Origin of the sequence: Faecalibacterium sp. Marseille-Q3530, from assembly GCF_017377625.1 — a bacterium.
Taxonomy (GTDB): domain Bacteria; phylum Bacillota; class Clostridia; order Oscillospirales; family Ruminococcaceae; genus Faecalibacterium; species Faecalibacterium prausnitzii_E.
Window position 1 is genome coordinate 1 of the sequence record NZ_JAFREH010000016.1, and the last position, 57,146, is coordinate 57,146.

Genomic DNA, 57,146 nt, shown 5'->3' on the forward strand with positions numbered 1-57,146 from the left:
AGCGTTCGTCCTGAGCCAGGATCAAACTCTTTATAAATGATATTTATCACTTAAAAAGTGTTAAATCTTTTTCGCTCAGTACGCAATCGCTTGCGTCCTGTGTGAATTACTTTGTTTGGAATTGTTTTACGTGTTTTTCCAACACGAAAATAGGTTCCGTTACAAGTTTTTCGATATTGTTCAATTTTCAAGGTCCTGTGCGCCTCAGCCGACCGGCTGACGACTTGATTATTTTATCACAGAAGTGATTTTTTGTCAAGCACTTTTTTCGAAGCGTTTCGAACGTTCTGAACTTGGATCGCTTCTAGTTTCTCGGAACAAACCGGAACTTCTCGGCGTCTATTGGTTCTTTTCTCTCGCTTCTCAGCTGGGACTTCGGAAGTCATTCTTTTGTCTCAGCGCTTGGCGCTCAAGTATAATACCATACACCCGCCCGTTTGGCAACCCCTTTTTTCAACTTTTTTGCCTTTTTTTCTCAGTTCGGCCTTTTTACCAGTTTTTTGCGCGGAACTTGCATCTCCTTTGACGCGATGGATACAACCGTTTATTTTTCTGCTTTCTCTCTATATAATGTAATAATATAAGGCCCGCGTATAGATACAGACGGATATTACGGCCCGGAATGCAGATACTTTTCTTGTGCGATTTGTCAAGCCCTCCGGCCTCAAATTTTGCTCTGAAAATCTTCCCGGATTTTTGGCGAAAGCGACGAAGCACAAAATGTAGTGGTTTTCCCATTGACATATCACTAAATAGTGATATCATAGAATTACATTCCAATGAACGCATTTCAGAAGATCTGCGGGCGGCTCCTGTTCCAGGAGACGCCCGTTTGAACTGCGGCAGAAAACCACAACGCGACAGAAAGATGGAGGAACGCCATGAAGATCATCAAGCGCAACGGGTCCGAGGTCCCGTTCGATATCACCAAGATCATCACCGCTGTTACCAAGGCCAGTGATTCCGTGGGCGGCAAGAGCCGCCTGACCCGCGAGCAGATCAACCAGATCGCCGACGACGTCACGGAGCAGTGCCAGGCGCTCAACCGCGCCGTCAGCGTGGAAGAGATCCAGGATATGGTCGAGAATAAGCTGATGGACATGAAGGCGCACGACATCGCCCGCCATTATATCACCTACCGCTATATCCAGAGCCTGAAGCGCCAGACCAACACCACCGATGAGCGCATCCTGAGCCTGATCGAGTGCCAGAACGAGGAAGTCAAGCAGGAGAACGCCAACAAGAACCCCACCGTCAACAGTGTGCAGCGCGACTACATGGCTGGTGAGATCTCCAAAGACCTGACCGCCCGCCTGCTGCTGGACCCGGAGATCGTCAAGGCGCATCAAGAGGGCCTGATCCACTTCCACGATTCCGACTACTTCGCACAGCACATGCACAACTGCGACCTGGTCAACCTGGAAGATATGCTCCAGAACGGCACCGTCATCTCCGGTACCTATATCGAGAAGCCCCACAGCTTCTCCACCGCCTGCAACATCGCGACCCAGATCATCGCGCAGGTCGCCTCCAACCAGTACGGCGGCCAGAGCATCAGCCTGACCCATCTGGCGCCCTTTGTGGACGTCTCCCGCCGGAAGATCGCCAACGAGGTCGAGGTCGAGATGGAGGGTCTGGATGTCTCCGCTGAGCGGAAGAAGGAGATCGTCGAGCGCCGCCTGCGCAATGAGATCAACCGCGGCGTCCAGACCATCCAGTATCAGGTCGTCACCCTGATGACCACCAACGGTCAGGCCCCCTTCATCACCGTCTTCATGTATCTGGGCGAAGCCCGCAACGCACAGGAGAAGGCCGACCTGGCCATCATCATCGAGGAGACCATCCGCCAGCGCTATCAGGGCGTCAAGAACGAAGCCGGCGTCTGGATCACCCCCGCCTTCCCCAAGCTCATCTATGTGCTGGAAGAGGACAACATCCGCCCCGGCACCCCCTATTACTACCTGACGGAGCTGGCCGCCAAGTGCACCGCCAAGCGGATGGTGCCCGACTATATCTCCGAGAAGAAGATGCTGGAGATGAAGGTGGACAAAAACGGCGAAGGCCACTGCTACACCTGCATGGGCTGCCGCAGCTTCCTGACCCCCTATGTGGACCCGGAGACCGGAAAACCCAAGTACTATGGCCGCTTCAATCAGGGCGTCGTCACCATCAACCTGGTGGACGTGGCCCTGTCCTCCGGCGGCAACTTTGACAAGTTCTGGAAGATCTTTGATGAGCGTCTCGACCTGTGCCACCGCGCCCTGCAGGCACGGCATAAGCGTCTGCTGGGCACCCCCAGCGACGCCGCCCCCATCCTGTGGCAGTACGGCGCACTGGCCCGTCTGAAGAAGGGCGAGAAGATCGACAAACTGCTCTTCGGTGGCTACTCGACCATCAGCCTGGGGTATGCCGGCCTGTATGAGTGCGTCAAGTATATGACCGGCCGCAGCCACACCGATGCCGGTGCAAAGCCCTTTGCCCTGAGTGTGATGCAGCACATGAACGACAAGTGCAATGAGTGGAAGAAGGCCGAGAACATGGACTACTCCCTCTACGGCACCCCGCTGGAATCCACCACCTACAAGTTCGCCAAGTGCCTGCAAAAGCGGTTCGGCATCGTGCCCGGCATCACGGACAAGAACTATATCACCAACAGCTACCACGTCCATGTCTCCGAGCCGATCGACGCCTTCACCAAGCTGAAGTTCGAGAGCGAGTTCCAGAAGCTTTCGCCGGGTGGTGCCATCAGCTATGTGGAAGTGCCCAACATGCAGGACAATCTGGAAGCCGTCATGAGTGTGCTCCAGTTCATCTACGACAACATCATGTATGCGGAGCTGAACACCAAGTCCGACTACTGCCAGTGCTGCGGCTACGACGGCGAGATCCGGATCGTAGAGGACGACGGCAAGCTGGTCTGGGAGTGCCCCAAGTGCGGCAACCGCGACCAGAACAAACTGAACGTCGCCCGCCGCACCTGCGGCTACATCGGCACCCAGTTCTGGAACCAGGGCCGTACCCAGGAGATCAAGGATCGGGTCCTGCATTTGTAACCCTCTCAGGCGCTTTGCGCCAGCTCCCCCCCCAAAAGGGGAGCCATTGGCAACCGACAACAAGCATCATCAAATGGAAAAGCAAAGCAGTGCGCTCTGCTTTCAGGTTTCATCCGTCATGAACTACGCTACCATCAAATATTACGATATCGCCAACGGCCCCGGTGTGCGCACCAGCGTCTTCGTTTCCGGGTGCCGCCATCACTGCCCCGGCTGCTTCAATGCGGTGGCCTGGGATTTCGGCTACGGCAAGCCCTTCGACAAGGCCGTCCGCAACGAAGTCTTCGCCTCCTGCCAGCCGGACTATATTGCCGGGCTGAGCCTGCTGGGCGGCGAGCCCATGGAGCCGGAGAATCAGCGGGAACTTCTGCCCTTTGTGCGGAACTTCAAGGCCCTCTACCCCCATAAAACGGTCTGGTGCTACTCCGGCTACACCTGGGAGCAGCTGACCGGCACAGAGCCCTGCGCCGCCCGCTGCGAAGTCACCGATGAACTGCTGGCCCTGCTGGACGTCCTCGTGGACGGCCGGTTCGTGGAGGCTCAGCATGACATCTCCCTGCGCTTCCGCGGCAGCTCCAACCAGCGGCTGCTGGATGTGCCCCGGTCTCTTGCCGCCGGGCAGCCCGTGTGGTGGGAGGACGAACAGGTCTTTGCGACCCACACGATGTGATCTTACAAAAAAGCAGACATGCCGCCGTTTCCGGTGCTGCATGTCTGCTTTTTCTATGCCTGTTTCAGGACCTTTTCAAACTCTGCTTCCAGTGCTTCGTTCACCGCGCGGACGGCGGCCGGGTCGGGCTTGACCGCCTGTCGGTCGTAGGTGAACAGGCCGTTCACCTCGTCCTCCACATCGCTGACCTGGGTGTACACCAGGGCCGACAGCCCGTTCCGGAGCTGCGGGAGCACCGTTTCCAATTGCAGTTTCCGGTAGCGCCCGGTCAGCTCGGCGCGGCTCCTTGCCGTGCCGTAGCCGTAGGTCCTGCGGGGCGGCTCGTGGCCGGGCATCGGCCAGGCGATGCCGCCATATTCGCTGAGCGCAACGGTGCGGCGGCCGGGCCGGAGATGGATCGGATAGAAATAGTTGTGGCGGGAGTCCACATCGCCGCCGCCCTGGTCATACCACCCGCTGGCCTCGTCCACCAGACGGTCGGGGTCGAGGGCGCGGAGCGTTTCGACTGCCTGCGCGGCATCGAACTGCCCCCACCCCTCGTTGAAGGGCACCCAGCAGCCGATGCAGGGATGCCCCCGCAGGGCCTCCACCGTTGCTTCCAGCTCCCGGCCATATTCTTCCCGGCTGGCCTCGCTGCGGCGGCTCAGCAGACCCCGGAGGGCCGCTGTGTCGGGCAGTTTCCGCAGCAGCGGCTGCAGCACGTTGGTCAGGTAGGTCACGAACCACAGCCGGTACGGCTCGCCGCCGTTCACCATGTCCTGCCAGACGATGAGGCCCAGTTTGTCGCAGTGGTAATACCACCGCTGCGGCTCGATCTTCGCGTGTTTGCGCAGCAGATTGAAACCCAGTTCCTTGATGGTCTGCAATTCATGCACCACCGCCGCGTCGGACGGCGGGGTATACAGGCCCTCCGGCCAATAGCCCTGGTCGAGCAGACCGTTCAGCAGGAGGGGCCGGTCGTTCAGGCAGAAGCGCAGCACACCCCTTGCATCGGGCGCACAGCTCCACTTCCGCAGGGCGAAATAGCTGTGCACCGTGTCGAAGCTCTCTTCCTCCCCCTGGGTCGTACCGACGGTCAGGTCGTAGAGGAAGGGGCTGTCCGGGCTCCACGGGAAGAAATGCTCCTCCGGGATGTTCAGCGTCACCGCGCCGTCCCGGTCAGCCTCGTCGCTGCCCCAGTCCTCTGCGATGGTCACGCCGCCGGCCCGCACCACCGCCCAAAGGTTCACCGCCCCGCCGGGCTTTGCCGTGCGGGCCCGGACGGTCACGGTCCGAGCGTCGTAGTCCGGGGTGACGGTCAGCGTCTCGATGTAGTTGTCCGGCACCCGCTCCAGCCAGACGGTCTGCCAGATGCCGCTCTGGGCCGGGTAGAACATCCCGCCGGGCCGGAGCGTCTGTTTGCCCCGCGCCTGCACCCCGGCCCCGGTGGGGTCCTGCACAGCCACCCACAGGCGGTTGTGGTCGGCGTTCAGGGCCTCGGTGATGTCGAACGTAAAGGGCCAGTAGCCGCCCCGGTGGCCGCCCACCAGATGCCCGTTGACCTGCACGGCGCAGGCGTAGTCCACGGCACCGAAGTGGAGCAGCACCCGGCCCCCGGAACCGGCAGGCGGGGCAAGGCTGCGGTGGTAGTGGAGCCACTCGCCGGGCTGAAGGGTCCGCCCCACGCCGGAAGCCCGCGTCTCCGGGGAATAGGGCACGAGGATGTCTCCCTCCCACTGCCGGGGCAGCTGCGCCGACTTCGTGATGGCGAACTGCCACAGACCGTTCAGGGATTCGAAACTGTCCCGCCGCAGGGCAGGGCGCGGGTATTCCGGCAGAGGATGCTGCGTCTTGGTCATCGTGGTCACCGCTTTCTGGCGTTTTGGCCTGTTCTGCCCCCATTCTAGCACAGAAAAACAGACTTGTATAGCGGCTTGCCGTATATCCCGCCGCCGCAGCGCATACAATGCTTCCAGAACCAAACAAGGGTGGGAGGCATGGGCATGTTTGTGGTAACGCTGAACAAGGCAAGTCTGAAGAAGGTCGGCATCGGGGCCATGTGCTGTGCGCTGGTGGCGTTCAGTGCGCTGCTGGGGCGGTACATCAGCACCCGCACGGTGGCGGTCTCGGCCAGCGGAAACAAGATCGAGAGCGCACAGGACATCCAGACCTGGTTCACCGGCTACGGCCTGGATGTGGACGGCGCATCCATCACGGCGGATAAGGTCAAGATCCCCCGCAAGTGGGACGACAGCTTCTCCGCCTTCAATGGGGTGGTGCAGCAGAGCGGGCTGGACCTGACCCGCTACAAAGGGAAGACTGTCGAAAAATGGACGGCGCTCATCCCCGCCGCCAGCAAGGGCGACCTGAGCCAGTATGGTGTGCTGCTGGTCTACCGGAAAAAGGCCATCGGAGCCTACCTGCTCGAAAAGCCCTCCGGCACCGTGACCGGCCTCAAGGACGCCCAGAGCGCCGCCCTGGCCGAGGAGCAGCAGGCCGAGCAGGTCTCCGGTGAGGATTACAGCGGCGACTGGGGCGAACGCCACGACGAAGAGCTGGGAGCTTCCGACCAGGCGCAGCAGACCTCCGGCGAGGACTTCAGCGGCGACTGGGGCGAACGCCACGACGAGGAGCTGGGGGCTTCCGGGCAGGCGCAGCAGACTTCCGGCGAGGACTACACCTACACCGACCTTCCGCTGGATGCCGAGGGGTATCCCGTCGAATAACCTGCGTTGAAAATTTTCCACCAAAAATTCTGTGGAACTATACCAAAAAAGTTGCATGAAAATCAGCGAAATGGGATAATGAAAAAACAGCGAATGAGGTTTATAATATAAGTAGTGTATCCCGCAGCAGGATTGGGCTGCCTCCGGCGCGGCCGATGGCCCCGGAGCATGATGAAGGGGATACCCAGTAAGGAGAAATGATCATGAAGGAATTTCAGTACACTGTCAAGGATGCCTGCGGCATCCACGCACGTCCCGCCGGCCTGCTGGTCAAGGTCGTCAAGGGCTTTTCCAGCACCGCTACCCTCGAAAAGAACGGCAAGACCTGCGACCTGCGCAAGCTGATGGCTCTGATGGGCATGGGCGTCAAGCAGGGCGAGACCGTCACCGTCAAGGTCGAGGGCGAGGACGAGGAGGCTGCAGCCGCAGCCATCCAGCAGTTCCTGACCGAGAACGTCTGAGGACAAGTGAGCCAAAGCCCTTGCGGGACCTTCCTGCGGGGGCTTTTTCGCACATCTGAAATGAGAAGGAGATATGAACGATGCAGGTAGGTACCGGTAAAAGCATCCTGAACGGGATCGCCATTGGCAAACTGAAGCTTTACAAGAAAAAGGACGCCGTCATCTCGGCCGCCGACGTCACCGACACCGCCGCTGAGGAAGCCCGCTTCGAAGACGCCCGCGCCAAGGCCATCGACCAGCAGACCGCCCTTTACGAAAAGGCGCTGGACGAGGCTGGTGAGGACATCGCCGAGGTGTTCAACATCCATGCCATGATGCTGGACGACGACGACTTCGTGGACGCCATCAAGGAGATCATCAACGGCCAGCACAAGTGTGCCGAGTACGCCGTCAAGACCGCCGGGGACAACCAGGCCGCCGTCTTCGCCGCCATGGATGACCCGTATCTGCAGGCCCGCAGCGCCGACGTCATCGACATCGCGCAGGCCATGCTGGATATCCTGCAGGGCGTGGACAACGCCACGCTGCAGGGCACAGAGCCCAGCATCCTCGTGGCCGAGGATCTGGCTCCCTCCGAGACGGTCCGGATGGACAAGAGCCTGCTGCTGGGCTTCATCACCCGCGAGGGCAGCTCCAACAGCCACACCGCCATTCTGGCCCGCAGCATGAACATCCCCGCCCTGATCCAGTGCAAGGAGATCCAGGACGACTGGGACGGCAAGATGGCCGTGGTAGACGGCTACAACGCCTGCGTGTATGTAGACCCCACCCCCGATCTGCTGGAGAGCCTGACCAAGCGTCAGCAGGAAGACCAGAAGAAGCTCGCCCTCCTCTCCGAGCTCAAGGGCAAGCCCAACACCACGCTGGACGGCAAGACCATCAACGTCTTCGCCAACATCGGCGGCATGAGCGATGTGGGTGCCGTGCAGCAGAACGACGCCGGCGGCGTGGGCCTGTTCCGCACCGAATTCGTCTACCTGAACTGCAAGGACTTCCCCACCGAGGACTACCAGTTCGAAGCCTACAAGCAGGTGATGGAGAGCCTGGCCCCCAAGAAGGTCGTCGTCCGCACCTGTGACATCGGTGCCGACAAGACCGTCGATTACATGAAGCTCGACCATGAGGACAACCCCGCCCTGGGCTACCGCGCCATCCGCATCTGCCTGACCCGCCGGGACTTCTTCAAGACCCAGCTGCGGGCTCTGCTCCGCGCTTCGGCCTACGGCAACATGAGCATCATGTTCCCCATGATCTCCAGCCTGCGGGAGCTGCAGGATGCCAAGGCCGTCCTCGAAGAGTGCAAGCAGGAGCTGACCGCTGAGGGCAAAAAGTTCAGCAGCAGCATCGAGGTTGGCACCATGATCGAGACTCCCGCCGCCGTCCTCATCGCCGACGATTTGGCCGCCGAGTGCGACTTCTTCTCCATCGGCACCAACGACCTGACCCAGTACACCTGCGCACTGGACCGCCAGAACGCCAAGCTGGAACCCTTCTTCGACCCGCACCACCCGGCTGTGCTCAAGGCCATCCAGATGACCATCGAGGCCGGCCACCGCCACGGCATCTGGGTCGGCATCTGCGGCGAGCTGGGCGCGGACACCGCCCTCACCGAGACCTTCCTCCGGATGGGTGTGGACGAGCTTTCCATGAACGCCAAGAGTATCCTGCCCGTGCGCAAGATCATCCGCAGCGTCAACCTGAGCAAGCCCTCCGCCAAGAACATCTGAGTCCCGCGTTCCCCTGCATCCACAGCCCCCTTTGCGGCCCCTTTCCGCCGCCCTGGGGGCTGTTTTCTATCCCATCGTTTCCGGGCAGACACGACTGAATTTCATGTTTTGCCGCCGCAACAAGCCGCGCTTTCATCCCGAAACGCTTCCCAACACGAAAGCAACATGCTATACTAGGTGCAAGTCATTCTGCCGCCAAATTTATCGTATCAGGAGAGATTGGCATGACCCAATTATTGATCCGTTTGTTTATCCGGGACCCGGACGACACCCGCAACCCCGCCGTCCGCACCGCCTACGGCAACCTGGCCAGCCTGGTCGGCATGGCCTGCAATCTGCTGCTCTGCATCGGCAAACTGGTTGCCGGCACCCTGTTCGGCTCCATCGCCATCATGGCAGATGCTCTGAACAACCTGTCGGACGCTTCGTCCAACATCGTCAGCCTCATCGGCTTCCGGCTGGCCGCCAAGGCCCCGGACGCCGAGCACCCCTACGGCCACGCCCGGTACGAATACCTTGCCGGGCTGGTGGTCAGCGTCACCATCCTGGCCATCGGGCTTTCGCTGGGCAAGGAATCGGTGGTGAAAGTCCTCCACCCCACACCCGTCATCTTCAGCTGGCTCAGCATCGGTGTGCTGGCCGCTTCCATCGCCGTCAAGCTCTGGATGAGCCGCTTCAACCGCACCGTAGGGCAGCGCATCGCCTCCGAGACGCTGCTCGCCACCGCTGCCGACAGCCGCAACGACGTGCTGACCACGAGCGCCGTCCTGCTCTCCACCATCCTGTGCAGTGCCACGGGCTGGAACATCCTCGACGGCCTCATGGGCGTGGCGGTGGCCGCGTTCATCCTCTGGTCCGGCTGGGGCCTCGTGATGGACACCCTCAGCCCGCTGCTGGGCGAAACGCCCTCGCCGGAGCTGGTGGCGCACATCGAGCGGACCGTCATGTCCTACCCTGGTGTGCTGGGCGTACACGACCTCATGGTCCACGATTACGGCCCCGGCCACCAGTTCGCTTCGCTCCACGTCGAGTTCCCGGCCGAAAGCGACCCGCTGACGGCCCATGACGTCATCGACAACATCGAGCGGGATTTCCTGAAAAAAGACAACCTGCAGGTCACCATCCACTACGACCCCATCGTGACCTCGGACGCCAAGGTCGGTGTGCTGCGCACCCGCCTGACGGAGCACCTCCGCCAGCTGGACCCGCAGCTCTCCATCCACGACCTGCGCATCGTCCCCGGCGACACCCACACCAACGTCCTGTTCGATCTGGCCTTCCCCGCCGGGTACACCGGCGATACGGACGCCGTCATGGCCGAGATGTGCCGCTTCGTCACCGGGCAGGACCCGAACTACAGCTGCATCATCAAGCTGGAGCAGAGCTATGCCGCTGTGCCCCAAAGCCAGAAATAACATCATCAGGGGGAAGTATTTATGTTGAACGAGACCTACCGCGGGATGCTGGCGCACAAGAGCGTCATCCGTGAGACCTTCATGTACGGCAAGCAGCGCGCCGCTGAGATCGGCTATGAGAACGTCTTCGATTACTCGCTGGGCAACCCCAGTGTGCCCTGCCCGCCGCAGTTCACCCAGGCGATGCAGAACCTGCTGGAGACCGAAGGGCCGGTAGACCTCCACGGTTACTGCCCCAGCCAGGGCGACCCCGGTTTCCGCACCGCCGTGGCAGACCACCTGGCCAAGACCTTCGGCCTGCCCTATGCGCAGAAGGACATCTTCCCCACGACCGGTGCCGCCGGTGCCATCGCCCATGCCATCCGCGCCGTGACCCAGCCCGGCGACGAGGTGCTGACCTTCGCCCCCTACTTCCCGGAATACGGCCCCTACGTCGCAGGCACCGGGGCCTGCCTCAAGGTCGTGCCGCCGCAGGCCCCGGCCTTTCAGCCGAATCTCGACGCCTTTGAGGAGCTGCTGACCGAGCAGGTCGCCTGCGTCCTCATCAACACCCCCAACAACCCCACCGGTGTGGTCTACTCCGCCGAAACGCTGACCCGCATGGCCGAGCTGCTGACCGAAAAGAGCCGGGCCTACGGCCACACCATCTACCTCGTCAGCGACGAACCTTACCGCGACATCGCCTTCGACGGCAGACCGGTGCCCTACCCCGCCGCCTTCTACCCCCACACCCTCACCTGCTTCTCGTTCTCCAAGAGCCTGAGCCTGCCGGGCGAGCGCCTGGGGTATGTAGCAGTCCGCCCCGGCTGCGAGGGCGAAGACCTTCTCGTGGACATGATGGCCCAGATCTCCCGCTTCACCGGCCACAACTGCCCACCCAGCATCATCCAGCGGGCCGTCAGCCGCTGCCTGAACGTCACCAGCGATCTGTCCGTCTACGAGACCAACATGAACCTGCTGTACGACAAGCTCAAGGCCCTTGGTTTCGAGGTCGAGCGCCCCGGCGGCACGTTCTATATCTTCCCGAAGGCGTTGGAAGAGGACGCCAACGCCTTCTGTCTGCGGGCCCGCGCCTACGACCTGCTGCTCGTCCCCAGTGACAGCTTCGGCGTCAAAGGCTATGTGCGCCTGGCCTACTGCATCGACACCGAAAAGGTCGAGCGCAGCCTGCCCGCACTGGAACAGCTGGCGGCATCCTACCGCAAATGAACCGACTTCCCCCGGCGTACAGCTGGCAATGCCGCCGGGGTCGAAGATATCCGTCTGTTATGATCGAGAGGAAAGGGAAAGAACTATGGAAAAGATCAAGATGACGACCCCGCTGGTGGAGATGGACGGCGACGAGATGACCCGTGTGCTCTGGCAGGTCATCAAGGACGAGCTCATCCTGCCGTTCGTGGACCTCAAGACCGAGTATTATGACCTCGGCCTGCCCAACCGTGACGCCACCCGCGACCAGGTGACCCTCGACGCCGCCGAGGCCAACAAGAAATACGGCGTGGCTGTCAAGTGCGCCACCATCACCCCCAACGCCCAGCGGATGGAGGAGTACCAGCTCCATGAGATGTGGAAGAGCCCCAACGGCACCATCCGCGCTGCGCTGGACGGCACGGTCTTCCGTGCGCCCATTATGATCGACAGCATCAAGCCCGCCGTCAAGTACTGGAAGAAGCCCATCACCATCGCCCGCCACGCCTACGGCGACGTCTACAAGGCCACCGAGTTCCGCATCCCCGGCCCCGGCAAAGCGGAGCTGCGCTTCACCGGCGCGGACGGCACCCAGCAGTCCGCCACCGTCTACGACTTCGAGTGCGGCGGCGTCCTGCAGGGCCAGTACAACAAGGACAGCTCCATCCGCAGCTTCGCCCGCAGCTGCTTCAACTACGCGCTGGACCAGAAGCAGGACCTCTGGTTCGGTGCCAAGGATACCATCTCCAAGAAATACGACCACACCTTCAAGGACATCTTCCAGGAGGTCTACGACACCGAATACAAGGCCCGGTTCGAGGCCGCCGGTCTGGAATACTTCTACAGCCTCATCGACGACATCGTGGCCCGCGTCATCCGCAGCGAGGGCGGCTTCGTCTGGGCCTGCAAGAACTACGACGGCGACGTCATGAGCGACATGGTCTCCACCGCCTTCGGCTCCCTGGCCATGATGACCAGCGTTCTTGTCAGCCCAGACGGCAAGTTCGAGTTCGAAGCCGCCCACGGCACCGTCACCCGCCACTACTACAAGTACCTCAAGGGCGAGGCCACTTCCACCAACCCCATGGCCACCATCTTCGCCTGGAGCGGTGCTCTGAAAAAGCGCGGCGAGCTCGACAGCCTGCCCGACCTCGTCCACTTCGGCGAGGCCCTGGAAGCCGCCAGCCTCCAGACCCTCAACGACGGCATCATGACCAAAGACCTGTGCGGCCTTGCCGAGGGCATCACCCCCACCCCTGTGGACAGCCTCGGCTTCATCCGCGCCATCCGTGAGCGGCTGGAGAAGAAGTTCTGAGCCGCAGGAAGACTTGCATAAACAGAGCTTACATGCTACAATTAGAATTAGCCATGTAAGCTCTGTTTTTTTGTGAATGGAGCCTGGTCTGCGAAAAAGAGACCTGCAAAAACAACTGATATCCGCTCAATCGAGCTGTTTATCATCTACATCATAAAAGGAGAAATCATAAAAATGAAATTAGGTATCGTTGGTCTGCCCAACGTCGGCAAGTCCACTCTGTTCAACGCCATCACCTCCACCAAGAATGCGGAGGCGGCGAACTATCCGTTCTGCACCATCGAGCCCAACAGCGGCATCGTGGCCGTGCCCGACAAGCGCCTGGACAAGCTGGCTGAGATCTGGCAGACCAACAAAAAGACCCCCGCCATCGTCGAGTTCGTGGACATCGCCGGTCTGGTCAAGGGTGCCAGCCAGGGTGCCGGTCTGGGCAATAAGTTCCTGGGCCACATCCGCGAGTGCGACGCCATCGTGCATGTCGTCCGCTGCTTTGACGACGACAACATCATCCATGTCGTCGAGGATGTGACCAAGGCCGAGGCCGTGGACCCCATCGCCGACATTGATGCCATCGACTACGAGCTGATCCTGTCCGACCTGGAAGTCGTCCAGAACCGTGCCGGCCGGATGGCCAAGGCCGCCAAGAGCGGCAACAACAAGGGCGCTGCCGCCGAGGCCGCATGGCTGCAGCAGCTGGCCGACCACCTGAGCGCCGGCAAGCCTGCCCGCAGCTTCGACTTTGACGAGGGCGATGCCGAGCAGCAGACTGTCCTGCACGAGATGGGCCTGCTGAGCGCAAAGCCTGTCCTGTACGCCTGCAACGTAGGCGAGGACGACCTGATGGAGGGCATCGAGAACAACCGGTATGTCCCGCTGGTGGCCGCCCGCGCCAAGGAAGAGGGTGCCCGCTACATCCCCATCTGCGCCAAGACCGAAGAGGACATCGCCGACTACTCGCCCGAAGAGAAGAAGGCCTTCCTGGCCGAGATGGGCATCGAGGCCAGCGGCCTGGACAACCTCATCACGGCCAGCTACGACCTGCTGGGCCTCATCTCCTTCCTGACCGACGGCAAGAAGGAGTGCCGCGCCTGGACCATCCGCAAGGGCACCAAGGCCCCGCAGGCAGCCGGTAAGATCCACAGCGACTTCGAGCGCGGCTTCATCCGCGCCAGCGTCATCGGCTACGGCGACCTCGAAGCCAACAACTTCGACTATGCCGCCGTCAAGGCCAAGGGCCTGCAGCGCACCGAGGGCAAGGAATACGTCGTCAAGGACGGCGATGTCATCGAGTTCCTGTTCAACGTCTGATGGCAGACGTTTTTCCCGACTCCACCGATTTGAAAAGAGAACGAGGTTTCCAAATGATTATTGGCATAATGGGCGCAATGCCCGATGAAGTCGAGCAGCTCTGCGCAAAGCTGGAAAACGTCACCGTAGAGCCTTACGGCGGCGTCGAATACCACAAGGGCACCCTGGCGGGCAAGGAGGTCGTGGTCTGCTGCGCCGGGATGGGCAAGGCCAACGCTGCTGCCACCACCCAGGTGCTCATCACCAAATTCGGTGCCGAGAAGATCATCTTCTCCGGCATCGCCGGCAACATGACCAGCAAGATCGGCATCGGCGATGTCGTCATCGGCAAGACTGTGCTCTACCACGACGCCCAGCTGGACATGATCTGCCAGAACCCGCCGTTCCTCAAGGAATACACCGGCGACCCGGCCCTCATCGCCGCCGCCGAAGCCGCCTGCAAGGCCGCAGGCGTCAAGGCGCTGACCGGCAGGATCGCCACCGGTGACCTCTTCGTCGGCGACAGCGAGACCAAGGCCGCCATCGAGGCCAAGTGCGCCCCCGACTGCGTGGAGATGGAAGGTGCCGCCGTCAGCCAGATCGCTGCCAAGAACGGTGTGCCCTGCGTCATCCTGCGGGCCATGAGCGACAACGCCGACGAGGACGGCCACGAAGTCCTGGTCGTCAAAAAGTTCAGCATTGCCGCGTATGTTGCCACCGCGACCCAGATCGTGGCCGCGATGGTGGAAGCGCTCTGAGCAGAGCGCCTTCCCTTTACAGAAAGCGTTCCAGCCGGATGCGGTTGTCCTCCTCAAAATCCTGCACTTTCTGCATCAGACGCTTGGAGCCGGGCGCGGCATCGGGATAGTCCTTCTGGGACTTGATGCAGTCCATCACGCCCTGGCTGCTGCCCTCGGAGAGCATCTCGGCCAGATTCCGGGTGGACTTGTCGGTCAGGGTCTTCATCCCGATGCCCATTCTGGTGTTGAGCTTTGCCATGGTGCTCTGGCCCTGGGCGGTTCCGCCGCAGGCCTCGATGGCGGTGTGGGCCTCCTGGTTCAGTTCGCGGTAGATGTTCCGTTCCCGCAGCAGTTCTGCCTTGAACTGCACGTCGTCCGTCATCGGCACGATCTGTTCCAGCGTGTTTTTGCCCATTTCCGTGTTCTGCACCACGGCTTCCAGCAGGCTGAGGTTGTCGTTTTTCAGATGTTCCATAACAAAAGATCCCCCTTCTGGCTCTTAGGATGTCCAGAAGGGGGATCTTTTATCCAGTGATCTTATCCGGCGCAGACCTGGCTGCCACCAGCTTCCTGCGCGGCCTTGAGCCGTGCTGCACAAAGCTCGTACAGTGCGTCCCAGTTCTTGCCCCGCACCTCGCAGGTGCAGGCGCAGCCGATGGACTGAGTGAACGGCACCCGGCGCATCAGGCCCACCGAGGCCACATAGGCACGGGGCATCTCCGCGTAGATGCTCCGCAGCTCCTCGGCCAGTTCGTTGCAGGTCTTGTCCGCACAGCCAATGGCGAACAGCGTATCGGTCAGGCGGCAGACCACCCGCTCGTCCGGGCGGTCGTAGCGCTTCTTCCACTGGTTCGCCACAAAGCAGACCAGCTGATCCATAACGGCATCGCCCTGCTCGGCCTGCATCTGCTCGACTCGGTCCAGCTCCACCAGCGCCAGCGAGGCGCAGCGGTGGGCGTCGGTCCAATCATCCAGGCGGGTGCAGAACTCGGTCTCAAAATAGCGGCGGTTGAACACGCCCGACAAAAAGTCGTGGTTCATGTCGTCGCGGCACATCTCCCGCTCGCGCGGGGACATCCGATCCTCCGGCAGGTCGTTGCCCGCCAGCGGCGCGGTCATCTGCAGTTTCCATACCTTGCCGTCCGCAACGATCTGGCGGCGCAGTACGCAGTCTACCTGCCCATTGCGCAGCTCATAGTCCACCATCAGGCCGTCATCCTGCCAGCTACGGGCTGCTTCTTCGTCCGCTTCGGTCAGGGTCACGTCCTCAAAGGCAGCCTGTGCGCTGCGCACAAATTCGCGCAGGTCCTGCTCGGTCCATTCTTTCTTCATGCGTTTTTCCCCATCATTGTGGTGCCGGATTCTCCCTCCCGGCACACCTTGCCACGAAAAACACTTTGAAAATGTTTTTCAGATTACAAAGATTATACCACTTCTGCGGAAGACTTGCCAGCAAAACGCACAAATTTCAACCAATTTTTTTGCAGATCCGTCAATCTGCTAACGTTCTCCCGGTTTTTCCGGTTTTATGCACGGCAGACTGCCTCGCACTCGCCCAGGATCTCTTCGGCCAGCTTCTTTGTGCCGAAGCCCTCGGCAGCGCGCCAGGTCCAGTTGCCGCCCAGACGGCCGGGCGTGTTCAGGTGGCCTTCCTCGCCCAGGCCCAGCCAGTCGGCCATGGGGATGATGGCGCGTTCGGAGGCCGAACCCAGCGCTGCGCGCAGCAGGGCCACGCGGGCCGCATCGGTCTTGACGGCGGCGACCTCTTTGGCCGTGGGGTGGCAGGGGGTCAGATGCAGGTAGGCACAGGCCATGGCCTTTTCCTTCTCAGACGCACCGATCTCCCACCAGGCGGTCAGGGTCGTGTTGTCGTGGGTGCCGGGGTAGACCACGCTGTTCCGGACGTGGTTGTGGGGCAGATACTCATTGTCTCCGCCGCCGAAGGCAAACTGCAGCACCTTCATGCCGGGGAAGCCGCTCTCCGCCAGCAGCTCGCGGACGCTGTCCACGATGTCGCCCAGGTCCTCGGCGATGATGGGCAGTTTGCCCAGCACGTTTTCCAGTGCATGGAACAGCTCCATCCGGGGGCCGATCTCCCACTTGCCGTCCTTGGCGGTCGTGCTGCCCGCCGGGATAGCCCAGTAGGTATCGAAGCCGCGGAAGTGGTCGATGCGGAGCAGGTCGTAGATGCCCAGTGCATGGCGGACCCGCTCGATCCACCAGGCATAGCCGGTCTCGCGGTGATACGGCCAGTTGTACAGCGGGTTGCCCCAGAGCTGGCCGTCGGCGGAGAAATAATCCGGCGGGCAGCCGGCCACGCGGGCAAAACTGCCGTCCGCCGCCAGCTCGAACAGCTGACCGCCCACCCAGGCGTCCACCGAGTCGGCCGAGACATAGATGGGGATGTCGCCCAGGATCTGGATGCCCTTGGCGTTGGCATAGGCTTTCAGCTTCTTCCACTGGATGGCAAACTCATACTGCAAAAACTTCCAGAAGCCGATCTCTTCCTCGTGCTCCGCGCGGAACGCGGCCAGTGCATGGCCATCCCGCATCCGGTATGCGCGGGGCCACTCGGTCCAGCTCTTCATCTGGTTGGCGGTCTTCAGGGCCATGTACAGTGCATAGTCCTCCAGCCAGCTCTCGTTTTCCAGCGTGAAGGCATAGTAGGCATCCGGGTAGTAGTGGGCGCAGCCGTGCAGCCCTTCGCACTGCCTGCGCCAGGCCGCGTATGCCGCGCGCAGGATCTTGTAGCGGCTGGTGTACAGGGTGCCGTAGTCCACCTGAAGCGGGTCTTCGCCCCAGGATTCCGCCTTGAGCTGGGCGGCGGTCAGCAGGCCCTCCGCCTTGAGGGCGTCGAGGTCGATGAAGTACGGGTTGCCCGCAAAGGCCGAGCAGCTCTGATAGGGGCTGTCCCCATAACCGGTGGGGCTCAGCGGCAGGATCTGCCAGATCTTCTGGCCCGCTGCGGCCAGAAAATCCACAAACGTTTCCGCTTCCGTTCCGAAGCAGCCAATTCCATAGGGGCCGGGCAGGCTGGACACCGGCATTAAAATTCCACTTTCACGCATGATGTACCTTCCTCATTTCGTTCGGATTTCGGTTATTTCCTATCATAACATAACCGCAGACTATTTTCCACAGGCAAAAATCGTGGTATACTTGTTTCTATCAAACAAAACCCTCTCCGTCAGCGCTCACGCGCTGCCACCTCTCCCGAAGGGCGAGGTCTTGGCATAATCTCAAAAACGGCCAAAAGCTCCCCCTTTGGGGGAGCTGGCGAGCGAAGCGAGACTGAGAGGGTCAGGAGGACACCATGCAACCCACTCAAAAATATTACGAGGCCGATGCCTACCGCACCGAGGCGGCAGGGCGCATCCTCGCGGCCGAGCCGGACGGCAGCGGCGGCGGAAAGATTGCGCTGGACGGCACGGTCTTTTACCCTGAAGGCGGCGGTCAGCCTGCCGACCGGGGCACCCTGACCCTTCCGGACGGCACAGTGCTGCACGTCACCGACGTCCACGAGCAGGGCGGCGTCATCTGGCACACCACAGATGCCCTGCCCGAAACCGCCGCCCCCGGCACCGCAGTGCAGGAGGCCCTTGACTGGGCCTGGCGGTTCGACAAGATGCAGCAGCACACCGGTGAGCACATCCTCTCCGGCATCCTGCACCAGATGTTCGGGGCCGAGAATGTCGGGTTCCACATCGGCACCGACGCGGTGCGGATGGACACCAGCGTCCCCATCTCCGCCGAGGGCCTGCGGGAGGCCGAACTTGCCGCCAACCGCATCGTCTGGCAGAATGTGCCGGTGTGCATCACCTACCCCACCCGCGAGGAGCTGGCCGCGCTGACCTACCGCAGCAAGAAAGAGATCGAAGGCCAGGTGCGCATCGTGAGCATCCCCGGTGCCGATGTCTGCGCCTGCTGCGGCACCCACACCGCCGCCACCGGCGCGGTGGGCCAGATCAAGATCCTGGCCGCCGAGAACTACAAAGGCGGCGTCCGGCTGAGCATCGTCTGCGGCGAGCGGGCCCTGCTGGCCGCACAGGCCATGCGCCAACGTCAGGCCGACATCGGTGCCCTGCTCAGCGCCAAGCCCAGCGAGACGGCCCACGCCGTCCACCGCGTCTTCGACGAGTACACGGCCCTGAAATTTGCCCACTTCGGGCTTTGCAGCCAGCTCTTTGAGGCGCTGGCCGCACAGACCGCCCCCGGCGAAGACGCCATCCGCATCGTGCCGGGGCTTGACCCGGACGGCCTGCACCGGCTGGCCGTCAAGCTCAGCGAGGCCACCACCGGCCTGTGCGCAGCCCTGACGGCCAATGAAAAGGGCACCGGCTACTGTCTGGCCAGAGCCGACGGCGATGTCCGCGCCCTGACCAAAGCCCTCAATGCCGCCCTGAACGGCCGCGGCGGCGGCAAGCCCGGCATCTGCCAGGGCAGCTGCGCCGCAGCACCCGAACAAGTTGAACGATTTTTGAAGGAGAACCACATATTATGAGAATGCGCTTCAAACCCTACGCCCACGATGAGCTGATGGCCGCCGATTTCCACGTCCACGAGCCCCTGATCTGGGGTGGCCGGTGGCACGCACAGTATGCCCGCCCGGAGCAGCCTTTTGTGCTGGAACTGGGCTGCGGCAAGGGCGGCTTTATCTCCCAGCTGGCCAGCGCCCACCCGGAGAACAACTACCTCGGCATCGATATCACCGACAAAGTCCTCATTCTGGCCAAGCGGAAGATCGAGGCCGCCTATCAGGAGGCGGGCCGCCCCATCGACAACGTCAAGATCATGAGCACCGACATCGAACGCATCAAGGGCGTCCTCACGCCGGAGGATACCGTGAGCCGCATCTACATCAACTTCTGCAACCCGTGGAGCAAGAATGCTTCCTCCAACAAGCACCGCCTCACCTATCCCCGCCAGCTCATCCAGTACCGCGCCTTCCTCGAAGACGGCGGCGAGATCTATTTCAAGACCGACGACGACGATCTGTTCCGCGACAGCCTGGAATACTTCCCCGCTTCCGGCTATGAGATCACCTGGAAGACCTTCGACCTGCACGAGAACGAGCCGGCATGGAACATCCGCACCGAGCACGAGGGGATGTTTACCGAGATGGGCATCAAGATCAAGGCCCTCATCGCCCGGAAGCTGCCCGGCGACGAGACCGTGACCTGGATCGAGCCGAAGGTGCTCAAAAAGATGGCGGCTGCCGAAGCCGCTGCCGCCGAGGCCGCTGCCCACGGGGAGACCGCCGATGCGTGACCCCTGTGAGCTGTGCGTGAACAATGTCCCGGACGAATACGGCACCTGTTATTGTGCACAGGGCGCCGCACTCGACGAGGACGAGATGGCACGGTATCTCTCCCGCAGCACCCGCGCCTGCCCCTTCTTTGAAGCGGGCGATGAATACAGCATCGTCCGGAAACAGAATTAACGGAGGTGTTCCCTTGCTTTCTTTTTTCGTTGATACCACCGTCTGCGGCTTTTCGCTGTATCAGATCTTCGCTTACTTCCTCATCTACTCCTGCCTCGGCTGGTGTCTGGAGGTCATCTACGCCGCCGTCACGACCGGCAATCTGATCAACCGCGGCTTCCTGAACGGCCCGGTCTGCCCCATCTACGGCTTCGGCATGGTCATCGTCCTTTTCGCCCTGACGCCCCTGTCGCACAGCCTGCTCCTGCTCTACCTCGGCGGCGTCCTCCTGCCCAGTGCGCTGGAACTGGTGGGTGGCTGGGCGCTGTACAAGCTCTACCACACCCGCTGGTGGGATTACAGCGACTACCCCTTCAACATCGGCGGCTACATCTGCCTGGAGTTTTCCCTGCTGTGGGGCGTAGGCACCCTCATCGTGATGAAGCTCGTCCACCCCATCATCGCCGATACGGTGGCCCTCATCCCGCCGCTGGTAGGCCTCATCCTGATGTTCCTGCTCTACGCCATCTATGCCGCTGACACCATCGCCACCGCCTTTGCTGCGTCCGACCTGGCCCGCGACCTGGATGCGCTGGAAAAGGTGGCCGACAGTATGCACGCGGTCAGCGACGCCATGACTGAGCTGCTGGGCACCAACGCCATGGCCATGGACCAGAAGATGGACGAGAGCCGTTTGCAGTTCAAGCTGGCGGCCGCCGAGGCCCGCGACAATGCGGCCAAGCTGAACGCCCGCGAGGCAGCCGCTGCCATGCGCGCCAAGGCCGACGAGGCCATGGAGGCCGCGAAGCGGGCCTCGCAGGATGCAAAGCTCAACGCCAGCGAAGCCGCCAATGCCGTCAAGCTGGCGGCCAAAGGCACAGCCGAGCGCACGGCCGAACTGCTCCGGCTGGAGCAGCTGGCCGAGGAGCTGCAGGCCCGCAGCGAGGAGCTTCGCTCTCGCACCCAGCGCGCCACCCCGCACTTCGGCAAGCACCGCATGCTCCGCGCCTTCCCCAAGCTGAAGCACGGTGCGCAGAACCGCTCGCTGGACACGCTGCGGGAACAGCTGAAGCGAAAATGAACCAAAAAAGGAGCGTTCCCCGCAAAAGGGAGCGCTCCTTTTTTCATAGTCCGATTCAGTTCCAGAGGTCTTCCGGGTACAGGCCGTCCTGCGTCTTCTGCGCGATGGCGGCCACGACGGTGGGCTTGTCCTCGCGGTAGGTCACGCCGAACCACTTGTCGCGGCTGTGCAGGATCTTCACGGTCGCCTTGCCCTCGTCGATGAGTTCGCTGATGACCAGCGGCAGGAAATACTCGCACTTGAGCGGGTTCTGTTCCAGATTCTCGGTCAGCCAGCCCGCAAAACGGCGCTCGGCCTCATCGAGGAAGCTCCGGCCGAAGCCCCACAGGTTCATGCTGACGGGGGCGTCCAGCGGCAGGTCGTGCCAGCTCGCGCCGCCGTCCTCGGTGTAGTGGATGCCGCCCTCGTATGTCTCGATGCGGGTGCGCTCGGTGACGCTGTGCAGGGTGCCGTCTGCGTTCGCGACGCAGACGCCGCGGGCAACGCTGCCGTTCTCGGAGACGGTGTTCTTCAGCAGGTAGCTGACCATGCAGTAGTCGTAGACCGTGCCGTCCGCGTGGGTGGACAGGTAATCGTAGATGACCTGGAACGCCTCCGGGCCGTAGTAGTCATCTGCATTGATGACCGCGAACGGGCCGTCGATGAGGTCTTTTGCCGCCAGGACCGCGTGGCAGGTGCCCCAGGGCTTGACGCGGCCCTCCGGGATGGAGAAGCCTGCGGGCAGCTCATCCAGCTGCTGGAATGCGTATTTCACGTTCATCACTTTGGCCACGCGGTCGCCGATGGCCTTTTTGAAGGTCTCCTCGATCTCGTGCTTGATGACGAAGATCACGGTCTCAAAGCCTGCACGGCGGGCATCGTAGAGGGAATAATCCACGATGACCTGCCCGTTGGGGCCTACCGGGTCGATCTGCTTCATGCCGCCGTAACGGCTGCCCATGCCAGCCGCCATGACCACCAATACCGGTTTGTTCATGTTCTGATACCTCCTGCGCAGTGCGCGTTTTCTGCCTTTATTATACTCCAAACGGCAGGCGTCAACAAGTGCCGTTCTGCATCGTGCGGGAACCCATGGATTCTGCCTCCCTGATGTGTTAAAATAGGGGCAGATCAGATCACGAATCGGAAGGGAGTTTTGTTCATGTACACTGCATCCTCCGCCCGCTATTCCACCCTGCCCTACCACCGCTGCGGCCAGAGCGGCCTGCTGCTGCCCGCCGTGTCGCTGGGGTTCTGGCACAACTTCGGCGATACCGCCCATTTTGAGACCATGAAGCAGCTCTGCTTCACGGCGTTCGACCACGGCATCACCCACTTTGACCTTGCCAACAACTACGGCCCCGCACCCGGCAGCGCCGAAAAAAATCTGGGCCGCATCCTGAAGGAGAACTTCCGCCCCTACCGCGATGAGCTCATCATCAGCACCAAGGCCGGCTATGAGATGTGGGACGGCCCCTACGGCAACTGGGGCAGCCGGAAGTATCTGCTGGCCAGCCTGGACCAGAGCCTGGAGCGGCTGGGGCTGGACTATGTGGACATTTTCTACCACCACCGCATGGACCCCAACACCCCGCTGGAAGAGACCATGGGTGCGCTGGAACAGGCCGTGCGCAGCGGCAAGGCACTGTATGCGGGCCTGTCGAACTACGACGGCCCCACGCTGGAAAAGGCCTGCGCCATTCTCACCGAGCGGCACGTGCCCTTCGTCCTCAACCAGAACCGCTACTCCATCTTTGACCGCACCATCGAGAAGAACGGCCTGAAGGAGACGGCCAACCGTCTGGGCAAGGGCATCATCGCGTTCAGCCCGCTGGCACAAGGCCTGCTGACCGACCGCTACCTGCACGGCATCCCCGAAGACAGCCGCATCCGCACCGACGGCCGCTTCCTGAAGGAATCCACCCTCACCGAGGAAAAGCTGGAGCAGATCCGTGCCCTGAACGCCATCGCCGCCGCCCGCGGCCAGACGCTGGCCGAAATGGCACTGGCCTGGATCCTGAAGGACGGCCAGGTCACGAGTGTGCTCATCGGCGCATCCCGCCCGGAGCAGATCTTAGACGATCTCAAGGCGCTGGACAACACCGCCTTCACCCCCGACGAGCTGCGCGCCATCGACGCAGCTTCGGGCTTCTGAGAAAGGACAAGTCCTATGAACAAGAAAACAGTCTGGATCACCGGCGCTTCTTCCGGCATCGGGCAGGAATTCGCCCGCCAGTACGCGCGGCTGGGCTTCCGGCTCATCCTGACGGCCCGCCGGAAAGACCGGCTGGACGCTCTGGCCGAAGAGCTGCAAAACCGCTATCATGTGCCCTGCCGCGTCCTCCCCGCCGACCTGGAACGCGACGTTGACTGCGAGGCCCTGTGCACCGTACTGGCCGCCGAGCGCATCGACCTTTTCATCAACAACGCGGGCTTCGGCACCTGCGGCTGCTTCCTCGACACCGACCCGGAAAAGGAGCTTTCCATGCTGCGGGTCAACGTTCTCGCCATGCACCGGCTGTTCAAGTTCGTGCTCAAGAAGATGGACCGGCAGGGTTCCGGCACCATCCTGAACGTGGCCTCCTCGGCGGGCCTGCTCCCGGCCGGGCCGTTCATGGCGGGTTACTACGCTTCCAAGGCCTATGTGGTCAGCCTGACGCGGGGCGTGGCCGAGGAGCTGCGGGAGCAGCACAGCCCGGTCTACGTCTGCGCGCTCTGCCCCGGCCCGGTGAACACCGAGTTCAACGACCGCGCTGACGTCGTCTTCGCGCTCAAGGGCATCTCGCCGGAGCTCTGCGTGGAGGAAGCCATGCGCGGGATGCTCCGCCGCAAGACCATCATCGTGCCCTCGGCCCTGATGCGGGCCGCCACCACGGCCCAGAAGCTCGTGCCTGCACCGCTTCTCATGCCCATCCTCGCCCGGCAGCAAAAGCGGAAGCTGGGCCGGTGATTGACTTTTGTCCGCCGACACGATACACTAACGTCAGACACGCACCGCCTTCCGCATGGTTTGGACGGCGGTGGAACATCATGCTATTGCAGGAGGAATTTTTCCATGAAGATCGCACTCATCAACGAAAACAGCCAGGCTGCCAAGAACGGCCTCATCGAAGCAGCGCTGAAGAAGGTCGTGGAGCCCATGGGCCACGAGGTGGTCAACTACGGCATGTATGCCGCCGACGACAAGGCACAGCTGACCTATGTGCAGTGCGGCATCCTGGCCGCCATCCTGCTGAACAGCGGCGCAGCCGACTATGTCATCACCGGCTGCGGCACCGGCGAGGGTGCCATGCTGGCGCTGAACAGCTTCCCCGGCGTCATCTGCGGCCATGTGGAAGATCCCGTGGATGCCTACACCTTTGCCCATGTCAACGATGGCAACGCCGTGGCCATGCCGTTCGCCAAGGGCTTCGGCTGGGGCGGTGAGCTCAACCTCGAATACTGCTTCGAGAAGCTGTTCGGCTTCGGCCACGGCCAGGGCTATCCCAAGGAGCGTGTGGAACCGGAACAGCGCAACAAGAAGATCCTGGACGGCGTCCGCGCCGCCACCTTCAAGCCTCTCATCGAGTGCCTGCAGAGCATCGACCAGGACCTGCTGAAGGGTGCCGTGGCCGGTGAGAAGTTCAGCGAGCTCTTCTTTGCTTCCTGCAAGGACGACGCGCTGGCTGCCTACATCAAGACCCTGCTGTAATTTTTGCCAAGGAGACGCACGATGAGCGCTTTGTATCACTTCAACGCAGCCGCTTCGGAGGTCCTGGAGCTGTTTCTGGAATCCGCCGTGCCCATGATCGCCGGGCTGGCGGAGGTCATCGGCCTGTTCATCATCGTCACGAGTCTGGTGCGGGCGACCTACCATTACATCCGTGCCTTCTTCTTCCACGACCGGTACGATTTCCACCACGAGATGAGCAGCGGCCTGACCACCGCGCTGGAATTTCTGATGTCGGCCGAGATCGCCAAGACCTTTCTGCTGCAAAACCTCGAATCCGTGGTGCCGCTGGCGGCCACGTTCGCGCTGCGGGCTTTGATGAGCCTGCTGCTGCACGTCGAGATGCGGGGCCAGCATAAGGCGGAGGAATGACCCACCCGCCGCCGGGCCGCGGCTTCGTCCAAACTTTTCCGGTCCATTTCCCACCCGGATTGTGAAAAACGTAAAAAATACGGTCTGGCACTTGACACTTTGACCAAAACGCTCTATACTCGTGCCATCGAAAGCAAAGGCGCTGACGGAAGCAATTCCGCCAGCGCTTTTTGTGTTTTCGGCAGAAGTTCGGACTTCTGTGCTTCCGGGGGAAGATCGAGGGCCTCCGGAGGGGAAGATCCGCGTTGCTGCGCAGATAGAGGGGCGCAGCAGCCGGAGTACGCAAGGCCGGTTCTGGTGGCCGGCCGCACAACAAATGGGGAGGTATCCAGTTATGTTCCGTTCCGTAGACACCTGCTGGGTGTTGGTGGCCGCGTTCCTGGTCTACTTCATGCAGGCGGGCTTCGCGCTGTGTGAGGCAGGTTTTACCCGTGCCAAAAACACCGGCAACATCCTCATGAAAAACATGATGGATTTCTGCATCGGCACCCCGTGCTACTGGCTCATCGGCTTCGGGCTGATGTTCGGCGGCACCAGCGCTCTCATCGGCGGGTTCGACCCGTTCATCCAGGGCGATTATTCCCATCTGGGGCTTGACATCCCGCTGTGGGTGTACATCGTGTTCCAGACCGTGTTCTGCGCCACGGCAGCCACCATCGTGTCCGGCTCCATGGCCGAGCGCACCAACTTCAAAGCCTACTGCGTCTACTCCGCCGCCATTTCGCTGGTGGTGTACCCCATCTGCGGCCACTGGATGTGGGGCGGCGGCTGGCTGCAGAGCATGGGCTTCCATGACTTTGCCGGTTCCGCAGCTGTTCATAACGTGGGCGGCGTCATCGCTCTGCTGGGCGCTGCGATGCTTGGCCCCCGCATCGGCAAGTACGACAAGAACGGCAACCCCCACGCCATCCCCGGCCACAACCTGACTGCCGGTGCGCTGGGCGTCTTCATCCTGTGGTTCTGCTGGTTCGGTTTCAACGGCGGCTCTTCCCTGAGCCTGGCCACCGATGAGGCCATGACCCTGACCGGTCTGGTCTGCTTCAACACCAACCTGGCCGCTGCTGTGGCCACCTGCGTGACCATGATCTTCACCTGGCTGCGGTACGGCAAGCCCGATGTCTCCATGACCCTGAACGGTTCGCTGGCCGGTCTGGTGGCCATCACGGCAGGCTGCGACGCTGTTTCTCCGTTCGGTGCCTTCATCATCGGCTTTGTGGCCGGTCTCCTGGTGGTCCTGAGCGTTGAGTTCTTTGATAAGATTGCCAGGATCGACGACCCCGTCGGCGCTGTCTCCGTCCACTTTGCAAACGGCGTCTGGGGCACCATCGCAGTCGGCCTGTTCTCCAACGGCGGCGACGGCGTGGGCAAGGGCCTGTTCTACGGCGGCGGCCTGAGCCAGCTGGGCATCCAGCTGCTGGGCCTCATCACGGTCGATGTCTATGTCGTTGTCGTGATGTTCCTCATCTTCAAGATCATCGACAAGACCATCGGCCTGCGCGTCCCCGCTGAGGTGGAGATCGACGGCCTGGACATCCACGAGCACGGTCTGGCTTCTGCCTACGCTGGCTTCTCCATCTCCGACGCCAACGCAGCCGCCATGACCCCCAACGAAAACACCGACCTCGGCGAGGACGACCCCGTCAAGGCTTCCGCAACGCAGATGTCTGCTGCGGTGCCGGTGGTGCGTGAGCCCGCCGTCATCCACGACGGCATCTACGACACCGGGATGCACAAGGTCTCCATCATTGCAAAGCTGTCCAAGTTCGACCAGCTGAAGACCGCTCTGAACGATCTGGGCGTCACCGGCATGACCGTGACCCAGGTGATGGGCTGCGGCATCCAGAAAGGCACCAGCGAGAAATACCGCGGCGTCCCTGTGGATTCCACCCTGCTGCCCAAGATCAAGGTCGAGGTCATCGTGTCCAAGATCTCGGTCGATGCCGTGGTCGAAGCCGCCAAGAAGGCTCTTTACACCGGCCACATCGGCGACGGCAAGATCTTTGTTTACAACGTGACCCGCGTGGTCAAGATCCGCACCGGCGAGGAAGACTTCGCCGCCCTGCAGGATGTGGAGTAAGTTCCACGATCTCTTTTCTCCGCTGTCCCCGCTTTTTGAAAGCGTGTGATAGATATTTTTCTCCTTTTCCTTTTTTCTGATCCAAACAGCAAAAACGATCCCCGGTTCCTTCCGCACAAGGGAGCCGGGGACCGTTTTCGTCTGCGCCGCTTTTTGGGTTGACAACCCCGCCCCGCTGTGTTATGTTGGAGCGGTCTCGAAACACATCATGGACCGGACGTCAACAATACAGGAGTTTTCTTCTATGAACAATTTTGATACGTTCCAGCGCGAAGCCAAAGCTGCCCTCCGGGTGGCGCTGCAATGGTTTTTTCTGGCGGTCCCCACGGGCCTGGTCTGCGGGCTGGTGGGCACCCTGTTCCACCTTTCCGTCGAGTACGTCACCGAGCTGCGGGCCGCACAGCCCTGGCTGCTCTTCCTGCTGCCCGCAGCGGGCCTGCTCATCACCGCACTGTACAAGATAACGAAGTGCGAGGGCGTGGGCACCAACAATGTCATCCGCGCCGTGCAGAGCGGCGAACCGGTCAGCATCCTGCTGGTCCCGGCCATCTTCCTGGGCACCGTGCTCACTCACCTGTGCGGCGGCTCGGCCGGCCGCGAGGGTGCCGCGCTGCAGATGGGCGGCAGCATCGGCTGGAACCTCGGCACCCTGCTGCACCTCAAAGACTACGACCGCCGCACTGCCACCATCAGTGGCATGGCCGCGTTCTTCTCGGCCCTGTTCGGCACCCCGCTGGCCGCGGCCCTCTTTGCCATGACCATCGAGGATGTGGGCCTGACCTTCACCTCGGCTTTTGTCCCGGCCTTCACCTCGGCCCTCATCGCCTACGGCTGCTCGCTGACCTTCGGCATCGCGCCCACCCGCTTTGCGCTCACCGCACCGGAACTGACGGTTTGGAACGCTTTCCTCATCATCCTGCTGGGCGTGGCCTGCGCGGCCGTCTCCCGGCTCTTCTGCGGCACGCTCCACTTCATGGAGCACACCGTGCCCAAGCGCATCCCGAACCCCTGGGTGCGGGTCCTGGCCGGCAGTGTGCTGGTCATCGGCTTCTCGTATTTCTTCGGCGTGGGGCGCTACAACGGTGCCGGCATGAACATCATCACCGCTGCCGTGGAGCAAGGCCAGGCCCTGCCCTGGGATTTTCTGTGCAAGATCTTCCTCACCGCGCTGACCCTCTCCTGCGGGTTCAAGGGCGGCGAAGTCGTGCCCAGCTTCTTTGTGGGTGCCACCTTCGGCTGCGCATTCGGCCCGCTGCTGGGCCTGCCCGCCGGGTTCGCGGCCGCCGTGGGCCTCGTGTCCGTCTTCTGCGGTGCCACCAACGCCCTCATCCCCTCCATCCTGCTGGGCTTTGAGCTGTTCGGCGGGGCCGGGCTGGAGCTCATCGCGCTGGGCTGCGGCATCTGCTACATGCTCTCCGGCCACCACGGTCTTTACAGCAGCCAGACCTTCGTCACCAACAAGCTGCGCGCGGAGTATATGTCCCATAAGTGGCGTGTACGAGTGAAAAAAGGGGAAGAATGAGCTTCCAGCCCTTGATTTTTCCCGAACGTCGTGCTACAATCAGCATAGTTTCATCCTGTTGAAAACGATGATGCGGACAAACCGAAGTCCCGACCCCTGCGTTGCAGAGAAGGCCGCCGCTCTGTTCAGAGTGTGCTGCAAGCGGCCCAGCGCACCCGGAGCTTCTACCACCGCAGAGTGCAGAGGCGAACCTCTGTCGGGTGCGCCCGTTACAGCACAGCGAGTGGTGCGGCCTGACCGCACAATTCGGGTGGAACCGTGGAACGCTTCTGGATCTTTCAGGCGCTTCATCCCGTGTATTGTTGCGGGGTGAAGCGCTTTTTGTTTTTCATTCTTTTCAGGTTCAAAAGGAGATTCATTATGAAGATCATTTACAAGGACGGCCATGTGGACGAGTGCCCGCAGGACCAAGAACTGCATGTCATCCGCCATACCGCTGCGCATGTGATGGCACAGGCCATCAAGCGCCTGTATCCGGAGGCTGACTTCGCCTTCGGCCCTGCTACCGAGAACGGCTTCTACTACGATGTCGATCTGGGCGACACCAAGCTCACCGACGAAGATCTGGCCAGCATCGAAAAAGAGATGCACAAGATCACCAAGGAAAATCTCGCCATCAAGCCCTTCATCCTGCCCCGCGCCGAGGCCGTGAAGCTGATGGAAGAGCGCCACGAGAACTACAAGATCGAGCACATGGCCGATCTGGCTGATGAGACCGAGTTCAGCTTCTTCCAGCAGGGCGAGTACGTGGATATGTGCATCGGACCCCACCTGACCTACACCAAGGCACTGAAGGCCTTCAAGATCACCCAGCAGTCCGGCGCATACTGGAAAAACGACAAAGAGAACAAGATGCTGACCCGCATCAACGGCGTGGCCTTCCACAACCAGGAAGAACTGGACGCCTGGGAGAAGGAGCAGCAGGAGGCCCGCGAGCGCGATCACCGCAAGATCGGCAAGGAGATGGGCCTGTTCATGACCGACGACCTGGTGGGCCGCGGCCTGCCCATGTTCCTGCCCGCAGGCTACACCGTCTGGCAGGAGCTGGAGAACTATATCAAGGCCAAGGAGCGCGCACGCGGCTATCTGCACGTCATGACGCCCTGCATCGGCACCGTGAACCTCTACAAGACCTCCGGCCACTGGGACCACTACCGTGAGAACATGTTCCCCGCCATGGAGATGGAGGGCGAGAGCTACGTTCTGCGCCCGATGAACTGCCCCCACCACATGATGATCTACGCAAATCATCCCCACTCCTACCGTGACCTGCCCATGCGCATTGGCGAGATCGCCCACGATTTCCGTTACGAGTCCTCCGGCACCCTGAAGGGCATTGAGCGCGGCCGTCACTTCTGCCAGAACGACGCCCACCTGTTCTGCACTCCGGAGCAGATCAAGAGCGAGGTCGCCGATGTCTGCAACCTGATCTTCGAGACCTACAAGGACTTCAACATCACCGATTATCGCTGCGTTCTGTCCCTGCGTGACCCCGCCGACAAGAAGAAGTACCACGACGACGACGCCATGTGGAACCACGCCGAGAACGCTCTGCGTGAGGTTCTGACCGAGCTGGGCATCCACTTCACCGAGGAGATCGGTGAGGCTGCCTTCTACGGCCCGAAGCTGGACGTCAATGTCAAGCCCGCTGTTGGTGCAGAGTACACCCTCTCCACCTGCCAGCTGGACTTCTGCCTGCCCGCCAAGTTCCACCTGACCTATGTGGACAAGGACGGCACCGAGAAGACCCCCGTCGTGCTGCACCGCGCCATCCTGGGTTCTCTGGACCGCTTCATGGCCTACCTGATCGAGGAGACCAAGGGCAAGTTCCCCACCTGGCTGGCCCCTGTGCAGGTCAAGGTCCTGCCCGTCTCCGAGAAGACCCTCGACTACGCCGAGGCCGTCACCGAGAAGCTGGTCGAGGCCGGTATCCGCGTGGCACTGGACGACGACAACCAGAAGATCGGCTACAAGATCCGCGCTGCCCAGCAGGTGGACCGTGTGCCGTATATGCTGGTCCTGGGTGCCAAGGAGGCCGAGGCCGGCAACATCTCCGTCCGTGACCGCAAGGGCGAGACCACCACGATGGATCTCGACGCCTTCATCGCCAAGGTGACCGACGAGATCAAAAACCGCACCTACAATGCCTGAGTTCTGAACAAAACCTATAAAGGGAGACCGCTTCTAGCCGGAGGCGGGCTCCCTTTTTGTTTCGAAGTTATTCTTTTTTCGTGCATTGTATTGCATTTTTCGTGCAAAGCACTATAATAATGGTGAAGGAGATGATTTGTATGGCAACAACTAATATCAGCATTCGGATGGACTCCGACTTGAAAGCACAGGCCGATGCCCTGTTCTCGGAGCTCGGCATGAACCTTTCGACGGCATTCAACATCTTCGTCCGGCAGTCCCTGCGGGATGGCGGCATTCCCTTTGAAATCAAAATGGATCAACCCAACAAAGAGACCATGGCCGCCATGCTGGAGGCAGAAAGGATTGCAAAGGACCCGAACGTAAAACATTATTCTGATGTAGAAGAGGCTCTTCGGGAGTTGAAGCGATGAACCGCGATATCGTCTGGACGAACCAATTCAAGAAGGACTACAAACTTGCTCTATAGCAGTTTGCGTTTTTAATGCACAAGCAACATCCGCAAACTGCATATCGCAAAGATGCCGTTTTGATTGGCACTATTTTTGAAAATTGCGATAAAACGGCATCTCGACGTTGATCTTCTGGATAATATCATCCGCACCTTATCGCGTGGAGAACCGCTCCCGGAGAAAAACAGAGACCATGCTTTGACTGGCGATTGGATCGGCCATCGTGAATGTCACATCCAGCCAGACTGGCTGCTCATCTACCGCATCGAAGACGATGTGCTCGTTTTGACTTTGGCTCGTACCGGCAGCCACAGCGATTTATTCAACAAATAATGCGAAACGAACAGCGCCGCTTTCCCATGACCGGGAGAGCGGCGCTGTTGTACTTCGAAATTAGGACATCGTTTTGGTCTTCTCGTCAATCAGCGAGAAAACCTTATCATAACCGCAACCTCTAAGTCGTGCTCTTTGCAATACGTTTCAAAATATTTTTTGTATTCCGACATTCTCTCACCGCCGGTTTCCAATCGTACGAAAAATGCCCCTACTAAAGTCATTTTTGAGCTTTCAGCAGAGGCATCATGTTTACAATTTGTTACTTCAGCAGATTGTTATCCGTAAAGTAGTCGATCCGCATGGACTTGCGGACATCGGCGAGGGTGGCGGCGGCGGTCTGTTCGGCCACGGCGCTGCCCTCCTTCAGGATCTCCACGACTTCCGGCAGGCGCTGCTCCCACTCCTTGCGGCGGGTGCGAATAGGCTCCAGTTCGGCCTGCATGACGGCGTTCAGGAACTTCTTGATCTTCACATCGCCCAAACCGCCACGCTGATAATGCGCCTTGAGCTCGTCGAGATTCTGGTACTCCGGCAGGAACTCGGCGAAGTGCTCCGGTCGGCTGAACGCATCCAGATAGGTGAAGACAGGGTTGCCCTCCACCTTGCCGGGGTCCTGCACCCGCAGGTGGCCGGGGTCGGTGTACATGGACATGATCTTCTTCTTGATGTCCTCCGGTTCATCGGACAGGTAGATGCAGTTGCCCAGAGACTTGCTCATCTTGGCCTTGCCGTCAATGCCCGGCAGGCGCAGACAGGCGTGGTTGGACGGCAGCAGGATCTCCGGCTCGGTCAGCGTCTCGCCGTAGACGACGTTGAACTTGTGGACGATCTCGCGGCACTGCTCCAGCATGGGCATCTGGTCCTCACCCGCCGGGACGGTGGTGGCGCGGAAGGCGGTGATGTCGGCTGCCTGGCTGATGGGATAGGTGAAGAAGCCGACCGGGATGCTGGTCTCAAAGTTCTTCTGCTGGATCTCGGCCTTGACGGTGGGGTTGCGCTGCAGGCGGGACACCGTGACAAGGTTCATATAATAGAAGCTCAGCTCGGTCAGTTCCGGCACCATGGACTGGATAAAGATGTGGGCCTTGGCGGGGTCGATGCCCACGGCCAGGTAGTCCAGCGCCACCTGCAGGATGTTCTGGCGCACCTTCTCCGGGTTGTCGGCGTTGTCGGTCAGCGCCTGCGCATCGGCGATCATGATGTAGATCTCATCGAACTTGCCGGAATTCTGCAGGCGGACGCGCTCTTTCAGGGAGCCAACGTAGTGGCCCACATGCAGGCGGCCTGTGGGGCGGTCGCCGGTCAAAATGATCTGTTTCATAACTAGTCTCCTTCTTTTTCAGGCCCGCCTTTGTACAACCTCTCCGTCAATGCTTCGCATTGCCACCTCCCCTGGTAGGGGAGGCTCTGGCGTATCCAGATCGTTCCCGGTTTTGCCAAGGGCATCCCTGTCCGGGGAGCTGGACGCCGCAGGCAGCCTGAGCGGTTCATCTTTTTATAAGTATATCCCCTGTGCATTTTTCTGTCAACAAAAGGGTCAAAACAAAAAGAAAAAGCGATGGAAAACTTCCATCGCTTTGCTGGCGCCTCTTGCCTGACTCGAACAGGCGACACCCTGATTAACAGTCAGGTGCTCTAACCGACTGAGCTAAAGAGGCATCTATATAAAACGGCGTAGAGCCGTTTTACTACTATAAAATGGTGACCCGTACCGGAATCGAACCGATGTTAAAGGCGTGAGAGGCCTCTGTCTTAACCGCTTGACCAACGGGCCATACGTCCATTTTGCATCGGGTGTTCGCTCCCGACTCGATTATTTTAGCACAGCAGCCGCTCTTTGTCAACAGGAAATTTCAAGTTTTTTCAAAAAATCAGAAAAACCTCCGGGCGCCCGTTTTCACGACCCCCAGCAGCACATCCAGATACAGCCCGACGACGCTTTCCACCTCGCCCATCTCCATGCTCTGGCGCTGGGGCAGACCGGCCAGCCGCCCGCTGTACAGACACTTGAGCTGGGGCATGGCCACGTAATCGTTGGGGCGCATGAGGGTGCTGTGCCGGGGCAGGTCCAGCGAGCCGCTCTTCTGCAGCACCTCACTGACGAACTGGGAGCAGAAATAGTGGCGGCGGCGGTTCCAGCGGATGTGCAGCGCGCAGAGCAGCAGCCCCACCGAGTTGAAGCGGTAAAGCTCGCCGTGGTTCATCATGTGGTCGGCGCGGCGCTTGGCGCGGGCATAGGCCTCATCCGTCACCTCCAGCGCATAGAGCGCACAGGGGATATTCTCCCGCAGCCGGAAGACGCCCCGGTTGAGGTATTCCCGGCTGGGCCCCGCCGGGAACATGGTGTAGCCGTTTTTCCGGGTGGAGCTGTACAGGGTGGTCAGGTCCTCATCAAAGGCAAGGGAGATATGGGTATACTCCGCCCCGGTCAGTGCGTACACCAGATTCGAAACCAGCGTTCCCGAACGGGTCAGAAAGATATAAAGCGTTTTCATGGATGTACCGGTTCTCCCCCAAAATTCCAGACTGTGGATGTGTTGATTTTACGTTGTTTTTACAGTATAACATAAACTAAGTTCCTTTGCCAGTGAAAAACGCGAAAAATCGGCGAAAATTTTTCTTCCACCGTTTGGAGGAGCCTTTCTGTCTGGAATACGGTTCCGCGTTTGATTTTATTGCATTTACCGGCGCACTTTCCGGCGGCAGCCCTGCCGCCCGGCCGCCTCCATTTGTTAAAGTTTTATCAAAATTTCGTTTTTGGAAAAATCTCTTTATTTTCTTTACCGGGAAGGGACTGTTTTTTCATGAAATGTCTGCAATTCCATCCGATTCTTAATGAAATTTGTTGTTTCTAACCGAAGGATTTGTCCTATTTGGTTGATTTTGGAGTCAGTTTATGTATAATGGTATACAGGAGAATACGCATCTGTATTTCTTCATCGCCCGCGCTGCCTTTTGGCTGAGGTGCGCGCGACGCGCGATCAGAATTTGATCTGAACGAAAGAAGAGGTATAAGTATCATGGCAAAGGTAGATCTGAGCAAGTATGGTATCACCGGCACGACGGAGATCGTGTACAATCCCTCTTACGAGCAGCTGTTTGAAGAGGAGACCAAGCCCGGTCTGGAAGGCTTCGAGAAGGGCCAGGTCAGCGAACTGGGCGCTGTCAATGTCATGACCGGCATCTACACCGGCCGTTCCCCCAAGGATAAGTTCATCGTCATGGACGAGAACTCCAAGGACACCGTGTGGTGGACCAGCGACGCATACAAGAACGACAACCACCCCGCTTCTGAGGAAGCCTGGAATGCCGTCAAGGAGATCGCAAAGAAGGAGCTGTCCAACAAGCGCCTGTATGTGGTCGATGCCTTCTGCGGTGCCAACAAGGACACCCGCATGGCCGTTCGTTTCATCATGGAAGTGGCCTGGCAGGCACACTTCGTGACCAACATGTTCATCAAGCCCACCGCTGAGGAGCTGGCTAACTTTGAGCCGGATTTCGTTGTTTACAACGCATCCAAGGCCAAGGTCGAGAACTACAAGGAGCTGGGCCTGAACTCTGAGACTGCTGTTATGTTCAACATCACCAGCAAGGAGCAGGTCATCGTCAACACCTGGTACGGCGGCGAGATGAAGAAGGGCATGTTCTCCATGATGAACTACTTCCTGCCGCTGAAGGGCATCGCTTCCATGCACTGCTCTGCCAACACCGATAAGGAGGGCAAGAACACCGCCATCTTCTTCGGTCTGTCCGGCACCGGCAAGACCACCCTGTCCACCGACCCCAAGCGCCTGCTGATCGGCGACGACGAGCACGGCTGGGATGACAACGGCGTCTTCAACTTCGAGGGCGGCTGCTACGCAAAGGTCATCAACCTGGACAAGGACTCCGAGCCTGATATCTACAACGCCATCAAGCGCAACGCTCTGCTGGAGAACGTTACTCTGGATGCTGAGGGCCACATCGACTTCGCAGATAAGAGCGTCACCGAGAACACCCGTGTGTCCTACCCCATCAACCACATCCAGAACATCGTCCGCCCCATCTCCTCTGCACCCGCAGCCAAGAACGTCATCTTCCTGTCTGCTGACGCATTCGGCGTTCTGCCCCCGGTCTCCATCCTGACCCCGGAGCAGACCCAGTACTACTTCCTGTCCGGCTTCACTGCAAAGCTGGCAGGCACCGAGCGCGGCATCACCGAGCCCACCCCCACCTTCTCCGCCTGCTTCGGCCAGGCCTTCCTGGAGCTGCACCCCACCAAGTATGCTGAGGAGCTGGTCAAGAAGATGCAGAAGAGCGGCGCCAAGGCTTATCTGGTCAACACCGGCTGGAACGGCACCGGCAAGCGCATCTCCATCAAGGATACCCGCGGTATCATCGATGCCATCCTGAGCGGCGCCATCAACGAGGCTCCCACCAAGAAGATCCCCTACTTCGACTTCGAGGTTCCCACCGAGCTGCCCGGCGTTGATCCCGCCATCCTGGACCCCCGCGACACCTATGCAGATGCTTCCCAGTGGGAAGAGAAGGCAAAGGACCTGGCTGGCCGCTTCGTCAAGAACTTCGCCAAGTACGAAGGCAACGAGCACGGCAAGGCTCTGGTCTCCGCAGGCCCCCAGCTGTAAGCTCTGACTCCCGCATTTTTCTTCTGAACTCCATATAAATGAGGCCCCCGCCGCGTGTTCATTGACCGAGCACACGGCGGGGGTTTTTGCGTTCCAGCGCAGGTAAACGAAGCGTCGGTTGCGTTTTGGAGCCGGGTATGCTATCCTGTCCTCAAAGGATGTGAACCGTATGAACGCCAAAGATTTCGGGGCCTTTCTGGCCCGGACCCGCAAGGCCTGCGGGCTGACGCAGGCCGACCTGGCCGCACAGCTGCATGTGACCGACAAGGCCGTCAGCCGCTGGGAACGGGGCGTCGGTCTGCCGGACATCAACACGCTGGAACCACTGGCGGACGCACTGGGCCTGACGCTCTCCGACCTGATGCACTGCCGCGACCCGCAGGTAGCTCCTCTGCCAAACGCCGAACCCACACTGGAAGATTTCCTGACCATGCTCCGCCGTCCGCACAGCATCGACTGGCACTCCGTCCGGGCCGCGCTGCTCTGCCTGAGCATTCTGCTGGCCGTCTGGGGCGTATGCTTCCACCCCGGTGTTCTTGCCGTTCACTGGCACGGCCTTGGCAATGGAGATTTCCGAGCGGACGGCTGGATGCAGTCTATCCTGATCTTTCCGTTGCTTCTGGCGCTGGAGTGTTTCTTCCTGAACCTTTGGCGTCTCTTTGAGCAGACCGGATATTTTCGCCACTGGGGCGAGTGGGATGCAGTCCTTACAAATTCGCTGGATCTTCTCTCCCTCGGTGTCCGCCTTGTAAAGTTCGCACTGGATTATTTCTTCTTTTTCTGCTGCGGGCTGACGGTGCCGTTTTGTGAGTTCCTCCTGATCGTGATGAATTGATCTTCCAGATACAAAATGAGCCTTTGCGTTTTCTGCAAAGGCTCATTTCTTATTTTTCCTCTTTACTTCGCTGCCTCGAACTCGGCTTCGATCTCCGCCGAGGGAGCCGGGGTGACCAGGCTGACGACAACGCAGACGACGAGCGAGGTCAGGAAGGCGGGCAGCAGCTCGTAGATGCCGAACACGCCGCCCAGCGGGCTGATGAGGTACTTCCAGACGAAGACCATCAGACCTCCGGCCAGCATCCCGGCCAATGCGCCCTGCCAGTTGCAGCGCTTCCAGAACAGCGCACAGAGCATCACCGCGCCGAATGCGCCGCCGAACCCGGCCCACGCAAAGCTGACGATGCCAAAGACGCTGGAATCCGGGTCGCGGGCCAGCACCACGCCCACCACGCTGACACAGACGATGGTCAGGCGGGCGGCGAACAGGCTCTGCTTCTCGCTGAGCTTGAGGTGCGCGAACTCCTGCAAAATGTTCTGGGAGACGCTGGACGCCGCTGCGAGCATCTGGCTGTCGGCAGTGGACATGGTCGCGGCCAGGATACCGGCCAGGATAAGGCCCGCCAGCACGGCGGCCAATGCGCCGTGGGCGCTGATGAGGCTGGCAATGCGGACGATGAGGGTCTCACTGGTCGAGCCGCTCAGGAACTCCAGCGCACCCGCCCTGGTCATGCCGAGGCCCACCATGCCGATGACGATGGAGGCCGTCATGGCGATGACCACCCACACCGAGGCGATGCGGCGGCTCAGGACCAGCTTTTTCTCGTCCTCAATGGCCATGAAGCGGAGCAGGATGTGGGGCATTCCGAAGTAGCCCAGACCCCACGCCATGGTGGACACGATGTCCAGCAGGCTGTACGAGGTGGCCGTGTTGGTGTCCGCATTGTGGCTGGCCAGCATGGTCAGGTAGCCGGGCAGGCTCTGCGCATTGGCGACCACAGCGTCCCAGCCGCCTGCCACGCCCACGCCGTAGACCAGCACGGCGATGAGCGCCAGCGACATGACGATGGACTGGATGAGGTCGGTGGTGGTCACGGCGCGGAAGCCGCCCAGGATGGTGTACCCCACGATGACGAGAGCCGAGACCAGCATCGCCGCCATGTAATCCACGCCGAACAGGCTGTGGAACAGCTTGCCGCAGGCCGCAAAGCCCGATGCCGTGTAGGGCACAAAGAAGACGATGATGATGACCGCGCCCAGTGCATTGAGCAGGTTGCGCTGGTCATGGAACCGCAGCGATAAAAACTGCGGCACCGTGATGGCGTTCAGGTTGGCCGAGTACCGCCGCAGCCGCCGGGCCACGATGAGCCAGTTCAGCCAGGTGCCCAGCGCCAGGCCGATGGCCGTCCAGCCGGGGGACGCGATGCCGCTCAGGTACGCAAGGCCGGGCATTCCCATCAGCAGCCAGCTGGACATATCGCTGGCCTCGGCGCTCATGGCCGTGACCAGCGGGCCCATCTTGCGGCCGCCCAGGTAAAAATCGGTGCTGTCGTTGTTGGACTTGCTGTAGGCAAATCCAACGAGCAGCATCGCCGCCAGATAGACAACGATGGTAACAATGATACAGAGATTGCTCATATTCCTTTCCTCCTCTACTTTCCCATTTGGAAGGATGTTCTGATTTTACCACAGTAAAGCATCAAAGTGCAAGGTTTTTTGAAAACTTCGGCCCTATTGGCAAAAAGTCCGCGTCCGGCGCACAGAAAACCCGCAAAACGACCACAGAGCGCCCGCCGTTCCCCGCTCCACTCGCGCTCCTTCTGCGGGGCGGAACGGCCCGGCACAACAAAACGCCCGGTTCCTGTGCGGCACCGGGCGTTTTGTCTTTATGGAGAAATGAAAATGATGAAGGTGGATGGCTGTTTTCAGTTCTTCCTGGCTTCGCCTTCGGGGAAGATGATCTTGTTGACGAAGAAGAAGATGATCATCGAGATACCACCGTTGAGCACGGTGGTGCCGATGTTGTAGATGAAGTCGGGCACCAGCAGACCGGCCACCGCGACCCAGATGCAGTTGATGGAGTTGACGATGCAGGTGATGACGCAGAAGGCCAGCACGTACCAGCCGATCTGCTTGGCCAGATTGCCCTTGCTGCGGAACACAAAGCTGCGCTGGATGGGGAAGTTGATGCACTCGCCCACGATCATGGCGACCATGTAGGCGCAGAAGTAGGGCAGGCCGCCGTGGGCAGCGTCATAGCCGAGGATGTTCCACTTGAAGGTCTCGCCGAAGAGGGTGATGTCGATGCCCGGCCAGCCGAAGTCCACCACCGGCAGGCTTGCAAAGGCCTTGGGCAGGAATTGCAGCAGCAGGTACTTGAACACCGTGATGAGGTTGGAGACGATGACGAACAGACCGCCCTCACGCACCCACTTGGCAGCGGCGGGGTGCTTGGCCGCAAAGTTGTTCCAGAAATTCATAGCAGTTCTTCCCTTTCAGCTGTTTTTCAGGCGTTTTTCCATCGCGCCGTTCTGGGCGATGTTCTTCACAGCCTCCACGAGGACCCGCAGCAGACCGATGATCCAGAAGCCCTGCGCTTCCATCACGATGCCGTCCACCATGCCCATGCTGATGGCGCCGTTGGTCATCTTGGCCAGCGCGCGCAGCGGCATGTTGTACTGGAACAGGATGTTCAGGTCCGGCTTGCCGCGCTGGATGCTCCGCTTGAGCAGCAGGCCCAGCACCGCCGCCACGAGCCAGCCCAGCGGGCTGCGGCCGTGGCCCAGCTCGCCCAGCGTCATGTTGCGGTCGATCCGGATCTTGTCTTCCGGGATGGGACGGCCCAGCAGGGCGGCGAACTCGGCATCCGGAACGCTGGTGATCTCGCCCGTCCTGTAATGGGGCAGATCCACGCTCTGATAGGGGTCCGGCGCACCGGAACCCAGCACCACGACCTCCGCCGTCAGGCGGATGTCGGCGCTGGACGCGCCCACGCGGAGCTGATAGCTGCCGCCTTCGACCTCCCAGCTGTCGGTGGCCATGTTCCAGTAGCGGTAGGCCTTATCGTCCAGCGGGATGGAGACGGTCTTGCTCTCGCCCGCTTCCAGCCAGACCTTGGCAAAGCCCTTGAGCTCCTGTGCGGGGCGGAAGACTTTGGCGTCGGGCTTGGCGACGTAGAGCTGGACGACCTCGGCACCGGCGCACTTGCCGGTGTTGGTCACGGTCAGGGTCACGCCTTCCGGTGCGGCCTTGAGGTCTTTGTAAGCAAAGGTGGTGTAGCTCAGGCCGTAGCCGAAGGGGAAGGCCACGGGTCTGCCCGCCGTCTCAAAGTAGCGGTAGCCCACATACAGGCCCTCGCGGTACTGGACGGTGCGGCCCTCGCCTGCGAAGTGGTCTTTCACCGGGGAATCGCTGTAAGCATTGGCCCAGGTCTCGGCCAGCTTGCCGCCGGGGCAGACCGTGCCGGTCAGCACGTCCACCAGAGCGCCCGCACCAGCCTGACCGCCCAGGCAGCCGTAGACCAGCGCCTTGCAGTCTTTGAGCCACGGGGTCTCCAGCGAGGAGCCTGCGCTGAGCAGGACGACCACGTTGGGGTTGACGGCAGCGACCGCAGCCAGCAGATCCAGCTGGTTCTGTGCCAGCTTCATGTCCATCCGGTCGAGGCCTTCGCTCTCCTTGATCTCGTCCAGACCCATGCAGAGCAGGACGACGTTGGCGTTTTGCGCCAGCGCGACGGCTTCCTTCTTCAGATCCTCGTCGGCCTTGCCCTGGCGGTCAAAGCCCTGGGCATAGCCGACATTGGTCAGGCCGCTCTCGGTCAGGCAGTCCAGGAAGGAATCCACCTGGATGGAGTTGACGGCGCTGGAACCGGCGCCCTGATAGCGGGGCGTCCTGGCAAAGTCACCGAGGACAGCGATTTTCTCGCCTTTCTTCAGCGGCAGCAGCGCGCCCTCGTTCCGGAGCAGAACGATGCTCTGGGCAGCGGCGCGGCGGGCCAGTGCATGATGCGCAGCGGCGTCAAAGGTGCGGGGTGCCTTTTCGACGGCGGCCTTGGTGTCGAGTACCAGTTCCAGCAGCTCGTCCAGCCGGGCGTCCACATCGTGTTCCGAGATCTTGCCGCTCTCCACGGCCTTCATCAGCTCGCGGACGGAATCGTCGCCGGGGAACGGCATCTCCAGCGTGGAGCCGTTCTTCACGCCCAGTGCGTGGTCGTTGGAGCCGCCCCAGTCGGTGACGACTGCGCCGTCGAAGCCCCAGTCCCGGCGCAGGATATCCTGTAACAGGTGGGCGTTCTCATTGGCGTAGGTGCCGTTGACGAGGTTGTAGGAGGACATGATGGTCTTGGGCTTTGCCTCTTTGACCACGATCTCAAAGCCGGTCAGGTACAGCTCGCGCAGGGTGCGCTCATCCACGATGGAGTCGCTGGCCATGCGGCGCAGCTCCTGGCTGTTGACGGCAAAGTGCTTGGGGCAGGCCGCGATGCCGTTCTTCTGGATGCCGCGGACGTAGCCTGCGGCCATCTTGCCCGCCAGATAGGGGTCCTCCGAGAAATACTCAAAGTTGCGGCCGCACAGCGGGCTGCGCTTGATGTTCAGGCCGGGGCCCAGCAGCACCGAGACCTCCTGTGCTGCGGCCTCTTCGCCCATGGCCTCGCCGACGGCCTCGCCCAGGGCGGGGTCCCAGCTGTTGGCCACGGTGGCCGAAGTCGGGAAGCAGGTGGCCGGCACACTGGGGTTCAGGCCCAGGTGGTCTGCCGCACCGGCCTGCTTGCGCACACCGTTGGGGCCGTCCGACAGGGTGATGGACGGGATGCCCTTGCCCGGCAGGGCGCGGGTGTCGAACACCGTGCCGCCGGACAGCAGCGCACATTTCTGCTCCAGATCCAGGCTGTTGATGATATCTGTGTGTTTCATGGGTCTCTCCTGACAATCAAAAAATGGGGCGGGCGTTTGCCCGCCGCCCCTTCTGTTCCTATGTGTTGATCAGACGGTTTTTGCGTCCTCTTTCTTTTTGCGGAAGCGGAGGATCGTCAGAACGACCAGAACCGCGATCAGACCGCCGCAGACACCATCCACTGCGTAGATGACCTTCTGGTAAGGCTCGACCTTTGCCAGATAGCGGCTGCCCGGCATACCGCCGTTCATCGTTTTGGAGTTTGCAATGGTGTACAGGATGTTATGGATCGCTTCACGACCGTAGTGGTAGTCTGCAACGTCATCCTTGTTAAAGGTGTACCGTGCGCCAGCGGGCAGGTTCGTCAGCTTTCCGTCTGCACCGGCCCGAATCATCTGACCTGCATCCATGAACACGCCGGTATTTGCATTATCGGTGATAATGAAGCCGTGGAAGCCCCACTCATTGCGGAGGACACCGGTAACAAGGTTGTAGTCGCCGCCGGCCCATGTATAGCCAATGCGGTTGAAGGAAGTCATAACGCCGGTCACGGACGGGATTTCTCTGGTGGCATTGCTGTAAGTGCCATCGCCGTTGTCCTTTGCGTAATTCATCTGGACGTCATCGGTCTTGATGCACATTTCAAAGGGTTCCAGATAAATCTCGCGCGCAGCCTGTTCGTTCAGGAAGGTTGCAATACTGAACTGTCCCTCGCGGTCGCCGCGGTGGTTTTCCTGATCGTTGACGGCAAAGTGCTTGACAAAGACGTACATACCACGGGAAGCTACGCCCTTGCACTCAAGAGAAGCGATATGACCGCCGACAAACGGGTCTTCCGAGTAATACTCGCTGTTACGGCCGGAGAATGCAGTGCGGTGCATATTGACAGCCGGAGCATACCAGCCATCAACATTCAGATAGTAGGATTCGTCGCCGATGTTTTCGCCATAGTGGTAGGCCAGATCATCGTTGTAGGTCTGTGCCAGAACGATCACGCCGCAGTGCGTGATGTTGCCCTTGAAGTAGAAGTTTCCGCTTGCATCAACGCCGTAGTTGACCAGGCCGGTGGCAGCGTCGCGGTCGGTCGCGGCGGGTTTATCAACAGACTTGATAGCAGAAGTGCCGTAACCAGACTGCGTAATCAGGGTCTGGTAATCACTGGGAGTCAGCTGGTCGAGCAGGTCATCCCATTTGGGGTCGTTGTAATCCAGACCGCGCATATCGATCAGACCCAGACCGTTGTCCTTGCCATAAACGATCTCATCAGTCAGGGTAGAGGGGTCGGTGGGATTCAGAGAGTCGAAGGAATCCATCTGTGCGAGGTCTTCGTTGCTGATTGTCTTGTAGTAGGTGTAGGAAGCCGGATTGCCGTTCGCATCCGTACCGTTGATGTCGTTGCCCCAAGTGCTGATCTGGTCGCTGACTTCACCATCGGTAGTCGGCCAAGTGCCCGTCCAGTCATTGCGGGAGAGATACTGCAAGTCGCCGTTTGCATGGTCGAGCTGATTGGTGATCTCCACACCAGTCGTGGTGTCGAGCTTGTAGGTCGTGGTATCCACGGTGCCGTTTGCCGGGGTGTAGGTTGCAACAAAAGCAGTGTCGCCGTCGGAGGTCATGCCGTCTGCCACGGTCTTGCCCTTGGCAGAGAGGATGTTGTTGACTGCTTCGTGTGCGTTTTTGGCTGCGGTGATATAATAATCGCCCGCATCCAGAATGTAGGTCTTGGCATTGACGTAGTCGTAAGACTTCAGCTGCTCCTGATCAAAAGTAACCGTTACGGTTTCGCTTGCGCCGGGAGCCAGCTCTGCAGTTTTGGCATAGCCCACCAGCTCCACAGCAGCCTTTTCCACCTTGTTTGCCTTGTCGTAATCGGTATAGGGGCTCTGTGCATAGACCTGTACGACATCCTTGCCAGCCACATCACCCGTATTGGTGACCTTGACAGTCACGGTGCAGGTATCGCCATCCCAGCTGGTATCGTAATCAGACCACTCAAAATCCGTGTAGGACAGGCCGTATCCAAAGGGATACATCACAGCATCCGCATAGTTGTAATCACCGGCATTGCCCTGACCCAGCACCTTGTCCTCGTAGCGGGTCTCGTAGTAGCGGTAGCCAACATAGATGCCCTCTTTGTAGCTGACGTAGTTGTACTTGGTCAGGCTGCCGTCCTCGTCATAGTAGGCAAAGTCGCCAAAGTTCTGGGCGGCAGGGCTGTTCATGGCATCCATCTCGTAGGTGTCCACGGTGCGGCCGGAAGGATTCACCTTGCCGGAGAAGATCTCTGCCAGAGAGCACAGACCATAATCACCCATAGCGGGAGCCGAAATGACGGTATGGATGCTGGGGTAATTCTTGACCCAGCTCAGGTCTAACGCTGCGCTGGAGTTCAGCAGCAGCACCACATCGTCAAAGTTGTCGTTCAGATACTGAAGGATCTCCAGTTCCGTAGAATCCGGCTCCAGATAAGTCTTGGTCTTGTCCTCTTCCACATCGGTGTGGTTGTACATGGAGCGGGGCATATCACGGCCTTCGCCCGCCACACGGCTGAACACAAAAACAGGAACCGTATTCTTCATGGAATCGGTCAGACCTGGCTCTGCTTTCATAACAGACAAGGGGCATTCGTTGATGGAAAAGTCCTCGTCATCACCGTAGGAAACGGAACCAACGCCCAGACCGTAGTCCTTGCCGTTGCCTTCGGAATAAAACTTCCAGAGCGCTTCATTAACGCCAAAGCCTGCATCTTCAAAAGCAGTTTTCATATCGACCTTATTGCCGCCAATGTAGCTGACTGCCGAATGGCTGACAAAACTGAAGGTCGTATCCGTGCTGTACGGCATCTTTCCCGCATCGTTCTTCAGCAGAACGATACCCTCGGCGGCGATCTTCTTATTCAGAGCGATCTCATCCTCAACCAGCGCAGCCTCTGTATCAAAACCGGGCTTGCTGTATTCCATATTGATGCCTTCGGTCTTTGCCTTGCTGTTGTCGATGCCGCCGCTCTTCAGACCCAAAATGCTCTGCACGCTGCTGGCATTAGGCGGGATCAGCACATTGGCTGCAACTATACCGCCCGCCAATGCGACACACAACACACCCGAAACGGCAGTTTTGATGATCTTGCCCATCATCTTACCGTCCTTCTTTTTCTGTGCCATAACTGTTAACTCCTTCTCTTTTGGGTACACGACCCGGTTCATGGCTGTTCTCAGGAGTGCGTCCACTCCTTTGCTTGATGTCATTTTATCATATAAACCGCAAAACGAACCGTTCTCCGCACAACCTGTCGTTTTGGATGCACAATTTGCAAAAAGTCTCAAATTGATTTCAATTTTTATTGTGCTAATACACAAACAAGAGGCGGCGTTATTTGTGCAAGATGCCATACCCTCTCCGTCCGTGCTGCGCACTGCCACCTCTCCCGAAGGGCGAGGTTTTATGCGTGCTTTCAAGCACAACAAAAGCTCCCCCTTTCGGGGGAGCTGTCGAACGAAGTGAGACGGAGCGGGTCGTCATTTTTCTTTGGGCATGGGCATCAGCAGCCGCACCGTGAACCACCGGTTCTCCCAATGGACGGTCATGCTGCCGCCGTGCTGCTGCGCCACCGAACGCAGGCTCTTCAAATCGTAGCCGCCGTGGGCGCTCTGCGCGGGCAGACCGTCCGCCCCCAGCTCCACCGGCTGGGCGCAGTAGTTCTCGAAGCGGAACATCACGAACCCGTTCTGGACATAGACCGCCGTCCGGATGAGCCGTTTTTCGGGGTCCGGCTCTGCGGCGCAGCTCTCGATGGCGTTGTCCAGCGCGGTGCCCACGATGGTGCAGATCTCCCGCGTGGTCAGAAACCCCAGCGCCCGGCCGTCGGCCACGCTGGTCATCCGGATGTTCTTCTCCTGACAGTCCATGCTTTTGGCCGTCAATAAGGTATCCAGCACCGGGTTGCCGGTCTTGTTCTCGGCCTCATACTGCAAAATGCCGGACTCCATCCGGGCCAGCGCCGCGTCCTGCTTGGCGCGGTCCCGCTCGGCGCGGATGTCGGCGATCTGCACCTTCAGCTCATGATACCGCCGGTTGATGAGCTTGATGCCCTCTTTGCTCCGCTTGTACTGCTCGTACTGACGGTGGAGCACACTGTCCATGGCGGTCAGCTCCTTGTGGAGCGCCTCTTCCCGCAGCTGCTCGTGCTCAACGGTCAGGATCAGAACGCCGCAGAAATCCACCAGCGTCCGGATGTAGAAAACGCTCATGGTCACTTCCCCGTTCAGGAAGTTCAGGTTGCTCACGGCAAAGGCCGTCGCCGCCATGACGACGGCCACCAGAGCCGCCGTATTGCTGACGTCCAAATGTCCGGTCGGGTGGGGGCGCTTGCGCTCCAGCCCGTACATCACCCCGAACAGACCGCTGTAGACCGACAGCAGCAGGAACAGCGCCATCGGCTCTCCCACGCCGTGCTGCGGAAAAATGGTGCAGTGCAGCTGCCACTCGACGCTGGCCGCAAATTCGGCCAGAATGAAGCTGCGGGCGCAGTCGTAGGCTGCTTCCAGCCAGTTTTCTTCCCGCGTGATCCAGAGGTAAAGGTACTGCATCCCCACTGCGATGCCCATGCAGGGGACCCACCACGCAATGGGCACTTCGCCGGTCGCTTCCAGAAAAACGCCCAGCATCACGGCCAGCAGCCCGCTGGCGGCCAGGGTGATCTTCCGCGCAAAGCGGGGCGGGCGACTCTGGGCATACAGGACGACGGCCAGCCACTCGGCCAGCGCCGTGTACAGGCGCGGGATATCCGGCAGTGCCGTCACAGACCGTCACCCCCGATGTAGTCGGTCAGGGCTGCCAGAAAGCTCTTCCGCTTGGGGCGGCTGACCTGCAATTCATAAGGCCCCACCTCCACCGTGTTCTGCTGCACAGCCTGCACCTGGGCCAGATTGACCAGATACCCGCTGTTGCAGCGGGCAAAGGGCCGGTCGGCCAGTTTTTCTTCCAGCGCCTTGAGCGCGCCGGGAGCCGCAAAATCGCCCTCCTCGGTGTAGAAATGCACCCGATGGCCTTCGCTTTCGATGTAATAAATGCGCGAGGTATCCAGCCGCCGCAGGCCGCCCTCCACCGGCACCGCCAGATAGTGCCGGGTGCGGCGGCGCAGCTGTGCCTCTACCTTTTGCAGCTGCTGCGAAAACGCAAAGTACGGCACCGGCTTGAGAACGTAATCCAGCGCCCCCACCGCATAGCCTTTGATGGCATACTGCGCCATGTTGGTGATGAAGACGAGCATCACATCCGGGTCCAGTTCCCGGATGCGCCGGGCCGTCTCCATACCGTCCAGATGCTTCATCTCGATATCCAGAAGGATCAGGTCATAGGCCGGGCGGTAATCCTCCAGGATCTCCAATCCGTCCGCGAAGGTCTTCACCTCAAACGCGGTCCCGTATTGCCGGGTGTACCGCTGAACGTATCCCATCAGCTGCTCCCGGATCTCCGCTTCATCCTCCACGATGGCTACCCGTATCATTTGCCGCACCCCCCCCGCTTCTGGTTCCCCGGCCGGGCATCCAGCTCCGGCCCGGCATCTCATTTTATTATACAAAAGCGGAACCGTTTTTGCAAGGAAAGCAGGCTGTGCAAACCTTGCGCAGAAAAGCCCCTGATTCGGGCAAATGTGCAAACGGTGTGCAGAAAGTGTGCAGCCGCTTTCTTATATAGAAAAAGAGCGTCGAATCTCATGATTCAACGCTCTTTTATTGGTGCAGTAAAGCAATCCAAATCCGAACCATTTTCCTTTGATGCGGCTTGGGCCGCTTCCTCAAACGTGATGGTCTGTGTCCCTTCTTTATAGTTAAAGGTTATCAAAACCTTATCATCGTACAGATAAATCGAATTGATGAACGTATCCACCAACGCTTGCCTCTGGTCTTTCAGGCTCATGTCCAGTTTACGGAAGCGCATCAGCCAGAAACGGATAAATTCCTCTTTGATTTTTGGCTTTGCCAGCTTTTCTTCCGCAATGCGGGCTTCAAGCTCACGCTTGGTTTCTTCGAGCTGTTCCAACCGTTCCTTGGTGGAACTGGTGAGGATTCCGGCTTGAATTGCGTTGAGCATATTCTGGATACCCGATTCTGCATCCCGGAGCTGTTTCTCATAGAGAGGAAGGTTGGTGTTCTCTCGGTCTTGCAGCTCCATGACCTTGGCGATAATGGATTCCATGGCGGCATCGTCCCGGACAAGCTGCATGGTCTGGTTCACCACCAGATCTTCCAGCCACTGTTTGCGGACAGTTTTCTTCTTGCAGCCCTTCTTCTTTTTGGCCGTGGCACATTTATAGTAGCGGTGGACTTCTCCCGTCCGGCTTGTGCCGCTTTCGCCAAACATCAGCGCACCGCAGCAACCACAGTGCAGCTTGGTTGTCAGCAGGTAATCGTCCTCTGCCTTTCTTCGGGCAGGGGCTTTCTTGTTTTTGGCAATCTTTTCCTGCACATCATCGAACAGTTCCAGCGGCACGATGGGCGGAATCGCATCCGGCACGACCACATCCCGGAATTTCAGTTCTCCGATATAACGCCGGTTTTTGAGCATGTGCTCCACGCTGTTGTAAGTAAATTCGCCTCCGACCGGGTTCTTGATGCCGTTTTCATTCAGCCAGTCCCGAATCTCTTTCATCGTGAGGCCATCCCGATACTTCGTGAACGATTCCAGCACGAAAGGGGAGGCAAGCGGGTCGATGTGAAATTTCCGCTCGGAATCCAGCGTATATCCAAACGTTCCACGACCACCGTTGCAGCGGCCTTTCAGGATGTTCTCTGTCTGTCCACGGACAACCTTTTCGGCAAGGTCGGCAGAGTAGTATTCTGCATAGCCCTCCAGAACCGATTCCAGAATGATACCCTCTGGCCCCTCGGAGATGATCTCCGTAGCCGACATGAGCTTGACACCGTTCTTCTTCAGCTGGGTCTTATACCGGGCACTGTCGTAGCGATTCCGGGCAAAGCGGTCAAGTTTCCAGACCAGAACAATATCAAACAGCTTCTTGTCGCTGTCCTTTATCATCTGTTGGAATTGAGGGCGATTATCCGTCTTGGCAGAGATGGCGCGGTCAATGTAGTGCTTGACGATAGTGATGTCATTCTTTTCGGCATAGGCCGTGCATTCACGAATCTGGCCTTCGATGGATTCTTCGCGCTGGTTATCACTGGAATAGCGGGCGTAGATCACAGCGGTCATGGCAAGCACCTCTCTTTACACGTCATTGAACGGTGGAGCGTTCTTTCAAAGCACTGTTTCGTATAATGTATATACCATGTTTTGATGGAGAAATCAAGACTTTTTATTATCTTCAGTTTTTCTTTTTGAACAATTGACCCAACAGCCACCCCTCTCGTTGAAATGAGGTGACTGTTGGGCCGACTTGCTCGGATTCCTTTATTCTTCGTTTAGCTGGACGATGGTATTATAAAAGATTTTGTTTGGAATAACGACTTGAAGAACACCCTTTTTCAAAAGTGCTTCTATGCGTTTCATGACATACCAGTCACTTACCGGCGCAGAAATCGCTTTTAATACGTCTGCGGTAAGTTCACCAACCGAAATAGGAATTCTCGATACTAAACTAATAATTCTCTGGTCGAAATAATCTATGTTAACGCTTTTAACATCGTTCGCATGCCAAATACGCATGGAGGTGTTTTCGTTTAATAGCTTTCCCCATCTTTTGGCATACTCAGTAATAGTTTCTTCCGTCAAATACTTTTGTGAGATCTTATCGGTTTTCCCTTCCATAAATTCTTTCAGACCTTCTCTGGATGCAAGCAAAATTCTATTTGTACCATACTTTGCTGCATAGTAACAAATATAATAAATGCCGCACCAACAATCGGCAGAACTCCTGACCCAAACACGCAGTGGCTTATGATTTATCATATCACATTGAACCGCATTCGCTGTACCATGATATTTCGACCACAGTTGTCTAGCTTCAATTTGGCTGTCAGGATAATATTCTGAAAGGCAATTCACGAATTGTTTGCAACGATATTCTGAATCGCAAGCATATTGAAGTTCTCCCATTGATAACATAAACGGAAACAACTTTACACTTTCGACGATGCCTAAAGCTGCTAACATATTGACATCACTGGGTTCAAAAACAATTTCATCCATAGCTGGTCAAAATCATAATTTCGGGATGGTAACTTGTGTAGTTGCACTCCAATAGATTGGTTTGCTTGAGCCAACCACTCCAAAATAACACCCAACGCTGCAATCAAGATAAGTTCCAACATCATAGAAGTCATATGTATAGGTTGTATTATATATACTTTGTTCTGGAACTAGTGCTGTCGTTGAAAATGGGCAGCTTCGTTCGATGTTATCGGAATAGCTCGTGTAGTAATCCGTTCCTGAAACATTTTTTATTAAATCCGGGCCAATACCGACGGTAGTTCCACTCATATAAAAGCCCAATCCATTGGCCTTTGTATAAAGAACTCTCCATGTTCCATCAATATACGATACAACTCTTGAGCCGTCTGTATTAGAAACAGGAATGCGCATTGGAACCTCGGCCAAAACATAAAATCCGAGATTCTCTTGTTCTTGCACAGAAAGATTGAGAAGTTCTTCTATCGAATAATCATCGATCTTTCTCTTATTTCCAGTTGCAAATGCTGGCTGAATGGTCAGGAGAAATAAAACCGTGACCAATAGAATGGAAATCAGCCGTTTGATTTTGTTAGTCATAGTATACTTCCTCCTAATTTATTTTTTTCTTCACTCAATACACTAAAGCTCCATTGGAATCACCTTCATTAAATTTTCCCCTTCAGGTGTATACTCCTCGGCAAATAAATGTGAACCATACAAATGCTGAAACTACTAGAATACTGTTGGAATAGAAAATATTGTGACCTTACACTGCTTTGGGTGATTACTTTGCTTTCCTTCATTGAATAGCTAGAACAACAGCTACTATCAAGAACAAAGTTGAAAGCCCAAGCTGAACCCATGCAATTTTTTCGTTTTCGGCATTGTTACAGCCTTTGGAGGATACTGCCACTTGGATATAATGCACTGCTACGATTCCATATGAGAAAAACAAAGAAGCCCAAGCATAAGGTACTGCGCTTTTATCTGTCAATCGGACAAGATTACTAGTCCATACTGAAATGCAGCCCCAAAGAGCAAAAGGAGCAATAAGAAAAAAGTTGCTTTTGCCTTTTTTCATTCTTAGCCTCCCACAGCTTGATGGTACGATTTTGTAGTATCCATAAGGTGTCCACCGGAATCATACGAATACAAAATATCATGATAGCAATGGGTAATGTCTATCATATGAGTTTAGTTGCGATCAAGCGATTCAGGGACATCCGGCTGATACGCTGTAAAGCAGCAGGTGCTATTCACACTTAAGACTGCAATCGCCATTGCAAAAGCACATGTAATTTTACTCAGGAAAAAAATCAGTTTTTGTGAATTCTGTTTCATATTGTCCTCCACATTACATAGAATACGTTACATCGACTTCATTGTTTGTTCCGCGAGGAGTTCCCTTCAGCCAGCAAGTATGAGAAGCAATACCATTATAAGCGTTACTGGTAAAGGTGAGTTTTGCCGAACTGGAGTTATACGTCAAACTTGCATCACTATATGTGGAACCCAAAGTTGTAATCGAATAGTCCCATGCATTTGTGACTTTGTTATTCGTCACTGTCATATAAAAATATGCATGAATCACCACTCCCTTATACGAAACCTTCCAAGAATTCGACGATTTCGCTACACGAGAAATTGAATTGTCCACTGACTCGATAGTAATAGTTGCTGGATCACCATTACTGTCAACTACCGCAATTGTGAGCTTCTCGTTTGCCTTCAGTTGATCGAGATTGCTAAAAGTAACAACGTTGTTCTTAACGGTAGCTTTCGGTGAATTCGATTCAGCGAAGGCAGACTGAACGCCAAACGACATTACAACCGCAATAAAAAGCAGACTCGCCGTAAGTTTTTTGATAAATTTTCTTGTACTAATGATCACATTTTCCTTTCCTTATTTTGATTTGATTGCTTTTACGACTAAATAAATGACCAGTATGCCGATGCAGAGCGAAATAATTGTCAATGCCTCTGCCGTTGCATTAAGGCAAGCACCAATAAAATAAACCAATACCAAAAATGCAACAAAAGCGATAAGAAGCAGCACCCATTTGTTTTTTTTCATGTTATCACCTCCCTATCTACAAAAGTTGGCATTAAATTTTTGTTGAACCAAAGGAATTGTTGAGAATACAATCAATACCCATTTGGAGAGATAGTAGCAAACTACATGACGTGTATACGGAAGCACATTAAAAATGGCAAGCAGGAAATCTATTGACGAAAGAACAGATGCGACCATCTTGTAACTTGACCGCTTCTTTTCACTTAAAGGCTTATTCTTTGCTTCGATAGGTGAGAGAAAGATAGAGATGCCCAAAAGAGCTACTGTTGTCAGGATACGGAAAAGGTGATTTGCTGCGATTGCCTTACTTAGCAAAATGCAGATAAGTGCCAGTCCGGAGAATGCCAAATAGCATCTGGTGTGCGATGTTGCATGGTATCCGCCAATGTAGATTCGCTGTGGGATAAACCCAATCAAAAATGAAAGTGCGTACCGCACATCACCACACACAACAGCGATTAAAACAACAAGCAGAACGCTCACAACAGATGATATGAGCAACTCGTACCCATAGACATACGCATCCGCCTTTGCTTCATCTATCACTTTTTGCTCGCAGAAAAGACGGACTGATTTTTGAGACAGCGTGCGTTCCCACATTGCAGTTGCGCCACCTTATCTTCTGATTTTTGCTTCACTGTATCATAAATTTCAGCAAAATCAAGAGGTTTGGCAAAACTGGTCGTTCTGGTGACAAAAGTGGTAGGTCAGGCTACTTGTAAGGAGCCTTTGCACAGTCTATAATAGTAGCAGGACATTATTTTGTGGAGGTTGTCGAAATGCTGAAGTACCACGTTGCAGTCTGCGATGATGAGAAATCAGACCTTGATGGCATTGTTCAAAGCGTCCAGCAGTACGATGTGCAAGGCTGCTTTGACATTGAAACTTACATGGATGGAAACGAACTTCTGAGCGAATTGCAAATGCAGAAGAAATCCTTTGATCTGCTTCTTCTCGATATCGAGATGCCATCCAACGGTTTTCAGCTGGCGCAGTCTTTGATTCAGATGGAGAAGCATCCTTTGGTGGTATTTGTCACGAAGCGGCATGAGTACGCTGTGCAGGGATATGGCATTGCATTCCGCTACCTTGTCAAACCTTTGGATCAGACGCTGTTCGCTGCGGCAATGGATGCCGTCCTTCAGGAACTGAACTCCAAACATTTCACGATCGAATACGATGGTGTTACCATGTCCTTGGAAACATCGGACATTTACTTTCTGGAAAGCCACGGACATAAAGTTCTGATTCACTGCAAGGAGCAAGACCTTACATTGCGAATGAGCATTCCTGAAGCCTTGGAGCAGCTTCCCAAACGGTGCTTTGTGTCACCACACAAAAGTTATCTCGTCAACATGGAACACATTGTTTACGCTACGGGAACCGCTGTTTTTCTTTCCAGCGGACATCAGCTGCCGATCAGCAGGAGGAAGCGTCAGGAGTTCAATCAGATCTTCAACGCTTATTTGGGAAGATGATGCTTTATTATTTCGTTGAGTTTGCAGGGAGCTTTGCCAACATTGCCCTGTTGCTGCTTTTTATCGGTCGGCTGTTTCCCAAAAAGGAGCCCGTCTCAAGGTGGTTCTATGCCTATGTTGCACTCTTGATTGCTGGGCAGTGTGCTTTGAGTTTATTCCCGGATTGGGTGACGCAGCGCACGATCTATCTTTTAGTTGGCGGATTTTTCCTTGCATTGCTGTTCTATGAGGTTCGACCGTGGCAGGCGGTTTTTGCAAGCGGAGCTTTCTTCACACTGATTGCTTTGGTGGAAGTGCTTGCAATGCTTCTGATTGGGCTGCGTATCCCGGATACCGACATTCTAATGCAGGCTGGGGCAGCACGGTTGGTCTATGTTGTTTTTTCAAACCTGATTCAAATTCCACTCGTAGTCCTGATCTCACATTTTTTCAGCCGAAAAGGAAATGCTCTGCGTATCCTATGGCTGCTGCCGATCATTGCGATTCAAATCGCAAGTATTGCTGTCTGTTATGTGGCACAGTATCATGCTGCGGATGAGTATTTCCCGGATTATATGGTCGGTCTTATGGCGGTGCTTCTCCTTATAAACATCCTGATCGTGTTCTATGTGGAAGCTCTCCGGGAAAATGAACTGGAAAAATTCAAAGTTAAGTTCAACGAACAGCAGTACAATCTTCAAATGGAATACTACCAGCAGCTCAAAGAACGCCAGGAAGAAGTCCGTTCTCTGCGGCATGATGTGAAGAAATACATCCTGGCGATGCAGGCAGTTGCAGAACACGGTGATACCGAAGAACTTCACAAGATTGCGCAGGCTGCCACGGATGTTTTCGAGCGTTCCACAAATATTTCTGCGGTCGGAAATTCTGTTGTTGATGCTCTTTTGAATTATTACTTACGAATTGCGGAAAGGAATAACATCAACGTCAAACTGGATGTGACGATTCCTGAAGTCCTGACGATCTCATCGTTGTCTTTGAGCATCATTATCGGAAACACATTTGACAATGCCATCGAAGCCTGTTGCGACCTGCCAGCGGAACAGAGAATCATTCATCTACAGCTGCGCAAGCAGTATCGAAGCCTCTTCTATCGGCTGGAAAACCCATACAGTGATACTTCTCGCGGAATCCGCATCGGAGAGTATCACGGTTACGGACTAAAAAATATAAATCGTATCGTTCAGGAGAACCATGGTGACTTCTATACGAAAAAGAAAGACGGTGTGTTTACCGTCCAAGTCCGCCTGAACTGCGAAAATTAAAACATTCTCCTAAAACATTGCTTTGCTTTTGCTTGTACTTTGTGTGTTTCATTCATCTGATGTATTCATTATCCTGAAGTGTTGACACACATCAATACTTATGTTATCATTCCCAACAAATCCACAGCGATTTCTGTAAAGAAACGATTCTGTGCGGTTTTATTTCCTGCGAAGATTTACCGCCCCGCAACACACCCGATCATTTTGCCGTCTGTTTCACCCGACAAAATCCTTCGCCTGTACTGCGTGGGCGGTATTTTCTTTTTGGGGAAGCCGTACCTTGAGAATTTCATGAGCCGTCCGAGCGTGATACCGGCTTTTCGGCCAACGCCGCTGCAAAACAGGGGCAGGAACTTCGTTCGGAGCAAACGGCGATCAACATACACGAGCAGCGGAACTCTCTACTTATTTTTGCGTCTTAACAATTCGGAAACAACTTTCGGAAATGCGTTTTGAGCGCAGCGGTGGAGAGCAAGAACCGTCCCGTGGACACAAATTTTCAATTCTTGAAAATTCTGTGTTCCTCCGGGACTACACTTCTGCAACGCTCGTGCGTTTCCGAAGTGCTTCTTGTTGGGGCGTGCCTGCCCCAAACCCTGCCGAGTAACAATAAAGTTCATAATTGTTCCATGGACTGAGTATAACACATCCTTCGACGATACACTACTCCTCTTTTTGCAAAAATCCAATTATCTTCGGTGACCTGTCGTGAGATGCAATTATTTCATGTCGTTTCACCAATCACTTGACTTGGTTTGAAAAAACACAGAGCATATGATACAATAGAATAAATAATGTTGTCTACCGAGAAAGGAAGTGTCTTTCCATGAAAAAAATCCATAAGTTCTTTTCTAAAGATTTGCTCCATATTCTTGGTGCTGTTGGGATTTTTGTTGCTTTTCTGATTTCTATCGCCTATAAGCAAGTTGGAATCGGGGCACTCATAGCTGCGTGGCTTATTGCTATGGCAATTATCGGGGTAGCATGGATTACAGACATCCGCAAAGCAGACCTGCTGAAAAACGGAAAGATTGTTTCCGGAAAAGTTAATGCAGTAAAAAGGGTTCACATAAAATTCCACATGAGTACCTATCACCTTGCTGATGAAGATGTAATTTATCCTTGGGTGATTCGGTACCAATACAAGATTGGAAAAGACACTTATTATGGACAGTCCCATTGGTTTTGGTTCAAGCCTCTCGTGAGCAAGGGAACACCTATAAAAGTGACTATTGACCCTCAAAACCCAGAAAGAAGCATTGTTGCTGCATGGGAAAGTTAATAGGTTGTTTCTTTCCTCTATGATGACGGAAATTTCAAAGGAGCGTAATCTCCTTTGGCACACGACTTTGGAACAAAGTCTAGTGTGTTACACCTCGATAAAGGTGTGCCGCTCCCAGACACAAAAAGTCCCATGGCCAACACCTCGGCGGTGTGGTCATGGGACTTAATGCTTTTTAGGCCTAGCGGAGTGAACAGTAACCAATCCTGACATCCAGTTGCCGTGTCATTTGTTGAATACTGTTTTACGAACAGTCTGCGGACGTGAAAACCCACCATTATATCATCAGCTTTGACCCCAGAGATGCAGCCGACAACGGCTTGACCATGGAAAAGGCACAGGCACTTGGCCTGAAATTCTGCGAAGAAAACTTCCCCGGTCACCCTGCCATCGTCTGCACTCACCCGGATGGGCACAACCATTCGGGAAACATCCATGTCCACATCGTGATCGGCAGCGTCCGAATGCGCGAGGTGGAACGCAAGCCCTATATGCAGAAGCCCCGTGACTGGCTAGAGGGCATGAAGCACTCCAGCACTGCCCAGACCATGCGGCATCTCCGTGTCGAGGTCATGGAGCTGTGTGAGGGTGCCGGACTGTACCAGATTGACCTGCTCAACGGCTCGAAAGAGCGCGTGAGCGAAGCGGAGTATTGGGCGCGCAGGCGTGGTCAGTTGAAACTTGACCGTGAAAACGTAGCCCTCACTGCAGCCGGACAGCCGCCCAAGCAGAAGAAGTTTGAAACCGTAAAGGACATCTTGCGGAGACAGATTTCGTCTGTATTGTACCGTGCTACCAGCTTTGAAGATTTTTCTGATAGGCTTATGCAACAGTATGGCATCACGGTCAAGAAAAGCCGTGGGCGGCTCAGCTACCTGCCAGCCGGAAGAAAGAAGTTTATCCGGGCGCACAGCCTCGGTGACAAGTTTGAGAAAGAACTCGTGCTTGCCACCTTGAAAGAAA

50 protein-coding genes, 2 tRNA genes and 1 pseudogene are annotated in these 57,146 nt (G+C 57.7%); 30 read left to right on the forward strand and 23 right to left on the reverse strand.

What is annotated here, in order from left to right:
- The first annotated feature begins 881 nt into the window (after positions 1-881).
- Positions 882-3,053 carry an anaerobic ribonucleoside-triphosphate reductase gene (gene nrdD, locus J3350_RS11775; RefSeq protein ID WP_207686752.1) on the forward strand — a complete coding sequence of 724 codons (2,172 nt, stop codon included), beginning with the start codon at positions 882-884 and terminating at the stop codon, positions 3,051-3,053.
- A 118-nt stretch (positions 3,054-3,171) separates the two neighbouring features.
- Entirely contained in the window at positions 3,172-3,723 is a 552-nt protein-coding gene (gene nrdG, locus J3350_RS11780; protein ID WP_207686778.1) for an anaerobic ribonucleoside-triphosphate reductase activating protein, read from the forward strand.
- A 53-nt stretch (positions 3,724-3,776) separates the two neighbouring features.
- Here nrdG and J3350_RS11785 read toward each other — a convergent pair whose 3' ends face one another.
- Positions 3,777-5,561, reverse strand: coding sequence for a glycoside hydrolase family 2 protein (locus tag J3350_RS11785; protein ID WP_207686753.1), 1,785 nt, complete (start codon positions 5,559-5,561; stop codon positions 3,777-3,779).
- A 144-nt stretch (positions 5,562-5,705) separates the two neighbouring features.
- Here J3350_RS11785 and J3350_RS11790 point away from each other — a divergent pair, with 144 nt between their 5' ends.
- From J3350_RS11790 to J3350_RS11825, 8 genes are all read left to right on the forward strand, one after another.
- Complete coding sequence (locus J3350_RS11790) at positions 5,706-6,428, forward strand: DUF4830 domain-containing protein (protein WP_097793010.1); 723 nt, start codon at positions 5,706-5,708, stop codon at positions 6,426-6,428.
- Positions 6,429-6,625: 197 nt separating this feature from the next.
- Positions 6,626-6,889: an HPr family phosphocarrier protein gene (locus J3350_RS11795; RefSeq protein WP_097793011.1), complete on the forward strand. Its 264-nt coding sequence runs from the start codon at positions 6,626-6,628 to the stop codon at positions 6,887-6,889.
- An 80-nt stretch (positions 6,890-6,969) separates the two neighbouring features.
- Positions 6,970-8,616 carry a phosphoenolpyruvate--protein phosphotransferase gene (ptsP, locus tag J3350_RS11800; RefSeq protein WP_207686754.1) on the forward strand — a complete coding sequence of 549 codons (1,647 nt, stop codon included), beginning with the start codon at positions 6,970-6,972 and terminating at the stop codon, positions 8,614-8,616.
- 224 nt (positions 8,617-8,840) lie between these two features.
- A complete protein-coding gene (locus J3350_RS11805) occupies positions 8,841-10,031 on the forward strand; it encodes a cation diffusion facilitator family transporter (RefSeq protein ID WP_207686755.1) in 1,191 nt (396 codons plus the stop codon).
- A gap of 21 nt (positions 10,032-10,052) precedes the next feature.
- On the forward strand, positions 10,053-11,240 hold the full coding sequence (locus tag J3350_RS11810) for a pyridoxal phosphate-dependent aminotransferase (protein WP_207686756.1): 1,188 nt from the start codon (positions 10,053-10,055) through the stop codon (positions 11,238-11,240).
- Between the two features lie 85 nt (positions 11,241-11,325).
- Positions 11,326-12,534, forward strand: a complete 1,209-nt coding sequence (locus tag J3350_RS11815) for an NADP-dependent isocitrate dehydrogenase (protein WP_097793015.1) — start codon at positions 11,326-11,328, stop codon at positions 12,532-12,534.
- 174 nt (positions 12,535-12,708) lie between these two features.
- A complete protein-coding gene (gene ychF / locus J3350_RS11820) occupies positions 12,709-13,842 on the forward strand; it encodes a redox-regulated ATPase YchF (protein WP_097793016.1) in 1,134 nt (377 codons plus the stop codon).
- Between the two features lie 53 nt (positions 13,843-13,895).
- A complete protein-coding gene (locus tag J3350_RS11825; protein ID WP_097793017.1) occupies positions 13,896-14,579 on the forward strand; it encodes a 5'-methylthioadenosine/adenosylhomocysteine nucleosidase in 684 nt (227 codons plus the stop codon).
- Between the two features lie 16 nt (positions 14,580-14,595).
- Here the strand turns inward: J3350_RS11825 and J3350_RS11830 are convergent, their stop codons facing one another.
- The 3 genes from J3350_RS11830 to malQ form a co-directional block, all read right to left on the reverse strand.
- Positions 14,596-15,036: a hypothetical protein gene (locus J3350_RS11830; protein ID WP_207686757.1), complete on the reverse strand. Its 441-nt coding sequence runs from the start codon at positions 15,034-15,036 to the stop codon at positions 14,596-14,598.
- Positions 15,037-15,098: 62 nt separating this feature from the next.
- Positions 15,099-15,893 carry a diguanylate cyclase domain-containing protein gene (locus J3350_RS11835; RefSeq protein WP_207686758.1) on the reverse strand — a complete coding sequence of 265 codons (795 nt, stop codon included), beginning with the start codon at positions 15,891-15,893 and terminating at the stop codon, positions 15,099-15,101.
- 194 nt (positions 15,894-16,087) lie between these two features.
- On the reverse strand, positions 16,088-17,629 hold the full coding sequence (gene malQ, locus J3350_RS11840) for a 4-alpha-glucanotransferase (RefSeq protein WP_207686759.1): 1,542 nt from the start codon (positions 17,627-17,629) through the stop codon (positions 16,088-16,090).
- A gap of 245 nt (positions 17,630-17,874) precedes the next feature.
- Between malQ and J3350_RS11845 the strand changes: the two genes are divergently transcribed.
- Genes J3350_RS11845 through J3350_RS11860 form a run of 4 tightly spaced genes read left to right on the forward strand, consistent with a single transcriptional unit; the run spans position 17,875 to position 21,061 of the window.
- A complete protein-coding gene (locus tag J3350_RS11845) occupies positions 17,875-19,062 on the forward strand; it encodes an alanyl-tRNA editing protein (protein ID WP_207686760.1) in 1,188 nt (395 codons plus the stop codon).
- Positions 19,059-19,829 (forward strand): tRNA (guanosine(46)-N7)-methyltransferase TrmB, encoded by a 771-nt coding sequence (trmB, locus tag J3350_RS11850; protein WP_118554236.1) that lies wholly within the window; start codon positions 19,059-19,061, stop codon positions 19,827-19,829. Before J3350_RS11845 ends, trmB begins: the two co-directional genes overlap by 4 nt.
- Complete coding sequence (locus J3350_RS11855; protein ID WP_097793023.1) at positions 19,822-20,001, forward strand: DUF6472 family protein; 180 nt, start codon at positions 19,822-19,824, stop codon at positions 19,999-20,001. Before trmB ends, J3350_RS11855 begins: the two co-directional genes overlap by 8 nt.
- A gap of 13 nt (positions 20,002-20,014) precedes the next feature.
- The gene (locus J3350_RS11860; RefSeq protein WP_207686761.1) at positions 20,015-21,061 is read left to right on the forward strand and encodes a putative ABC transporter permease; all 1,047 of its coding nucleotides are present in this window, start codon (positions 20,015-20,017) and stop codon (positions 21,059-21,061) included.
- 55 nt (positions 21,062-21,116) lie between these two features.
- Here the strand turns inward: J3350_RS11860 and J3350_RS11865 are convergent, their stop codons facing one another.
- Complete coding sequence (locus tag J3350_RS11865) at positions 21,117-22,037, reverse strand: sugar phosphate nucleotidyltransferase (RefSeq protein ID WP_097793025.1); 921 nt, start codon at positions 22,035-22,037, stop codon at positions 21,117-21,119.
- 165 nt (positions 22,038-22,202) lie between these two features.
- Here J3350_RS11865 and J3350_RS11870 point away from each other — a divergent pair, with 165 nt between their 5' ends.
- From J3350_RS11870 to J3350_RS11910, 9 genes are all read left to right on the forward strand, one after another.
- Positions 22,203-23,195 (forward strand): aldo/keto reductase, encoded by a 993-nt coding sequence (locus J3350_RS11870; protein WP_097793026.1) that lies wholly within the window; start codon positions 22,203-22,205, stop codon positions 23,193-23,195.
- A 15-nt stretch (positions 23,196-23,210) separates the two neighbouring features.
- The gene (locus J3350_RS11875; protein WP_097793027.1) at positions 23,211-23,990 is read left to right on the forward strand and encodes an SDR family oxidoreductase; all 780 of its coding nucleotides are present in this window, start codon (positions 23,211-23,213) and stop codon (positions 23,988-23,990) included.
- Between the two features lie 105 nt (positions 23,991-24,095).
- On the forward strand, positions 24,096-24,731 hold the full coding sequence (locus J3350_RS11880) for an RpiB/LacA/LacB family sugar-phosphate isomerase (protein WP_097793028.1): 636 nt from the start codon (positions 24,096-24,098) through the stop codon (positions 24,729-24,731).
- Positions 24,732-24,752: 21 nt separating this feature from the next.
- Positions 24,753-25,121: a DUF1622 domain-containing protein gene (locus tag J3350_RS11885; protein ID WP_207686762.1), complete on the forward strand. Its 369-nt coding sequence runs from the start codon at positions 24,753-24,755 to the stop codon at positions 25,119-25,121.
- Positions 25,122-25,455: 334 nt separating this feature from the next.
- Positions 25,456-27,198: an ammonium transporter gene (locus J3350_RS11890; RefSeq protein ID WP_207686763.1), complete on the forward strand. Its 1,743-nt coding sequence runs from the start codon at positions 25,456-25,458 to the stop codon at positions 27,196-27,198.
- A gap of 244 nt (positions 27,199-27,442) precedes the next feature.
- Positions 27,443-28,720: a chloride channel protein gene (locus tag J3350_RS11895; RefSeq protein ID WP_207686764.1), complete on the forward strand. Its 1,278-nt coding sequence runs from the start codon at positions 27,443-27,445 to the stop codon at positions 28,718-28,720.
- Positions 28,721-29,080: 360 nt separating this feature from the next.
- The gene (gene thrS, locus J3350_RS11900) at positions 29,081-30,871 is read left to right on the forward strand and encodes a threonine--tRNA ligase (protein ID WP_097793032.1); all 1,791 of its coding nucleotides are present in this window, start codon (positions 29,081-29,083) and stop codon (positions 30,869-30,871) included.
- Positions 30,872-31,011: 140 nt separating this feature from the next.
- Positions 31,012-31,284 (forward strand): type II toxin-antitoxin system RelB/DinJ family antitoxin, encoded by a 273-nt coding sequence (locus J3350_RS11905; RefSeq protein ID WP_097793033.1) that lies wholly within the window; start codon positions 31,012-31,014, stop codon positions 31,282-31,284.
- A 120-nt stretch (positions 31,285-31,404) separates the two neighbouring features.
- Positions 31,405-31,656 carry a type II toxin-antitoxin system YafQ family toxin gene (locus J3350_RS11910; RefSeq protein ID WP_207686765.1) on the forward strand — a complete coding sequence of 84 codons (252 nt, stop codon included), beginning with the start codon at positions 31,405-31,407 and terminating at the stop codon, positions 31,654-31,656.
- A 262-nt stretch (positions 31,657-31,918) separates the two neighbouring features.
- On the opposite strand, the gene trpS is transcribed toward J3350_RS11910, so the two are convergent.
- The 4 genes from trpS to J3350_RS11930 form a co-directional block, all read right to left on the reverse strand.
- On the reverse strand, positions 31,919-32,980 hold the full coding sequence (gene trpS, locus J3350_RS11915; protein ID WP_207686766.1) for a tryptophan--tRNA ligase: 1,062 nt from the start codon (positions 32,978-32,980) through the stop codon (positions 31,919-31,921).
- Between the two features lie 260 nt (positions 32,981-33,240).
- Positions 33,241-33,317 (reverse strand) — tRNA-Asn (locus J3350_RS11920).
- A gap of 41 nt (positions 33,318-33,358) precedes the next feature.
- A tRNA-Glu gene (locus J3350_RS11925) sits at positions 33,359-33,433 on the reverse strand.
- A gap of 97 nt (positions 33,434-33,530) precedes the next feature.
- On the reverse strand, positions 33,531-34,154 hold the full coding sequence (locus J3350_RS11930; RefSeq protein WP_207686767.1) for a hypothetical protein: 624 nt from the start codon (positions 34,152-34,154) through the stop codon (positions 33,531-33,533).
- Positions 34,155-34,246: 92 nt separating this feature from the next.
- On the opposite strand from J3350_RS11930, the gene J3350_RS11935 reads away from it, so the two are divergent.
- The 3 genes from J3350_RS11935 to J3350_RS11945 all read left to right on the forward strand — a co-directional run bounded on the left by J3350_RS11935 (position 34,247) and on the right by J3350_RS11945 (position 37,119).
- Positions 34,247-34,495: a hypothetical protein gene (locus tag J3350_RS11935; RefSeq protein WP_207686768.1), complete on the forward strand. Its 249-nt coding sequence runs from the start codon at positions 34,247-34,249 to the stop codon at positions 34,493-34,495.
- A 184-nt stretch (positions 34,496-34,679) separates the two neighbouring features.
- On the forward strand, positions 34,680-36,284 hold the full coding sequence (pckA, locus tag J3350_RS11940) for a phosphoenolpyruvate carboxykinase (ATP) (protein ID WP_207686769.1): 1,605 nt from the start codon (positions 34,680-34,682) through the stop codon (positions 36,282-36,284).
- 169 nt (positions 36,285-36,453) lie between these two features.
- Positions 36,454-37,119, forward strand: a complete 666-nt coding sequence (locus J3350_RS11945) for a helix-turn-helix domain-containing protein (protein ID WP_207686770.1) — start codon at positions 36,454-36,456, stop codon at positions 37,117-37,119.
- 62 nt (positions 37,120-37,181) lie between these two features.
- Here J3350_RS11945 and J3350_RS11950 read toward each other — a convergent pair whose 3' ends face one another.
- From J3350_RS11950 to J3350_RS12015, 14 genes are all read right to left on the reverse strand, one after another.
- Positions 37,182-38,699 carry a sodium/proline symporter gene (locus J3350_RS11950; protein ID WP_207686771.1) on the reverse strand — a complete coding sequence of 506 codons (1,518 nt, stop codon included), beginning with the start codon at positions 38,697-38,699 and terminating at the stop codon, positions 37,182-37,184.
- 287 nt (positions 38,700-38,986) lie between these two features.
- Complete coding sequence (locus J3350_RS11955) at positions 38,987-39,541, reverse strand: GtrA family protein (protein WP_207686772.1); 555 nt, start codon at positions 39,539-39,541, stop codon at positions 38,987-38,989.
- Positions 39,542-39,556: 15 nt separating this feature from the next.
- The gene (locus tag J3350_RS11960; RefSeq protein ID WP_207686773.1) at positions 39,557-41,974 is read right to left on the reverse strand and encodes a glycoside hydrolase family 3 C-terminal domain-containing protein; all 2,418 of its coding nucleotides are present in this window, start codon (positions 41,972-41,974) and stop codon (positions 39,557-39,559) included.
- A gap of 69 nt (positions 41,975-42,043) precedes the next feature.
- On the reverse strand, positions 42,044-45,115 hold the full coding sequence (locus tag J3350_RS11965) for a glycoside hydrolase family 3 N-terminal domain-containing protein (protein ID WP_242700273.1): 3,072 nt from the start codon (positions 45,113-45,115) through the stop codon (positions 42,044-42,046).
- Positions 45,116-45,469: 354 nt separating this feature from the next.
- Positions 45,470-46,753: an ATP-binding protein gene (locus tag J3350_RS11970; protein ID WP_207686775.1), complete on the reverse strand. Its 1,284-nt coding sequence runs from the start codon at positions 46,751-46,753 to the stop codon at positions 45,470-45,472.
- Positions 46,750-47,460 carry a LytTR family DNA-binding domain-containing protein gene (locus J3350_RS11975; protein WP_097793046.1) on the reverse strand — a complete coding sequence of 237 codons (711 nt, stop codon included), beginning with the start codon at positions 47,458-47,460 and terminating at the stop codon, positions 46,750-46,752. The genes J3350_RS11970 and J3350_RS11975 overlap by 4 nt, the downstream gene beginning before the upstream one ends.
- A 215-nt stretch (positions 47,461-47,675) precedes the next feature.
- Positions 47,676-49,166 carry a recombinase family protein gene (locus J3350_RS11980; RefSeq protein WP_207686776.1) on the reverse strand — a complete coding sequence of 497 codons (1,491 nt, stop codon included), beginning with the start codon at positions 49,164-49,166 and terminating at the stop codon, positions 47,676-47,678.
- Between the two features lie 198 nt (positions 49,167-49,364).
- A complete protein-coding gene (locus tag J3350_RS14020; RefSeq protein WP_223387800.1) occupies positions 49,365-50,102 on the reverse strand; it encodes a DUF3658 domain-containing protein in 738 nt (245 codons plus the stop codon).
- A 12-nt stretch (positions 50,103-50,114) separates the two neighbouring features.
- Positions 50,115-50,681 carry a hypothetical protein gene (locus J3350_RS11990; protein WP_005934531.1) on the reverse strand — a complete coding sequence of 189 codons (567 nt, stop codon included), beginning with the start codon at positions 50,679-50,681 and terminating at the stop codon, positions 50,115-50,117.
- 202 nt (positions 50,682-50,883) lie between these two features.
- Positions 50,884-51,165 carry a hypothetical protein gene (locus J3350_RS11995; RefSeq protein WP_005943373.1) on the reverse strand — a complete coding sequence of 94 codons (282 nt, stop codon included), beginning with the start codon at positions 51,163-51,165 and terminating at the stop codon, positions 50,884-50,886.
- Positions 51,166-51,278: 113 nt separating this feature from the next.
- Positions 51,279-51,425: a cyclic lactone autoinducer peptide gene (locus J3350_RS12000; protein ID WP_081027705.1), complete on the reverse strand. Its 147-nt coding sequence runs from the start codon at positions 51,423-51,425 to the stop codon at positions 51,279-51,281.
- 13 nt (positions 51,426-51,438) lie between these two features.
- Positions 51,439-51,975: a DUF5626 family protein gene (locus tag J3350_RS12005; RefSeq protein ID WP_242983623.1), complete on the reverse strand. Its 537-nt coding sequence runs from the start codon at positions 51,973-51,975 to the stop codon at positions 51,439-51,441.
- Positions 51,976-51,987: 12 nt separating this feature from the next.
- Positions 51,988-52,158 (reverse strand): hypothetical protein, encoded by a 171-nt coding sequence (locus J3350_RS12010; protein WP_005924488.1) that lies wholly within the window; start codon positions 52,156-52,158, stop codon positions 51,988-51,990.
- Between the two features lie 12 nt (positions 52,159-52,170).
- A complete protein-coding gene (locus J3350_RS12015) occupies positions 52,171-52,758 on the reverse strand; it encodes an accessory gene regulator B family protein (protein WP_005924490.1) in 588 nt (195 codons plus the stop codon).
- 179 nt (positions 52,759-52,937) lie between these two features.
- On the opposite strand from J3350_RS12015, the gene J3350_RS12020 reads away from it, so the two are divergent.
- The 4 genes and pseudogenes from J3350_RS12020 to J3350_RS12035 form a co-directional block, all read left to right on the forward strand.
- The gene (locus J3350_RS12020) at positions 52,938-53,636 is read left to right on the forward strand and encodes a LytTR family DNA-binding domain-containing protein (RefSeq protein ID WP_005924492.1); all 699 of its coding nucleotides are present in this window, start codon (positions 52,938-52,940) and stop codon (positions 53,634-53,636) included.
- A complete protein-coding gene (locus J3350_RS12025; RefSeq protein WP_207686777.1) occupies positions 53,633-54,901 on the forward strand; it encodes a GHKL domain-containing protein in 1,269 nt (422 codons plus the stop codon). The genes J3350_RS12020 and J3350_RS12025 overlap by 4 nt, the downstream gene beginning before the upstream one ends.
- 826 nt (positions 54,902-55,727) lie before the next feature.
- Entirely contained in the window at positions 55,728-56,183 is a 456-nt protein-coding gene (locus J3350_RS12030) for a DUF3592 domain-containing protein (protein ID WP_015537049.1), read from the forward strand.
- Between the two features lie 251 nt (positions 56,184-56,434).
- Positions 56,435-57,146: pseudogene (locus tag J3350_RS12035) on the forward strand (relaxase/mobilization nuclease domain-containing protein); the annotation flags it as partial.

Excerpts from the sequence above, each read along its gene's own strand:
- nrdD (WP_207686752.1), top strand. The coding sequence starts at position 882 with ATGAAGATCATCAAGCGCAACGGGTCCGAGGTCCCGTTCGATATCACC.
- nrdG (WP_207686778.1), top strand. The coding sequence starts at position 3,172 with ATGAACTACGCTACCATCAAATATTACGATATCGCCAACGGCCCCGGT.
- J3350_RS11785 (WP_207686753.1), bottom strand. The coding sequence starts at position 5,561 with ATGACCAAGACGCAGCATCCTCTGCCGGAATACCCGCGCCCTGCCCTG.
- J3350_RS11790 (WP_097793010.1), top strand. The coding sequence starts at position 5,706 with ATGTTTGTGGTAACGCTGAACAAGGCAAGTCTGAAGAAGGTCGGCATC.
- J3350_RS11795 (WP_097793011.1), top strand. The coding sequence starts at position 6,626 with ATGATCATGAAGGAATTTCAGTACACTGTCAAGGATGCCTGCGGCATC.
- ptsP (WP_207686754.1), top strand. The coding sequence starts at position 6,970 with ATGCAGGTAGGTACCGGTAAAAGCATCCTGAACGGGATCGCCATTGGC.
- J3350_RS11805 (WP_207686755.1), top strand. The coding sequence starts at position 8,841 with ATGACCCAATTATTGATCCGTTTGTTTATCCGGGACCCGGACGACACC.
- J3350_RS11810 (WP_207686756.1), top strand. The coding sequence starts at position 10,053 with ATGTTGAACGAGACCTACCGCGGGATGCTGGCGCACAAGAGCGTCATC.
- J3350_RS11815 (WP_097793015.1), top strand. The coding sequence starts at position 11,326 with ATGGAAAAGATCAAGATGACGACCCCGCTGGTGGAGATGGACGGCGAC.
- ychF (WP_097793016.1), top strand. The coding sequence starts at position 12,709 with ATGAAATTAGGTATCGTTGGTCTGCCCAACGTCGGCAAGTCCACTCTG.
- J3350_RS11825 (WP_097793017.1), top strand. The coding sequence starts at position 13,896 with ATGATTATTGGCATAATGGGCGCAATGCCCGATGAAGTCGAGCAGCTC.
- J3350_RS11830 (WP_207686757.1), bottom strand. The coding sequence starts at position 15,036 with ATGGAACATCTGAAAAACGACAACCTCAGCCTGCTGGAAGCCGTGGTG.
- J3350_RS11835 (WP_207686758.1), bottom strand. The coding sequence starts at position 15,893 with ATGAAGAAAGAATGGACCGAGCAGGACCTGCGCGAATTTGTGCGCAGC.
- malQ (WP_207686759.1), bottom strand. The coding sequence starts at position 17,629 with ATGCGTGAAAGTGGAATTTTAATGCCGGTGTCCAGCCTGCCCGGCCCC.
- J3350_RS11845 (WP_207686760.1), top strand. The coding sequence starts at position 17,875 with ATGCAACCCACTCAAAAATATTACGAGGCCGATGCCTACCGCACCGAG.
- trmB (WP_118554236.1), top strand. The coding sequence starts at position 19,059 with ATGAGAATGCGCTTCAAACCCTACGCCCACGATGAGCTGATGGCCGCC.
- J3350_RS11855 (WP_097793023.1), top strand. The coding sequence starts at position 19,822 with ATGCGTGACCCCTGTGAGCTGTGCGTGAACAATGTCCCGGACGAATAC.
- J3350_RS11865 (WP_097793025.1), bottom strand. The coding sequence starts at position 22,037 with ATGAACAAACCGGTATTGGTGGTCATGGCGGCTGGCATGGGCAGCCGT.
- J3350_RS11870 (WP_097793026.1), top strand. The coding sequence starts at position 22,203 with ATGTACACTGCATCCTCCGCCCGCTATTCCACCCTGCCCTACCACCGC.
- J3350_RS11875 (WP_097793027.1), top strand. The coding sequence starts at position 23,211 with ATGAACAAGAAAACAGTCTGGATCACCGGCGCTTCTTCCGGCATCGGG.
- J3350_RS11880 (WP_097793028.1), top strand. The coding sequence starts at position 24,096 with ATGAAGATCGCACTCATCAACGAAAACAGCCAGGCTGCCAAGAACGGC.
- J3350_RS11885 (WP_207686762.1), top strand. The coding sequence starts at position 24,753 with ATGAGCGCTTTGTATCACTTCAACGCAGCCGCTTCGGAGGTCCTGGAG.
- J3350_RS11890 (WP_207686763.1), top strand. The coding sequence starts at position 25,456 with ATGTTCCGTTCCGTAGACACCTGCTGGGTGTTGGTGGCCGCGTTCCTG.
- J3350_RS11895 (WP_207686764.1), top strand. The coding sequence starts at position 27,443 with ATGAACAATTTTGATACGTTCCAGCGCGAAGCCAAAGCTGCCCTCCGG.
- thrS (WP_097793032.1), top strand. The coding sequence starts at position 29,081 with ATGAAGATCATTTACAAGGACGGCCATGTGGACGAGTGCCCGCAGGAC.
- J3350_RS11905 (WP_097793033.1), top strand. The coding sequence starts at position 31,012 with ATGGCAACAACTAATATCAGCATTCGGATGGACTCCGACTTGAAAGCA.
- trpS (WP_207686766.1), bottom strand. The coding sequence starts at position 32,980 with ATGAAACAGATCATTTTGACCGGCGACCGCCCCACAGGCCGCCTGCAT.
- J3350_RS11930 (WP_207686767.1), bottom strand. The coding sequence starts at position 34,154 with ATGAAAACGCTTTATATCTTTCTGACCCGTTCGGGAACGCTGGTTTCG.
- pckA (WP_207686769.1), top strand. The coding sequence starts at position 34,680 with ATGGCAAAGGTAGATCTGAGCAAGTATGGTATCACCGGCACGACGGAG.
- J3350_RS11945 (WP_207686770.1), top strand. The coding sequence starts at position 36,454 with ATGAACGCCAAAGATTTCGGGGCCTTTCTGGCCCGGACCCGCAAGGCC.
- J3350_RS11950 (WP_207686771.1), bottom strand. The coding sequence starts at position 38,699 with ATGAGCAATCTCTGTATCATTGTTACCATCGTTGTCTATCTGGCGGCG.
- J3350_RS11955 (WP_207686772.1), bottom strand. The coding sequence starts at position 39,541 with ATGAATTTCTGGAACAACTTTGCGGCCAAGCACCCCGCCGCTGCCAAG.
- J3350_RS11960 (WP_207686773.1), bottom strand. The coding sequence starts at position 41,974 with ATGAAACACACAGATATCATCAACAGCCTGGATCTGGAGCAGAAATGT.
- J3350_RS11965 (WP_242700273.1), bottom strand. The coding sequence starts at position 45,115 with ATGGCACAGAAAAAGAAGGACGGTAAGATGATGGGCAAGATCATCAAA.
- J3350_RS11975 (WP_097793046.1), bottom strand. The coding sequence starts at position 47,460 with ATGATACGGGTAGCCATCGTGGAGGATGAAGCGGAGATCCGGGAGCAG.
- J3350_RS11980 (WP_207686776.1), bottom strand. The coding sequence starts at position 49,166 with ATGACCGCTGTGATCTACGCCCGCTATTCCAGTGATAACCAGCGCGAA.
- J3350_RS14020 (WP_223387800.1), bottom strand. The coding sequence starts at position 50,102 with ATGGATGAAATTGTTTTTGAACCCAGTGATGTCAATATGTTAGCAGCT.
- J3350_RS11990 (WP_005934531.1), bottom strand. The coding sequence starts at position 50,681 with ATGACTAACAAAATCAAACGGCTGATTTCCATTCTATTGGTCACGGTT.
- J3350_RS11995 (WP_005943373.1), bottom strand. The coding sequence starts at position 51,165 with ATGAAAAAAGGCAAAAGCAACTTTTTTCTTATTGCTCCTTTTGCTCTT.
- J3350_RS12000 (WP_081027705.1), bottom strand. The coding sequence starts at position 51,425 with ATGAAACAGAATTCACAAAAACTGATTTTTTTCCTGAGTAAAATTACA.
- J3350_RS12010 (WP_005924488.1), bottom strand. The coding sequence starts at position 52,158 with ATGAAAAAAAACAAATGGGTGCTGCTTCTTATCGCTTTTGTTGCATTT.
- J3350_RS12015 (WP_005924490.1), bottom strand. The coding sequence starts at position 52,758 with ATGTGGGAACGCACGCTGTCTCAAAAATCAGTCCGTCTTTTCTGCGAG.
- J3350_RS12020 (WP_005924492.1), top strand. The coding sequence starts at position 52,938 with ATGCTGAAGTACCACGTTGCAGTCTGCGATGATGAGAAATCAGACCTT.
- J3350_RS12025 (WP_207686777.1), top strand. The coding sequence starts at position 53,633 with ATGATGCTTTATTATTTCGTTGAGTTTGCAGGGAGCTTTGCCAACATT.
- J3350_RS12030 (WP_015537049.1), top strand. The coding sequence starts at position 55,728 with ATGAAAAAAATCCATAAGTTCTTTTCTAAAGATTTGCTCCATATTCTT.